Source organism: Collinsella sp. LCP21S3_D3, from assembly GCF_052118305.1.
In the GTDB taxonomy this organism is placed as follows: Bacteria; Actinomycetota; Coriobacteriia; order Coriobacteriales; family Coriobacteriaceae; genus Collinsella.
The window spans coordinates 1-57,671 of sequence record NZ_JBQKHK010000009.1 but is presented as its reverse complement, the minus strand read 5'-3'; the positions used below and the strand labels follow the sequence as shown (position 1 = coordinate 57,671).

Annotated in this window: 40 protein-coding genes and 2 tRNA genes (1 of these 42 running past the window's edge); 40 read left to right on the top strand and 2 right to left on the bottom strand. The window is 58.7% G+C overall.

The genetic code is table 11. From position 1 onward, the window contains the following. Together ftsH and ACTQ1S_RS05790 are read left to right on the top strand one after the other, a co-directional pair. Window positions 1-834 carry the final stretch of an ATP-dependent zinc metalloprotease FtsH gene (gene ftsH, locus ACTQ1S_RS05795; RefSeq protein WP_195838531.1) on the top strand. The gene continues 1,059 nt to the left of window position 1, outside the view, so 834 of the gene's 1,893 nt are visible here — the last part of the coding sequence; the start codon falls outside the window, past its left edge; it ends in the stop codon at window positions 832-834. Window positions 835-909: 75 nt separating this feature from the next. Further along, complete coding sequence (locus ACTQ1S_RS05790) at window positions 910-1,362, top strand: DUF523 domain-containing protein (RefSeq protein ID WP_441547274.1); 453 nt, start codon at window positions 910-912, stop codon at window positions 1,360-1,362. Window positions 1,363-1,492: 130 nt separating this feature from the next. On the opposite strand, the gene ACTQ1S_RS05785 is transcribed toward ACTQ1S_RS05790, so the two are convergent. Then, window positions 1,493-2,581 carry an iron-containing alcohol dehydrogenase family protein gene (locus tag ACTQ1S_RS05785; RefSeq protein ID WP_154515482.1) on the bottom strand — a complete coding sequence of 363 codons (1,089 nt, stop codon included), beginning with the start codon at window positions 2,579-2,581 and terminating at the stop codon, window positions 1,493-1,495. Window positions 2,582-3,091: 510 nt separating this feature from the next. Between ACTQ1S_RS05785 and ileS the strand changes: the two genes are divergently transcribed. The 25 genes from ileS (at window position 3,092) to ACTQ1S_RS05660 (ending at window position 29,049) form a co-directional block, all read left to right on the top strand. After that, window positions 3,092-5,869, top strand: coding sequence for an isoleucine--tRNA ligase (gene ileS / locus ACTQ1S_RS05780; protein ID WP_427794734.1), 2,778 nt, complete (start codon window positions 3,092-3,094; stop codon window positions 5,867-5,869). A gap of 469 nt (window positions 5,870-6,338) precedes the next feature. After that, window positions 6,339-6,866: a signal peptidase II gene (gene lspA, locus ACTQ1S_RS05775; protein WP_441547273.1), complete on the top strand. Its 528-nt coding sequence runs from the start codon at window positions 6,339-6,341 to the stop codon at window positions 6,864-6,866. Further along, window positions 6,866-7,879 (top strand): RluA family pseudouridine synthase, encoded by a 1,014-nt coding sequence (locus ACTQ1S_RS05770; protein WP_441016312.1) that lies wholly within the window; start codon window positions 6,866-6,868, stop codon window positions 7,877-7,879. Before lspA ends, ACTQ1S_RS05770 begins: the two co-directional genes overlap by 1 nt. 82 nt (window positions 7,880-7,961) lie before the next feature. After that, entirely contained in the window at window positions 7,962-9,257 is a 1,296-nt protein-coding gene (locus ACTQ1S_RS05765) for a glycosyltransferase family 2 protein (RefSeq protein ID WP_154515488.1), read from the top strand. A 77-nt stretch (window positions 9,258-9,334) separates the two neighbouring features. Continuing rightward, window positions 9,335-9,757, top strand: coding sequence for a prepilin peptidase (locus ACTQ1S_RS05760; RefSeq protein WP_441547272.1), 423 nt, complete (start codon window positions 9,335-9,337; stop codon window positions 9,755-9,757). 31 nt (window positions 9,758-9,788) lie between these two features. Further along, complete coding sequence (locus ACTQ1S_RS05755; RefSeq protein WP_441547271.1) at window positions 9,789-11,036, top strand: deoxyguanosinetriphosphate triphosphohydrolase family protein; 1,248 nt, start codon at window positions 9,789-9,791, stop codon at window positions 11,034-11,036. 60 nt (window positions 11,037-11,096) lie between these two features. Then, window positions 11,097-12,446 (top strand): replication-associated recombination protein A, encoded by a 1,350-nt coding sequence (locus ACTQ1S_RS05750; RefSeq protein WP_441547270.1) that lies wholly within the window; start codon window positions 11,097-11,099, stop codon window positions 12,444-12,446. Window positions 12,447-12,546: 100 nt separating this feature from the next. Then, window positions 12,547-13,137 carry a hypothetical protein gene (locus tag ACTQ1S_RS05745; RefSeq protein ID WP_441547269.1) on the top strand — a complete coding sequence of 197 codons (591 nt, stop codon included), beginning with the start codon at window positions 12,547-12,549 and terminating at the stop codon, window positions 13,135-13,137. Next, a complete protein-coding gene (locus ACTQ1S_RS05740; protein ID WP_154515503.1) occupies window positions 13,130-13,507 on the top strand; it encodes an ATP-binding protein in 378 nt (125 codons plus the stop codon). The genes ACTQ1S_RS05745 and ACTQ1S_RS05740 overlap by 8 nt, the downstream gene beginning before the upstream one ends. Window position 13,508: 1 nt before the next feature. Continuing rightward, on the top strand, window positions 13,509-14,300 hold the full coding sequence (locus tag ACTQ1S_RS05735) for an RNA polymerase sigma factor SigF (RefSeq protein WP_427717298.1): 792 nt from the start codon (window positions 13,509-13,511) through the stop codon (window positions 14,298-14,300). Next, a complete protein-coding gene (locus tag ACTQ1S_RS05730; RefSeq protein ID WP_441547268.1) occupies window positions 14,297-15,706 on the top strand; it encodes an AI-2E family transporter in 1,410 nt (469 codons plus the stop codon). The genes ACTQ1S_RS05735 and ACTQ1S_RS05730 overlap by 4 nt, the downstream gene beginning before the upstream one ends. Before the next feature lie 148 nt (window positions 15,707-15,854). Beyond that, window positions 15,855-18,512, top strand: a complete 2,658-nt coding sequence (alaS, locus tag ACTQ1S_RS05725; RefSeq protein ID WP_441547267.1) for an alanine--tRNA ligase — start codon at window positions 15,855-15,857, stop codon at window positions 18,510-18,512. Between the two features lie 17 nt (window positions 18,513-18,529). Continuing rightward, window positions 18,530-18,958 carry a Holliday junction resolvase RuvX gene (gene ruvX / locus ACTQ1S_RS05720; protein WP_035138185.1) on the top strand — a complete coding sequence of 143 codons (429 nt, stop codon included), beginning with the start codon at window positions 18,530-18,532 and terminating at the stop codon, window positions 18,956-18,958. Beyond that, on the top strand, window positions 18,951-20,384 hold the full coding sequence (gene mltG / locus ACTQ1S_RS05715) for an endolytic transglycosylase MltG (protein WP_441547266.1): 1,434 nt from the start codon (window positions 18,951-18,953) through the stop codon (window positions 20,382-20,384). The genes ruvX and mltG overlap by 8 nt, the downstream gene beginning before the upstream one ends. A gap of 2 nt (window positions 20,385-20,386) precedes the next feature. Further along, window positions 20,387-20,884, top strand: coding sequence for a YqeG family HAD IIIA-type phosphatase (locus ACTQ1S_RS05710; RefSeq protein ID WP_117646451.1), 498 nt, complete (start codon window positions 20,387-20,389; stop codon window positions 20,882-20,884). 8 nt (window positions 20,885-20,892) lie between these two features. After that, window positions 20,893-21,426, top strand: a complete 534-nt coding sequence (locus ACTQ1S_RS05705) for a shikimate kinase (protein WP_154515515.1) — start codon at window positions 20,893-20,895, stop codon at window positions 21,424-21,426. Then, window positions 21,423-22,532: a hypothetical protein gene (locus ACTQ1S_RS05700; RefSeq protein WP_441547265.1), complete on the top strand. Its 1,110-nt coding sequence runs from the start codon at window positions 21,423-21,425 to the stop codon at window positions 22,530-22,532. The genes ACTQ1S_RS05705 and ACTQ1S_RS05700 overlap by 4 nt, the downstream gene beginning before the upstream one ends. Before the next feature lie 132 nt (window positions 22,533-22,664). After that, on the top strand, window positions 22,665-23,795 hold the full coding sequence (locus ACTQ1S_RS05695) for a M24 family metallopeptidase (RefSeq protein ID WP_427717316.1): 1,131 nt from the start codon (window positions 22,665-22,667) through the stop codon (window positions 23,793-23,795). A 159-nt stretch (window positions 23,796-23,954) separates the two neighbouring features. Beyond that, window positions 23,955-24,518, top strand: coding sequence for an elongation factor P (gene efp, locus ACTQ1S_RS05690; protein WP_154515524.1), 564 nt, complete (start codon window positions 23,955-23,957; stop codon window positions 24,516-24,518). A gap of 24 nt (window positions 24,519-24,542) precedes the next feature. Continuing rightward, window positions 24,543-24,905: an Asp23/Gls24 family envelope stress response protein gene (locus ACTQ1S_RS05685; RefSeq protein WP_154515527.1), complete on the top strand. Its 363-nt coding sequence runs from the start codon at window positions 24,543-24,545 to the stop codon at window positions 24,903-24,905. Between the two features lie 3 nt (window positions 24,906-24,908). Next, on the top strand, window positions 24,909-25,493 hold the full coding sequence (gene nusB, locus ACTQ1S_RS05680; protein WP_427717322.1) for a transcription antitermination factor NusB: 585 nt from the start codon (window positions 24,909-24,911) through the stop codon (window positions 25,491-25,493). Window positions 25,494-25,495: 2 nt separating this feature from the next. Further along, window positions 25,496-25,762, top strand: a complete 267-nt coding sequence (locus tag ACTQ1S_RS05675) for an exodeoxyribonuclease VII small subunit (protein ID WP_154515533.1) — start codon at window positions 25,496-25,498, stop codon at window positions 25,760-25,762. An 8-nt stretch (window positions 25,763-25,770) separates the two neighbouring features. After that, window positions 25,771-26,574, top strand: coding sequence for a TlyA family RNA methyltransferase (locus ACTQ1S_RS05670; RefSeq protein ID WP_441547283.1), 804 nt, complete (start codon window positions 25,771-25,773; stop codon window positions 26,572-26,574). Beyond that, window positions 26,571-27,431 carry an NAD(+)/NADH kinase gene (locus tag ACTQ1S_RS05665; RefSeq protein WP_441547264.1) on the top strand — a complete coding sequence of 287 codons (861 nt, stop codon included), beginning with the start codon at window positions 26,571-26,573 and terminating at the stop codon, window positions 27,429-27,431. Before ACTQ1S_RS05670 ends, ACTQ1S_RS05665 begins: the two co-directional genes overlap by 4 nt. Continuing rightward, the gene (locus ACTQ1S_RS05660) at window positions 27,421-29,049 is read left to right on the top strand and encodes a DNA repair protein RecN (RefSeq protein ID WP_441547263.1); all 1,629 of its coding nucleotides are present in this window, start codon (window positions 27,421-27,423) and stop codon (window positions 29,047-29,049) included. The genes ACTQ1S_RS05665 and ACTQ1S_RS05660 overlap by 11 nt, the downstream gene beginning before the upstream one ends. A 220-nt stretch (window positions 29,050-29,269) precedes the next feature. Here the strand turns inward: ACTQ1S_RS05660 and ACTQ1S_RS05655 are convergent, their stop codons facing one another. After that, on the bottom strand, window positions 29,270-30,127 hold the full coding sequence (locus ACTQ1S_RS05655; RefSeq protein WP_427795869.1) for a MurR/RpiR family transcriptional regulator: 858 nt from the start codon (window positions 30,125-30,127) through the stop codon (window positions 29,270-29,272). 271 nt (window positions 30,128-30,398) lie between these two features. Here ACTQ1S_RS05655 and ACTQ1S_RS05650 point away from each other — a divergent pair, with 271 nt between their 5' ends. The 13 genes from ACTQ1S_RS05650 to ACTQ1S_RS05590 all read left to right on the top strand — a co-directional run bounded on the left by ACTQ1S_RS05650 (window position 30,399) and on the right by ACTQ1S_RS05590 (window position 57,428). Further along, on the top strand, window positions 30,399-32,408 hold the full coding sequence (locus tag ACTQ1S_RS05650) for a fructose-specific PTS transporter subunit EIIC (protein ID WP_427728173.1): 2,010 nt from the start codon (window positions 30,399-30,401) through the stop codon (window positions 32,406-32,408). A 506-nt stretch (window positions 32,409-32,914) separates the two neighbouring features. Beyond that, window positions 32,915-33,178: an HPr family phosphocarrier protein gene (locus ACTQ1S_RS05645; RefSeq protein ID WP_022094575.1), complete on the top strand. Its 264-nt coding sequence runs from the start codon at window positions 32,915-32,917 to the stop codon at window positions 33,176-33,178. Between the two features lie 133 nt (window positions 33,179-33,311). Further along, window positions 33,312-35,015, top strand: coding sequence for a phosphoenolpyruvate--protein phosphotransferase (gene ptsP / locus ACTQ1S_RS05640; protein ID WP_427793764.1), 1,704 nt, complete (start codon window positions 33,312-33,314; stop codon window positions 35,013-35,015). A 74-nt stretch (window positions 35,016-35,089) separates the two neighbouring features. Further along, window positions 35,090-36,022, top strand: a complete 933-nt coding sequence (locus ACTQ1S_RS05635) for a 1-phosphofructokinase family hexose kinase (protein WP_441547262.1) — start codon at window positions 35,090-35,092, stop codon at window positions 36,020-36,022. Window positions 36,023-36,249: 227 nt separating this feature from the next. Beyond that, complete coding sequence (locus ACTQ1S_RS05630) at window positions 36,250-37,182, top strand: 1-phosphofructokinase family hexose kinase (protein WP_427717343.1); 933 nt, start codon at window positions 36,250-36,252, stop codon at window positions 37,180-37,182. Between the two features lie 192 nt (window positions 37,183-37,374). Further along, window positions 37,375-38,769: a CCA tRNA nucleotidyltransferase gene (locus ACTQ1S_RS05625; protein ID WP_441547261.1), complete on the top strand. Its 1,395-nt coding sequence runs from the start codon at window positions 37,375-37,377 to the stop codon at window positions 38,767-38,769. 227 nt (window positions 38,770-38,996) lie between these two features. After that, window positions 38,997-39,073: transfer RNA gene (locus ACTQ1S_RS05620), tRNA-Glu, on the top strand. Window positions 39,074-39,095: 22 nt separating this feature from the next. Next, window positions 39,096-39,172: transfer RNA gene (locus ACTQ1S_RS05615), tRNA-Glu, on the top strand. 151 nt (window positions 39,173-39,323) lie between these two features. Then, window positions 39,324-40,616, top strand: a complete 1,293-nt coding sequence (locus ACTQ1S_RS05610) for a lysylphosphatidylglycerol synthase transmembrane domain-containing protein (RefSeq protein WP_427793548.1) — start codon at window positions 39,324-39,326, stop codon at window positions 40,614-40,616. A gap of 136 nt (window positions 40,617-40,752) precedes the next feature. Continuing rightward, on the top strand, window positions 40,753-41,364 hold the full coding sequence (locus ACTQ1S_RS05605) for a TetR/AcrR family transcriptional regulator (protein WP_441547260.1): 612 nt from the start codon (window positions 40,753-40,755) through the stop codon (window positions 41,362-41,364). Window positions 41,365-41,570: 206 nt separating this feature from the next. Next, window positions 41,571-43,220 (top strand): sensor domain-containing diguanylate cyclase, encoded by a 1,650-nt coding sequence (locus ACTQ1S_RS05600; RefSeq protein WP_441547259.1) that lies wholly within the window; start codon window positions 41,571-41,573, stop codon window positions 43,218-43,220. A 246-nt stretch (window positions 43,221-43,466) separates the two neighbouring features. Then, window positions 43,467-47,594: a Cna B-type domain-containing protein gene (locus tag ACTQ1S_RS05595; RefSeq protein WP_441547258.1), complete on the top strand. Its 4,128-nt coding sequence runs from the start codon at window positions 43,467-43,469 to the stop codon at window positions 47,592-47,594. A gap of 60 nt (window positions 47,595-47,654) precedes the next feature. Continuing rightward, window positions 47,655-57,428 carry a SpaA isopeptide-forming pilin-related protein gene (locus ACTQ1S_RS05590; RefSeq protein WP_441547257.1) on the top strand — a complete coding sequence of 3,258 codons (9,774 nt, stop codon included), beginning with the start codon at window positions 47,655-47,657 and terminating at the stop codon, window positions 57,426-57,428. Window positions 57,429-57,671 lie beyond the last annotated feature (243 nt).

The window sequence follows — 57,671 nt, the reverse complement described above, 5'->3', positions numbered from 1 at the left end:
CTGACCGGCCGTAAGAACATTCTTGAGCTGCACGCCAAGAGCGTGAAGACGCAGCCGCCGATCGACCTGACCGCGATTGCCCGCGCCACGCCCGGTGCCTCGGGCGCCGACCTGGCCAACATTATCAACGAGGGCGCCCTGCGAGCCGTCCGCGAGGGTCGCAAGCGCGCCACGCAGGACGACTTTGAGGAGTCGGTTGAGGTCGTCATCGCCGGTCAGCAGCGCAAGTCCACGGTGCTGTCCGACCACGAGAAGCAGGTCGTTTCTTATCACGAGATCGGCCATGCCATCGTTGCCGCTCGCCAGAAGGGCTCTGCGCCGGTCACAAAGATCACCATCGTGCCGCGCACGAGCGGTGCTCTGGGCTACACCATGCAGGTCGAGGAGGACGAGCGCTTCCTGACCACGCGCCAGGAGATCCTGGACAAGCTCGCCGTCTATTGCGGTGGCCGTGCAGCCGAGGAGCTCATCTTTGGCGAGATGACGACCGGCGCCGCCAACGATATCGAGCAGGCCACCAAGCTCGCCCGTAACATGGTGACGCGTTTTGGTATGTCCGATGAGTTTGGCATGATGGCGCTCGGTACCGTGCAGAACGCGTACCTTAACCAGGATACGTCGCTCACCTGCGCCCCCGGTACGGCCGAGCGCGTGGACGCGATTGTCGCCAAGCTGATCGAGGATGCGCACGACCGCGCCCTGCAGATCCTGAAGGAGAACAAGTTTAAGCTCCACGAGCTGGCTCGTTATCTGTACAAGAAGGAGACGATTACGGGCGAGGAGTTTATGAATCTCCTCACGCGTGAGAATCCGCTGATGCCAAAGCAGCAGTAATACTAGTTGCGCAGTGCTTTCGCCCCATTTGAGTGTCCATCTCAAATGGGGCGTTTTGCTTGGGAAGGGTTGTATATGAAGATCGTGGTAAGTGCCTGCTTGATGGGCGAGAGCTGCAAGTATAACGGGCTCGATAATTACTATCGCGAGCTGGTCGAGGCTTGCGAGCGCACGGGAACCGAGGTGCTCCTCGTGTGCCCTGAGGTTTTTGGCGGCCTGCCTACACCGCGCAAGCCGTCCGAAATTGTGAACGGCGAAGTCCGTACCTGCGAGGGCGCCTCGGTCGATCGTGAGTTTCGCCTGGGTGCCGAGCGCGCACTCGACATGTGTGAGCAGACGGGCGGGCCGTCCGAGATCGTTGCGTGCGTCTTGCAGGACCGCAGCCCTTCGTGTGGTGTAGACCGCGTCTACGATGGCACCTTTAGCGGCACGCTCACACCGGGTAACGGCGTTTTCGTCGACCTGCTCCTGCGCCACGGGTATCGTGTGATTCCCGCAAGTGAATTTGACCCGAGCATGTTGGAATAGCAAATGAAAGGGGGCGGCCATCGAGTAGATGGTCGCCCCCTTTACTGGCAAGCTAAACAATTTCAACAGATGTTCAATGGCGTTTTCCCAGATAAAACCTGCCAAAATAAACCTGTCGCTTTTTGGTAGGTTAGGCGAGGAGCGTGTGGCCGTAGGCGTTGGCTGCCTTGATGGCGGCGGCGAACTTCTCGTCGGTGAAGGGCTCGGGGTTACCCTGCTTCCACTCGTTGGTGGCGTGCGCGTACTCGCACAGGGCAGGGATATCGGCCTCGGAAAGCCCGACCTGCTCAAGCGTCACGGGCAGGCCCATCTGCTTGTTAAAGGCCGCATAGCGCTCAAGGTTCTCGGTGTCGCCCGTGTAGGCGAACAGCACGAGCACGCCCAGGCTTACGACCTCGCCGTGCAGGTAGGTGCCCTCACGCGGAATGCTGCAAGTGGCGTTGTAGAACGCGTGTGCGACGCTCGAGTTGTAGTAGTAATCGTTCTGGTTGGTCAGGTTCGAGACATATCCCGTGTTGACCACGATGTCGAGCGCGATCTGCTTGACGGCCTCGCTCGACAGGTCCTGGCGCACGTCCTCAAGACCCTGGACGCCATAGGTAAACAGCGGCTCGGAGCAGGTGTGGGCGAGTGCCAGGCCAAGACCGGCGGTGTGCTCCAAATTTCCGGCGCTCGTGGCGTACTCGACCTCGGGCTGCTTGGACAGGGCATCGCCCACGCCGGCCCAGAAGTACTCCGCTGGCGCCTCGGCGATGATCTTGGGGTTGATGAAGATGTGCGCGGGGCGGTTGGGGTACGAATAGCCCTCGAGCGAGCCGTCGTCGTTGTAGACAACGGCAATGGCGGTCGCGGCGGAGCAGTTAGAGCAAATCGTCGGCACCGTAAAGACGATCTTCTTGAGCTCGATAGCTGCGGTCTTCACGGTGTCGAGCGCCTTGCCACCGCCGCAGGCGATAAGCACGTCAGCTTCCTGGCAGGCGGGGGAGTTTACGACCTTGGCGATATTGGCGCGTGTGCTGTTGGTGCCGTAGACGCGCGTCTCCAGAACCTCGACGCCGGTGCCTGCCAGCGCGGCTTCGATGCCGGGAAGTGCTGCAGCCAGTGCTCGCTTGCCACCGATGATTGCGACCTTGGTCGCACCGTATTCGGCCAGCGCGCCGGGCAGCTCGTCGAAGCAGTCCTCGCCGACGGTATAGTCGCTCATTCCGATCGTGCGCATAGCAACCTTCTTTCGTTCGATAAAGTACTTTCAGGTATTTTGCTCCTAGAGAAGGTCCACAGCCGTGAGAAATTTCGAACGTATAAAACCAGTGTTGAGGGTTTTTCGTCGGCGCGGAACGTGCTAGCATACTCCGCATAAGCGTTGATGGGGACGAGTAGTCGGCCGTCCGCATGCTACAGAGAGCGGGGAGCGCTGAGAACCCGTGCATGCGACCGATGAAAATCACCCCGGAGCTGCGGTCCCAACGGACGTGCCGCGCAGGCACGTCTTAGTAGATATCGCCGAGATGGTCGTCGATACAGGCCAGCCGAGTAACGGATGCGAGCGCGCGGCGACGCGGGCGAGGGCATCTAAGCTGGGTGGTTAAGCGAAGAGCTTTTACGGGCAGACTGCCTGTCTTGTGGCGCTTCGTCCCAGCTTGCAGGGACGGGCGCTTTTTTGGTGCCCAGAGGGCGTGCGCGCCCATGACAAGAAAGGGGTACCGTGGCAAACGAGTACAAGCAGACGATGAATCTGCCCAAGACCGGTTTTCCCATGCGTGCCGGTCTTTCCAAGTCCGAGCCCAAGCGACTCAAGGACTGGCAGGACAACAAGGTCTACGAGCAAGTTCTAAAGAAGAACAAGGGTCACAAGAAGTTCGTGCTGCACGACGGCCCTCCGTATGCCAACGGCCCGATCCACATCGGCCACGCCATGAACAAGATCTCTAAGGACATGATCAACCGTTACTGGATGATGCAGGGCTACGAGGTTCCCTATGTCCCCGGTTGGGACTGCCACGGTCAGCCGATTGAGCACAAGGTCGAGGAGAAGCTCGGCACCGAGAAGTTCAACCAGACCTCCACGGCTAAGATCCGCGAGCTTTGCAATAAGTTCGCTGTCGAGAACATCGAGCTGCAGAAGGCCGGCTTCCGTCGCCTGGGCGTGCTTGGCGACTGGGACAACCCGTATCTGACGCTCTATCACCAGCATGACGCCGCCGACATCGAGGTCTTCAAGGCCATGTTCGACAAGGGCATGATCTATCGCGGTCATAAGCCCGTCCACTGGTGCAAGCACTGCCACACCGCGCTGGCCGAGGCCGAGATCGAGTACTCCGACGAGACGAGCCCGTCCATCTTCGTGCGCTTTGAGATGACCACTAAGCCTGCCGGTCTCGAGAACTTCGACGGCCCGGTTGACTTCATCATCTGGACGACCACGCCGTGGACCATCCCCTCCGACCAGGCCGTTTCCCTTAAGCCCGGCGCCGCCTATGTTGCCGTTGAGCACGATGGCCGTGCCGAGGTCATGCTCGAGGACCTGGCTCCCAAGTGCTGTGAGGAGTTTGGCTGGGAGTACACCCCGGTCATGGTCGACGGTAAGCCCTATGTGGTTCCCGCTGAGACCTTCCACCACATCCACTACAAGCAGCCGATCTTTGACGGTGTCGAGGGCGTGGCACTGCTGGCCGATTACGTCGGCGTCGATGACGGTACCGGTATCGTCCACAACTCGCCCGGCCACGGCGTCGACGACTACTTCGCCTGCCTCAAGGAGGGCATCACCGATATCTGTATGCCGGTCGATGACGACGGTAAGTTCTACACCGGCGAGGAGTTTGGTACCGGTGGCCCCTTCAGCGGTATGGATACCGACGAGGCCAATCCGCACATCATCGAGTTCCTGCGCGAGCGCGGCACCCTGGTCCTCGAGAAGAAGATCACGCACAGCTATCCGCACTGCTGGCGCTGCAAGCACCCGGTGCTCTTCCGTGCTACCGACCAGTGGTTTGTCTCGATGGACAAGACCGGTTTGCGCGAGCAGGCTGGCAAAGAGATCCGCGAGAACGTCAAGTGGTATCCGGCCCACGCGGCCAACCGCATCGGTGCCATGGTCGAGCAGCGTCCCGACTGGTGCATCAGCCGTCAGCGCAACTGGGGCGTGCCTATCCCCAGCTACACCTGCGCCGACTGCGGCGAGAAGGTCATGAACGACGCCACGCTCGACGCCGTCATCAAGCTCTTCCACGAGAAGGGCTCCGACGCCTGGTTCACCGACGCTCCCGAGAGCTACCTGGGCGAGGCTTGCGTTTGCCCCAAGTGCGGCGGCCATCATCTCAAGGCCGATAAGGATATCCTCGACGTGTGGTGGGATTCCGGCGTGTCCTGGAAGGCCGTCTGCGAGTATCGCCCCGAGCTTGAGTACCCGGCGGATGTGTACCTCGAGGGCTCCGACCAGCACCGCGGTTGGTTCCAGAGCTCGTTGCTCACCTCGGTGGGTGCCAACGGCCACGCTCCGTACAAGGCGGTCGTCTCGCAGGGCTTCACGCTCGATGGCCAGGGCCGCAAGATGTCCAAGTCGCTCGGCAACGTCATCGACCCCAACAAGGTCTGCGACGAGATGGGCGCCGATATCATCCGCCTGTGGGTCGCCTCGGTCGATACCAGCTCCGACGTCTCCATCGACCACGAGATCCTTGCTCGTACGTCCGATGCCTACCGTCGTTTCCGCAACACGCTGCGCTTCCTGCTCTCCGAGCTCGAGGGTCAGTTTGAGCCCGAGACCGACGGCGTCGCCTTTGCCGACCTGCTGCCGCTCGACAAGCTCATGGTTGCCCGTCTGACCCAGGTCCAGGCCGAGGTCGACGACGCCTACGCCAGCTACGAGTTCCCGCGCGCCTACCGTGCGCTCTACGACTTTGTGGTTACCGAGCTTTCCAACGTGTACCTCGACGCCCTGAAGGACCGCCTGTACTGCGACAAGCCCGGCTCGCTCGAGCGCCGCAGCGCCCAGACCGTGCTGGCCGAGCTCTTCTCGATGCTCATGCGCGACCTGCAGCCGATCCTGTCCTACACGGTCGACGAGGCCATGGCCTATGCGCCCGCCGGCTGCGTCGATCACCAGAAGTACGCCGCGCTGCTCGATTGGTACAAGTCGCCCATCACGGTCGACGAGGCCAATGAGTTCGAGGGCGTGCTCGAGGCCTCGCTCGAGCTCCGTAGCGCTGTGACCAAGGCCCTTGAGGATGCCCGCTCCGCCGGTACCTTCACCAAGAGCCAGCAGGTCCGCGTCAAGGCGGTCGTTCCCGCCGAGATGTATGCGCTGCTGACCGGCGACAAGGCCGTCGATCTGGCCGAGTTCTACATCGTCTCCGATGTTGAGCTAACCCAGGGCGAGGAGCTTTCCGTTGCTATTGAGGCCGCCGAGGGCGAGTGCTGCGACCGTTGCTGGAACTATCGCACCACCGTCGGCGAGTACAACGGTCACGCGCATATCTGCAAGCGCTGCGCGAATGCCTTGTAGTTACGCGGTTTTACCAAACCGCGTAACAGGTTGACGCTGCAAACCCGCCAGAGCGGCAATCTGCCTTTCAGCTTCGGCGGCATGACCAGAAGGTCTATGCCGCCTTGCTTCAAGGCACCATGCTCGCTCTGGCGGGTTTTCGGTGTCGGTAGTCTTTTTGGGACGGGGCTTTTTTAGCTGCCCTACCTCAAATAAGGACTTAATCTTCGAAAGCGCTGGACTGGGTAGCTAAAAAAGCCCCGTCCCAAAAAAACTGCCAAAAAGACTACCCGGTGAAGGGACAAGGGGACAGCCCCTTTGTTGCATTGGTGGATATGTCGTGCGTTCTGCGTATGGCAATATAAGATGGTTAATTGCGTTAAATGGAATTCGATTGTTTTGAGGGTAGGGGATTGATTTGGGTCGTACTGGGGATATGACGCCGCCTTTGCGTTGGCGGTTGGGTGTTGCTGGTGGGGTGGCGCTCTTTGTGTTGCTTTTTGACCAGCTGACCAAGCTTGCGGTTCGTGCCGTGGGCGATACCCTGCATATGGCTGTTATCCCCGGCGTGATCGATTTTGTGTTTGTCCGCAATATCGGAGCTGCCTTTAGCATGGGCGAGGGCCATGGCATAGCGTTTGCCGTGCTGGCGCTTGCGGCCATTGCCGCCATTGCCGTGTACTTGCTCCATGCTCCTCAGCTCGCTCGCCTAGAGGTCGTGGGTATGGCCATGGTTGCGGGCGGCGCCATCGGCAACGCGATCGATCGCCTGGCCATGGGCTTTGTGACTGATTTTATTGCCACTACCTTCATTGATTTCCCCGTCTTTAACGTGGCCGATATCGGCATTACCGCCGGTGTCGTGCTGGCGCTCATCGGATACATGTTCTTGAGTCCCGCCGCTCGCGAGGTCGATGCGACCGCCGAGCTCAACGCCCGTGACGAGGCCCGCGCCAAACGTAAAGCTAAGCAGCGTGGGGAGCGTGCCCGCAAGATTCGCGAAAGGAATGAGCGCTAATGGCCGACATCCATATCCTCGTTGCCGACGATTGCGCCGGTCAACGTCTCGACGCCTATCTGGGCGCCAACGATGGCTGTCCCACGCGCTCTGCCTGCGCGCATCTGATCGAGGGAGGCGCCGTTGCCGTCAACGGCGAGACCTGCCTATCTAAAAAGTATGCCGTACGCTCCGGTGACCGCATCTCGGTCGACCTGCCCGAGCCGCATGACCCGACCGACGTGATCCCCGAGGCCATCCCGCTCGACATTCGCTATGAGGACGACTATCTCATGGTGCTCTCCAAGCAGCGTGGCCTGGTGTGCCATCCTGCGCATGGTCATGAGAGCGGCACCCTTGCGAATGCCTTGGTCTATCACTGCGGCATCGACCATCTGGGTACCGTGCAGGGCGAGGACCGCCCCGGCATCGTGCATCGTCTGGATCGCGATACCTCGGGTCTTATGCTCGCGGCTAAAGACGACGACACCCAGCGCGCGCTCCAAAATCTTATTCGTACGCGCACGCTCGACCGTCGCTACATTACGCTCGTTCATGGGCACATCGCCATGGACGAGGGCACTATCAATACTGGTATCGCTCGCTCCACGCGCGACCGCGTGAAGATGGCGGTTTCCGATGACCCCTTTGCGCGCCAGGCCATCACGACCTTTAAGGTCCTTGAGCGCTTTGATTCCACGCGTTTCGACGACGGCTACACGCTTGTCGAGTGTCACCTGTTTACCGGCCGCACGCATCAGATTCGCGTTCACATGCGCCATATCAACCACGCCTGCGTGGGCGATCCGCTCTATGGCAAGTGCGATGCTCGTGCCGATCAGGGTTTGACCAGGCAGTTCCTGCATTCCTGGCGTGTGGCGTTCGATCATCCCGTGACGGGGGAGCACATCGAGTGCCGTGACGAGCTGCCATGGGATCTTGCGGCGGTTCTGGATGATCTGGCCCCGCGTTCGCTCGGTCGCACTGCCGCTGGCAACGAAATCGTCCCTCAGCTCGGTCTGCTCGAGGCCTAGCCAGTATTAGGTGGTTTCTTGAACTCCGTAAGCCTGCGGTAAGATATACGGTTGTTTACGTCACGCGTTCCTGGGAGCCTGCATGCTCGCCTTTTTACAAACCAACACACCCATCGTGATCTTCAACCAGATTGTCGTCACGCTGCTTACGGTCTGCTTTCTGTACCAGGTGGTCTTCTTTGTCATCGGTGCTCTCCGTGGTGAGGTCGCGCCTCCCAAGGCCAAGAAGCTCCATCGTTATGCCTTCTTTATCGCGGCGCATAACGAGGAGGCCGTGATCGCCAACCTCGTGCGCTCCATTAAGGACCAAGATTATCCGTCCGAGCTTATCGAGGTCTTCGTGGTCGCCGATGCCTGCACCGACAACACGGCACAGCTCGCGCGCGAGGCGGGCGCCGTCGTCTATGAGCGCAATGACTTGGCCCGTAAAGGCAAGAGCTGGGTCATGGACTATGGCTTCGACCGCATCCTTAACGAGTATCCCGATACGTTTGAAGGCTACTTTATCTTCGATGCCGATAACGTTATCGCCCGCGATTACGTGTCCAAGATGAACGATGCTTTTGACCAGGGCTTCCATGTTGTTACGAGCTATCGCAATTCCAAGAACTTTGGCAGCTCGTGGATCTCGGCAGCTAATGCCACGTGGTATCTGCGCGAGGCGCGCTTTCTCAACAACGCGCGCAACATCTGTAAGACGTCTTGCGCCGTTTCGGGTTCGGGCTACCTCATCTCCGCCAGCGTTATCGAGGGTATGCACGGCTGGCAGTTCCACACGCTGACCGAGGATATTCAGTTCACCACGTTCTGTGCCATTCACGGCATTCGCATTGGCTATGCGCCGGCGGAGTTCTTTGACGAACAGCCCGTGACGTTTAAGGCATCCTGGAAACAGCGTATGCGTTGGACCAAGGGCTTCTACCAGGTGTTCTTTACGTACGGTAAGCACCTGGTCAAATCGACCTTCCGCTATCATCGCTTTGCCGCCTACGACATGTTTATGACGATCGCACCGGGCATGCTGCTCTCTCTGATCTCGATGCTCGCTAATGCGACGTTCCTCATCGTGGGCGGTCTTTCGCACGGTTTCTTGGCTACCGAAGTCGAGATGCAGGCGTGTGCCGCTTCGCTCATTATGACCTTCGCTATGATGTATCAGACTTTCTTTATCCTGGCGCTGCTCACGACTATCTTTGAATACAAGCATATTCACTGCGCGCAAAAGTGGCGTCTGGTAACCAACCTGTTTACCTTCCCGATCTTTATGTTCAGCTATATCCCCATTACGGTGGCAGCGCTGTTCTTGAAGGTCGACTGGGTGCCGACGCAGCACGCCGTAAGCGTTACCCTCGACGAGGTCATGCAGGGCGCCAAATAACCACCATCAAAACCACCACAAAGGGGATAGAACCTTTGCGGTGGTTTTACGTTTGAGCGCTCAGTTGAGGGGTTTCGATGTTCTATATCCCGTTTTGGATTTGCATCTTTGCCGGCGCGGCGATTGATGCCCGCGAGCGGCGGTTTCCCAATGAGCTTGCCGGCGCGTGTGCGATGGCGGCGTTTGCAGGCGTCTGGCTCGACAAGGGCGTTAACATGGCGCTTGACCACGCCGGTCTTGCGGTCATCGTCTACCTTGCCCTTGTGCTTACTGAGTCACTCTGGCGTCGCCTTCGCCATGCCCCTGGCATTGGCATGGGGGATGCCAAGGCGCTCTTTGCCCTTTGCACCTTCGATCCCCTGGGCGGCGTCGTCGCGTTTGCGGTTGCGCTCCTGACCCTTGCCGCTGCCTGTCTCATCGTAAAATCGCGCTCGCTGCCTTTGCTGCCGTTTTTGGTGCCAATATTTGCCATAATCGAGTTCGTGGGTAGTACGCTGTAACCGTTTGCGCGCCCTTTTTAAGGAGCATGCCATGGCAATCAATCAACAGACAGCCGCCATCAAGGCGCGCCTGGATCGCATTCCCGCGGCGTTGTCGCCCGAGCTGGTCGAGCGCATTGCCGCCGACCGCGCCTCGGGTGTCGTTAATCCCTATCGATGCGGTGACGACCAGGCCATCCGCCGTGTCGATCGGTCCGCAGACGAGGGCACGCTTATGCGTCCGGCCTTTATGCGCGATATCGAAAAGATTCTGCATCTGCCAGCATACACACGTTATGCAGGCAAAACGCAGGTCTTCAGTTTTCGCAGCAACGATGATCTGTCGCGCCGCGGCCTGCACGTGCAGCTTGTCTCGCGCATCGCTCGCGATATCGGGCGTGCTCTGGGGCTCAACTGCGATCTGATCGAGGCGATTGGCTTAGGCCACGACTTGGGCCACACGCCCTTTGGCCATGCCGGTGAGCGTTTCCTCAACGATATCTATCACGAGCGCACGGGTCGCTATTTTTTCCATAATGTGCAGTCGGTCCGCGTGCTCGACGCGCTGTACGGCCGCAACGTGTCGCTCCAGACGCTCGATGGCGTACTGTGCCACAACGGCGAGTACGAACAGCGTGTTTTTGAGCTTTCGGACATGGGTTCCTTTAACCAGTTCGACCGAACCGTCGAGGAATGCATTGCCACGGGTTATAGCGCAATTGAGCACCTGCGCCCCATGACGCTCGAGGGCTGCGTGGTTCGCATCTCGGATATCCTTGCCTACGTTGGGCGCGATCGCCAAGACGCCATTGCGGCGGGCCTGCTGTCACCCGACGCCTTTGACGATGAGCTGGGCGGTGCATACAACAGCTGGATCCTTACGCATGCCTCTATCGATATCGTCGAGCACAGCTATGGCAAGCCGCGCATCGAGATGAGCGAGGACCTGTTTGAGGAGATCCGCCGGGCCAAGCGCGAGAACTACGAGAAGATCTATAGCAAGGGCGGCATAGAAGGCGACTCCGAAGCGGAGCTGCGCGAGGCCTTCGAAAAGCTCTATGACCGTTGCCTGCGGGACATAAACGAAGGCGACGAGTCCTCGTATATCTTTAAGCACCACATTTCTCGCATTGAGCAGCAGCTTTCCTACTACGATCGCACCTATGCATGGCAGGACGATAAGGACCAGACGGTCGTGGATTACATTGCGAGCATGACGGACGGTTATTTCTGCGAGCTCACGAGCAAGCTGTTCCCGGGATTGATGTTTCCGCACCGTACCTATATTAACGAACGGTAGTTCGTATATATTCGGTATACTGTTCGTGGAAAACGTTTTTGATTGATGCACGGGATGGCTATGGACGACCTTTTTTCTGCTTCGACGCGTGAGCGTTCCTTTCAGAATGCGCCGCTTGCGGTGCGCATGCGGCCCAATTCGCTCGACGAGTACGTGGGTCAGCAAAAGGCCGTCGGTAAGGGCTCGTGGTTGCGTGCCGCGATTGAGCATGACGTGCTGTCGAGTGTGATTCTGTATGGGCCGGCCGGTACGGGCAAGACGACGCTGGCCCACATTATCGCCAACCATACCAAGAGCGAGTTTGTCGAGGTCAGCGCCGTGACGGGCACTGTGAAGGACCTGCGCCGCGTGATTGACGAGGCCAAGACGCGCCTGAATACGTACGACCGTCGCACCATTCTTTTCATCGACGAGATTCACCGCTTCTCCAAGTCGCAGCAGGATGCCCTGCTGCATGCGGTTGAGAACCGTACCGTCATTATGATTGGCGCCACGACGGAGAATCCGTACTTCGAGGTCAACTCGGCGTTGCTCTCGCGCGGTCGCGTGGTGGAACTTGAACATTTAAAGGACGAGGATATCGCCACGCTTATCGAGCGTGCGCTCGAGGCGCCGCAGGGTTTGAACGGCAAGTTCTCGGCCGATGAGGATACGGTTAAGACCATCTGCACGCTGGCTGCGGGTGACGCTCGCTCGGCACTCACGACGCTCGAGCTTGCGAGCGAGATTGCCGTCACGCGTCCCGATACCGAGGGAATGCCAGCGCCGGCGGCGGGGGAGCGTTATCCCATTACCGTGGATGACGTAAAGATTGCCAATCCGCGCCGTGGTTTTTCGTATGACAAAAACGGCGACATGCACTACGACATCATCAGCGCGTTTATTAAGTCTATGCGCGGCAGCGACCCCGATGCCACGATCTATTGGCTCGCGCGCATGATCGATGCGGGGGAGGACCCTAAGTTTATCGCTCGCCGTATTATGATTCAGGCTTCTGAGGATGTTGGCAACGCCGATCCGCAGGCGCTATTGGTGGCGCATGCCGCGTTTAAGTCTGCCGAGGTCATCGGTTATCCCGAGTGCCGCATTAATCTGGCTCAGGCTGCACTCTATGTGTGCTTAGCGCCAAAATCCAACGCGTGTGAGGCCTCGATTGATGCGGCGTTGGCCGATATTCATTCAAGTGGGCTGCGCGAGGTGCCGAGCTATCTACGTGATCGTCATCGCCCGGGCAGTGACGAATACGGTGTGTATAAGTATCCGCATGATTATCCCGAAGGCTGGGTCGATCAACGCTATTTGCCCGAGGGGCTGGAGCGCGGTGCGTTTTGGCAGCCTGCCGGCCGCGGCTGGGAAGAGTGGCGTGTAGAGCAAAGCGAGCGCGACCGTAGCGGGAATGCACCGAAGTAGCTGCTGGTAATTTTGTCTCACGTTGCTGCTTTTGGCATGTTCGGTCACCTTTGGGGTACCATGAACAGCGTCTGTATTTCGATTCCTTCGGGAGGCTTGTATGAGTCCCATCCAAATCGCCCTGCTGCTGCTCGCCGTTGCCGGCGTGTGGGCTGTCATCGAGCTCGCGCTCACGCTGCGAAAGACCCGCACTGTCGTTGATTCGCTCGACAAGACGGTGAGCGACCTTAACAACACCATCGCCGAGGCTCAGCCCGTGGTAGCAAAGCTCGATGGCGCCGTCGATGAGCTCACCCCCGCGCTGGCGCAGGTTGAGCCGCTCCTCAAGTCGAGCAAGACCGCCGTCGACGCCCTTACCTCCAATCTCGTAGAGGTCGAAGCCGTGGTTCGCGACATTTCCGAGGTTACGGGCAGCATGGCCGAGGCCAGCAATGCCGTGTCGAGTGTGACCGACTCTGCGGCCGGTGCCGTTCAGAAACTCTTTAACAAGGTGAAGGCTCCCGCGGTCGAGGCCGAGCATAATCTTTCCGCTGCCGCCGAAGCCGAGCAGCCGACCGAGCGTGTCCTGATTGGCGAAGCCGGGGACGATGCCGCTGCTGGTGACGATGATGCACAGAAGCCTGCTGCTAAAGCAGCCCGGTATTACACCTACACGCCCGCCGAGACCTCCGAGGAGTCCTGCGATGAGTAGTGAAGCAACTTGCTCTATCACGCTGACTGTTGCCGGGGATCCGCGTCTGGCACGCCTGGTGCGCATGACGGCGGCTAATGTCGGCGCGCTGTGTTCCATGTCCGTTGATCGCATCGAGGACATTCGTATGGCTGCCGAGGAGGCCTTCATCTTTGGCTGCACGGCCGTTGATTCTGACGTTATCTCGATCAAATTCGATGTCGATGAGTCTCACGTGGGCATGACCTTCACCTTTGGCGACCAGGCGACTGTCGATGAGGATGACCAGGCCGCCGTATATGCCGAGCTCATTCTGGCAAGCGTGTGCGATTCCTACGAAAAGACTGCGGCGCCTCTGACGCTTTCCCTCGATCTCAAGGCGGATATCTAATATGACCGAACGTTCCCGGAGCGGTAAGACCGCTTGGGACAAGGAGAAAACCCGCGAGCTGTTTCGTCGCTACAAAGAGACCGGTGATCCGGACGCCCGCGAGCAGCTCGTCATGTCCCATATGAACCTGGTAAGGTTTCTTGCCAACAAATTTAAGAATCGCGGCGAGCCGCTCGACGACCTCATGCAGGTCGGCTATCTGGGTTTGCTCAAGGCTATCGACCGCTTTGACCCCGAGCGCGGACTTGAGTTCACCACGTTTGCCACGCCCACCATCCTGGGTGAGATCAAGCGTCACTTCCGCGACAAGGGTTGGAGTGTGCGCGTTCCGCGTCGCCTACAGGAGCTCTCTGCCAAGGTTAACCAGGCCACCGACAAGCTCACTAACGAGCTGCAGCGCTCGCCTAAGGTTGAGGAAATCGCTGAGTACCTAGACGTGACCGTTGACGAGGTGCTGGAGGCCATGGAATCGTCCTCGGCCTATACCTCGGTGCCCATCGAGGCCCCCGGTGCGTCCGATTCTGACGACGCGCCTTCAATTCTCGACCGTTACGCCGACGACGACAACGAGCTCGACTTCACCGATGACCGCCTGGTGATTGAGGAGGCCATCCGCGATTTCTCGCCGCGCGAGCGCGAGGTTATCGAGCTGCGTTTCGTAAAGGGCATGACCCAGATCGAGATCGCCAAGAAGCTGGGCATCTCGCAGGTGCAGGTCTCGCGCCTGCTGCGCCGTACCCTTAAGAAGGTTCAGGACAAGATCGACCCCGACGGAGTGATGGTTCGTTCATGAGTGAACACCCCCAACAAACCGATCGCGCGCTGCGCGATACCCGTATTCTGACGCTTCGCATTTGGGCCGTCGTCGGCTGCATTGTCATCGCCGCCGTCATCTTTAACCTTATGGGTATCTTGGCGCCGGTTATCGAGTTTCTCGCTGTCGGTTCCATCATCGCTTTTGTGATGTCGCCGATTACTAACTGGCTCGAGCATCACGGCGTCAACCGTGGCATTGGTTCGCTTATCGCGCTTATTGTGGTCGTTGCTGTGCTCGTCGGTGTCGTTTGCATCTTGTCGCCGATTCTCTTTGGCCAGATCATGGAAGTCTTGAGCCGCCTGCCTGAGCAGCTTCGTGTTGCGGGCGGTGATCTCAACGAGATGGTCTCGCATGCCAAGACGCTCAACAACACGCCGCTCAAAGAGTATCTGGACGATAATCTTTCTTCGCTGGTTACCGTGGCGTCCAAGTATGTATCTCAGATTGCCGCTGAGCTTGGTCGCGGTGTATTCCCGTTCATTACCAATACGGCCTCGCAGCTGTTCGTCATCTTCCTCGGTCTGGTGCTTGCCTATTGGCTGGCCTGCGACTATCCCCGTATGCACCACGAGGTCTGCACCATCATCGGGCAGGAAAAGGAGACCTCGTACCGCTTTATGGTTGCGATTCTTTCGCGCTCGGTCGGCGGCTATATGCGTGGCATGGTCGTGACGTCCATCTGCGGTGGCATCCTCGCCTTTATCGGCTTTACGCTCATTGGCCATCCCTACGCGGTACTCATGGCCATCTTTACGGGCATTATGCACTTGGTTCCGGTTGTCGGTCCCTGGGTGAGCGCGGCGATCGCCACGGTGCTCGGCTTTATGTTCAGCCCGATGCTGGCTTTGTGGACCTTGGTCGTGACCATGGTGGCGCAAAATGTCACTGACAACGTCATTTCGCCTAAAGTCATGCAAAGCTCGGTCCAGGTGCATCCCATCATGAGCCTGACGGCACTCGTTATCGGTTCGGCGCTTATGGGCGCCATCGGCATGGTTATCGCCATTCCGCTGTGCGCGGCCCTCAAGGGCATTTTCGTCTACTACTTTGAGAACGAGACCGGCCGCCAGCTCGTGGCATACGACGGGGCCGTGTTTAAGGGCACGCCCTATCGCGATACTGAGGGTAACCCGGTTGCCGCTTATGACGCGCTTGGAGACGATACGTTCATCTATGAGTCCGAGCTCATCGGTAACGAGACTGCGCCCGAGGCCCAGGCCATGCCCAGGCCCGAGCTCGATAACCCCTGGATCAAGCTCTCGGGCCTTCAGCCCGATGCTACGGGCTTTTTCAAGAATCCCTTCGCCAAAGACGACGATTCCAATATGGACGACGATACCAATACCGGCATCGACGGCTCCATGGACGATGATGAGCAGTAAGTCACTTCAAGTTCAAGTTCATAGGCAATAACGTGCAAATTCGCTGGAGGGCCGCTGTTTGGCGGCCCTCTTTTTTGCACAGACGCGGTGGGATGGTAATATCGTTACGTTTGAACTGTTTCGATGTGAAACCGAGGAGATTCCCTCTATGAGTGCTGATTACCCGTCAATGACTACGGCTGAGATTCGCTCCAAGTTCCTCAACTTCTTTGAGGAGCGCGGTCTTAAGCTCTATCCTTCTTCGTCCCTCGTTCCCGACGATCCTTCGCTGCTGCTTGCCAACGCCGGCATGAACCAGTTTAAGGAGTATTACCAGGGCAAGAAGACCATGAAGGAGATCGGCGCTATCTCCTGCCAGAAGTGCGTCCGCACCAACGACATCGACTGCATCGGCGAGGATGGCCGTCACCTGTCCTTCTTTGAGATGCTCGGCGACTTCTCCTTTGGCGGCGTCTCCAAGCAGCAGGCCTGCGCTTGGGCCTTTGAGCTCATCACCAAGGAGTTCAAGCTGCCGCTCGACCGCCTGTACTTCACCGTCTTTACCGAGGACGACGAGACCCATGACGTGTGGCGCTCTCTGGGCGTTGCCGAGGATCACATCTCGCGTCTGGGCGAGGACGACAACTTCTGGGCCGCCGGCCCCACCGGCCCCTGCGGTCCGTGCTCCGAGATCTACTTTGACATGGGCGAGGAGGTCGGCTGCGGCAGCCCCGACTGCAAGCCCGGCTGCGACTGCGACCGCTTCCTGGAGTTCTGGAACCTCGTCTTTACCCAGTACGACCGCCAGGAGGACGGCTCCATGCCGGAGCTGCCGCACCGCAACCTCGATACGGGCATGGGCCTGGAGCGCATGGCCGCTATCATGCAGCACAAGACCGCCAACTACGACGGCGATCTGATGCAGCACCTCATCAAGCTTGGCGAGGAGATCAGCGGCAAGACCTATGACGCCGACGATTACTCCGGTGCCAGCCGCTCGCTGCGTATCATCGCCGATCACTCCCGTGCCGTCGACTTCATGATCTCGGACGGCATCCTGCCCGGTAACGAGGGCCGCGAGTACGTCCTTCGCCGCCTGCTCCGCCGCGCTGTGTTCCACGGTCGCCTGCTGGGTATCGAGGGCGCCTTCCTGACCAAGTTCATCGACGAGGTCAACGCTCAGATGGGCGAGGCTTATCCCGAGCTGCTCAAGAACGTCGCACTCGTTAAGGGCATCGTCGCCTCCGAGGAGGAGCGCTTCTCCACGACGCTCGACAACGGCCGCGTTTACCTGGACGAGGCCCTGGCCGCGCTTTCCGAGGGCGCTGTCCTTCCGGGCGATGTTGCCTTTAAGCTGCATGACACCTTTGGTTTCCCCATCGACCTGACCGTCGAGATCGCCGGCACCGCTGGCCACGACGTCGACATGGACGGCTTTACCGCCTGCATGGAGGACCAGAAGGCCCGCGCCCGCGCCAATGCCAAGGGCGACGCCTGGGGCAGCTTCAACGACGTGTGGGTCGAGCTTTCCGACAAAGTCGCCGCGACCGAGTTCGACGGCTATGACAACGATGTGATCGAGGGCGCCAAGGTTGTCGCCATTGTTCGCAACGGCGAGTCCGTCGAGTCCGCTACCGCCGGCGAGGACGTCGAGGTTGTGCTCGACCGCACCCCGTTCTATGCCGAGATGGGCGGCCAGCAGGGCGACGCTGGTAAGCTATCCGCCGAGGGCGTTACGCTGACGGTTGCCGACACCAAGAACCACAACGGCCTGTATGCCCACGACGCCCACGTTGCCGAGGGCACGCTGACCGTCGGCGCTACCGTGACCGCCGCGCTCGACGCCGAGCGCCGTGGCTTCCTGCGCCGCAACCACACCGCCACGCACCTGCTCGATGCCGCCCTTAAGCAGGTCCTGGGCGAGCATGTTTCCCAGGCCGGCTCGCTGGTGACGCCCGAGCACCTGCGCTTTGACTTCACGCACTTTGAGGCCCTGTCCTCCGAGCAGCTCAAGGCTGTCGAGGACCTGGTCAACCAGCAGATCTTCGCTTCCAAGCCGGTCGTGACCCGCGTCATGGGCATCGATGAGGCCAAGGCCGCCGGCGCTGTCGCCCTCTTTGGCGAGAAGTACGGCGACGTTGTCTGCGTTGTCTCCGTGGGCGCCGAGGACCAGCCGTTCTCTCGCGAGCTCTGCGGTGGCACGCATGCCGCCAACACTGCCGAGATCGGCCTGTTCAAGATCATTTCCGAGTCCTCCACGGGCTCCAACGTCCGCCGTATCGAGGCCGTGACCTCCAAGGGCGCTCTCGATTACATGGCCGACCGCCTGGCACTCGTTGACGCCGCTGCCGCTGCGCTCAAGTGCCGCGTCGACGAGGTTCCCGCCCGCGTTGAGAACCTGCAGGCCGAGCTGCGCGAGACGTCCAATAAGCTCAAGAAGGCCCTGACCGGTGGCTCCTCCGACGCTATCTCCAGCGCCATCGAGGGCGCCGTCGAGCTCGATGGCTACAAGCTCGTCGTCGCTGAGCTTCAGGGTCTCGAGGCCGCCGACCTGCGCAACGTTTGGGATACCGTGCACCAGAAGGTCGCCGGCCCTGTCGCCTGCGTTGTTGGCAGCGTGACCGAGAAGGGCACCCCGGCCCTGCTCGCCGCCGGCTCCGATGACGCCGTCAAGGCCGGTTTCCACGCCGGCAACGTGATCAAGCAGATCGCGGGCCTGGTCGACGGTCGCGGTGGCGGCCGTCCCAACATGGCCCAGGCCGGTGGCAAGAACGCCGCCGGTATCGCCGATGCCCTCGCGGCCGCTAAGACCGCGCTGGGCGCCTAAGAACCGAAGTAGTCGCTGTGGTCGCGCTCGCGCTGGACATAGGGGAGACCAGGATTGGCATTGCCGTCTCGAGCCGTGATGGCAAGATGGCGATGCCTGTCAAGGTGCTTCCGGCCGCCGAGGTCACCGGTATGGCCAAGACGTTCCGTTACCTGGTTGAGGACTATGAGCCCGACATCCTGGTAAGCGGACGTCCCTTGACCATGGCCGGTGAGCCTGGCCCTCAAGCTGAGCGCGTTGCCGCCGTGGCACAAAAGATCGCCGACGAGCTCGATCTTCCGTTGGAGTTTGAGGACGAGCGTCTGTCCTCGCAAGAGGCAAAGCGTATCTTGCGCGAGCAGGGCCTCAACGAAAAGCAGATGAGGGGCAAGATTGACATGATTGCCGCCAGCCTGTTTTTGCAGACGTGGCTCGATCGTAAAAACGAGGAGGTTTCGCATGCCTAGCGCTTCCGATCCGCGCCAGCCGAATCGTACACGTCAGCCCGAGTCGCGCCCTGCCCAGCCTGGCCAGCGTCCGGCACGGCCGACGCAGCGCGCAGCTCAGCCTGGCGCGCGCCCGGTGCAGTCCTTCGCTCGTTCGGCCCAACCTGCTCAACGGACGGGTCAGCAGCCTTCTGCTCGTTCGGTTCAGCATCCGGCTTCTCGCGCGGCTCAGCAGCCCACTGCTCGTACGGCCCAGCCTGCAGGCGGTACCCGCTTTAAGCAGCAGGCACCTGTCCGGCGAACGCAGGCTACCCAATCGCATTCGCATCATGCTCGCGGTTTGCATGGCGTTGCTCCGGCGACCCGCTCGAGCTACGACACGCGTGCTCGTCGCGGTGCTCAAAAGAAGAGTTCTCCGGTTCCCATGATTATCGGCGTTGTGGTGGCGGTGCTCGCGCTTGCTGCGATCGCTTTCTTTGTCGTGCCGGCCGTCAAGGGCTTCTTTGCCGGTGAGGATACGAAGGTTACGGCTGGTCAGCAGGTTACGGTGACCATTCCCGACGGTGCTTCGGGCGACACCATCGCCTCAATCCTCTCCGAGAACCATATCGTCGAAAATCCCAAGGATTACTATGCGGCGGTCAAAAAGCTCAATGCCGATATGTCGCTCAAGCCTGGTACCTATTCGTTCACCACATTCATGGATGCGACCAAGGTTGTTCAGCAGCTCATGGAAGGCCCCAATGCGGGCTCCAATGCGCTTACTATTCCCGAGGGTCTAACGGTCGATCAAGTCGCCGACCGTGTGGCCCAGGCCTACGACAGCATCTCTAAGGAAGACTTCCTCAACCAGGCCAAGGCCTCCAACTACGTGGACGACTATAGCTTCCTTAAGGGCGCCGCCAACGATTCGCTCGAGGGTTTTCTGTTCCCCAAGACCTATTCGCTGGGCAAGGACCCGAGCGCCGATGACGTTATCCGCGCCATGCTCGATCAGTTCAATACCGAGTACAAGTCTCTCGATTTTGCCGGGTGCGAGGCCAAGATCAAAGAGCGTTACGGCGTGGAGATGTCCGATTACGACATCATCAATCTCGCTTCCATCGTTGAGCGCGAGGGTCTCAACGCCGAGCAGCGCGCACATGTCGCCTCGGTCTTCTACAACCGCCTTGCCGGCAAGCTCGACGGTCTGCGTTATCTCAACAGCGATGCGACCATGATGTATGTCACCGGTGGCGAGGTTTCCGCCGACGACCTGCAGAGCGATAGTCTGTATAACACCTATAAGCACGAGGGTCTGCCACCCACGCCCATCTGCTCCCCGTCGCTCGAGGCACTCAAGGCCACGCTTGAGCCGACCGACTCCGATGACCTGTATTTCTACATAACGCAGGACGAGGAGTACTTCTCGCAAACCTACGAAGAGCACCAACAGTCTTGGAATTAAACATGAGGATTTTCAGCCCCAAACGATATGTTGCATCCGTCGACCGCATCGACCTTGATACCCTGTGGGCCGACGGCAAACGCGCCATTCTGCTCGATCGCGATAACACCTTGGTGCCGCGCGACACCGAGCAGGTTCCCGCCGCGGTTTCCGCTTGGCTCGACGCGGCCCGCGCCAAAGGCTTTAAGCTGTGCATGGTGTCTAACAACTGGCATCGCGACCAGGTCATGAGCTCGGCACGCGAGCTGGGACTCGAGGCCATTAGCCACGCCATGAAGCCGGCTCCGTTTGCCCTCAAGGCGGGTCTTAAGCGCCTCGGCGCCACGGCCGACGAGGCGGTGCTGATCGGTGATCAGCTCTACACGGACGTGTGGAGCGGCAATTTCGCCGGCGTCGATACCATCCTGGTAAAGCCGCAGGCCACTCAGGACCTGTGGTATACGCAGATCTTCCGTATCTTTGAGCGCCGGGCCCTGCGCGACCTTCCCTGCGAGGAATAGGTCTCGCTATGTCCCAGCACACCAAACACGGCTGCGACCATATCTTCTTTATCGGCTTTTTGGGCGCGGGCAAATCGACGCTTGCGCGCAACGTGGGCACTATGTTCAAACGTCGCTTTATCGATACCGACCGCCTTGTCGTGCGTCGTTGCGGTAAATCGGTGACCGAGATTTTTGAGACCGAGGGCGAGGAGCGTTTTCGCGAGCTCGAGACCTCGGCGCTCCGTTCGCTCCAAAGCGAGCGCAGCCTGCTGGTTTCCTGCGGCGGAGGTATCGTCGAGACTCCGGTGAATATTGAGCTTATGCACCAGATGGGTATCTGTGTGTATCTCGAAGGTGACTTTGAGGATTCGATTCGCCAGATTCGTCGGTCCGACACGCGTCCCGATTTCCGTTCGCCCGAGCATGCCGCGCGCCTGTTTGAGCATCGCCGTCCGCTATATCGCCAGGCCGCCGATATTACTCTTGATATTCGCAACAAGTCCTTCGAGGACGTTTCCTACCTTTGTGCCGAGATGCTTTTGGAGCGTGGGCTGCTATGATTCGCCGTCAACTGATCAATTTCCAAAACCGCAGTGTCGATGTCCGCGTCGGATTGGGCGCGTTCGAGGAGCTGTCGCGCATGTTTGCCTCGGCTGTGGGCAAGCCTAAGCGCGCATTGGTGGTTTGGAACGACGCCACGTCAGAGCATTTTGGCGAGGTCGTCGAGCATGCGCTGGTTGATGCCGGTTTTGTCGTGTCGCAGCTCCCACTTGAGGTTTTGCCTGCTGGTGCCACGCTGGCCGATGCCGATGCCATCTTTGGCGCCCTATCTGCCAACGGCATTACCTGCGACGATCTGGTTGTCGCCGTTGGTGATGCCGCAACCTGCTCGGTTGTTAGCTGGTGCGCCAACCAGTGGTGCGGTCGTACCGAGTGCGCCTTGCTGCCGACAACGTTCGACGCCATGCTCACGGTCGCGACGACCATGAAGCCGCTCGTCGCCTCGTCGTCGAATGCACTTCCCGCTATCGCGTTCCGTCCCGAATCGGGCTTGGTCGTGTGTGACCTCGACCTTGTTCGCGAGGCGGACCCCGAGGATCTCAAGCTCGGCTATGTGGTGCTTGTTGGCACCATGCTTTCGAGCAGCAAGTCCCGCTGGAATCAGTTTACCGAGACTGTTCCCGAGATTCTTTCCGGCGAGGAGGTCGCGCTCGTCAATGCTGTGCAGTGGTCCCAGACCGCGCGCAAAGACGTGCTCATGGCCACGAATCCCAGTGCTCGCCATGCACTCGATTTTGGTAAGACAGGGGAGCGCACCCTTCGCGCCTGCCTAGGCGAGGCCGCGGCTAACGTTCCCGCATACCAGCTCCTTTCCGAGGGTATGCGCTTTGAGGCGCGCCTAGCACATGATGCCTGCGACTTCGATATCGACAATGTGTTTGAGGTCGACGATTGCCTGGAGGACTTTGGCATCGAAGAGCTTGCCTTCGACTTGGAGCCCACCGCGTTTATCGAGGAGTTCCGCAAGCAGCAGTTTGCCCGCTCAAACCGCAGCATGCTGCCGCTGCCCGCGGCGCTCGGCGCCATTCGCCTGACAAATGTCGAGGACGAGATTCTCGAACGCCATGCGCAGGCGTATCTGGCTTCTCGCAAGGAACTTTTTTAACTTTATTGACATCCATCGTCTTTCGTATCATTTTGAGGGACGGGTTTTCAATCGGTTGCGAATCGCTTGTGGTTCGGCTATTCGTTTGAAGCCCGTCCTGCTCTTTTTGAGGACAATAAGAAAGGAATCTGAATGTCTGAGTTTGCTGCCGGTCCTGCCGGTCGTATCGAGCGTGTCCGTGCCCTGATGGTCGAGCGCGGCTACGATGCTATCGTCGTGCGCGATGAGGCCAACCTCCGTTGGCTCACGGGTGTAAAGGGCGTCTTCGATTACACCTTCGAGTTTCCGCACGCCGCATTTATTACGGCCGATCAGTGCCTGTTCCATACCGACTCGCGCTATCTCAACAGCTTTGAGGAGAACACGCCCGCCGGCAGCCCCTGGGTCTACGACATGGACGAGGGCACCATCCCCGGTTGGGTTGCCGACAAGATCGCGGCCAACAAGTGTCGTGTCTGCGCCGTCGAGGATGACATGCAGATTAACTTTTACCAGGGTATTCAGCGTGGTCTTGAGGATCGCTCCGTCGCCTGCATGCTGCCGCTGATGCATGACGACATTCGTAAGATGCGCGCCATCAAGGATGCCGAGGAGATCGAGCTCATGCGACACGCGCAGTCGATCACCGATGCCGCCTTCCAGCACATGCTCGGCTTTATTAAGCCCGGTATGACCGAGAAGCAGGTCCGCAACGAGCTCGAGAACTTTATGTTCGCCAACGGTGCCGACAGCTTGGCCTTTGGCTCCATCGTCGCGAGCGGTCCCAACACCGCCAACCCGCATGCCGTCCCGAGCGACCGTGTCATCGAGAAGGGCGATTTCGTCCTCATGGATTATGGCGCGGGCTACTGCGACTATCGCTCCGATATGACGCGTACCGTCGTGATGGGCGAGCCCACGCAGGAACAGCTCGACCTGTACGAGCTCGTGCGCCGCACCCACGAGGAGTGCGTCGCCGCTATCCATCCGGGCGTCGAGGGTAACGATATCTTCAAGCTTTCCAAGAAGATCATCGGCGATGCCGGTTATGGCGATTACTACAACCATGGCCTGGGCCATGGTGTCGGTATCGACATCCACGAGCTGCCCAACTTCAACCGCAGCAAGAACATCATCGAGGTCGGCTCGGTTGTCACCATGGAGCCCGGCGTCTACCTGCCCGGCGTGGGCGGCGTGCGCTTGGAGGATTACGGTGTTGTCACCGAGAACGGCTATGAGCCCTTCACCAAGACCCCGCACGACTTGCACGTCATCGACTGCTAAGCCATTCAGTTTGATTTTGGAAGCGGGGCGTCCGAAATGATTCGGGCGCCCCGCGTTCTCTTTTTATGCGCTCGCCGCAGGCGCCGCCTGCAAGTGTATAATTTCGCTCGTATGTAATTTGGACGCTTGTGCGTTCTACCCATAACAAGAAAGGTCGCTATGCCTACCATTTCTACCGCCGACTTCAAGAACGGCCTCGGTCTCCGCATTAAGGACAAGGTCTACACCATCGTCGAGTTCCAGCACGTCAAGCCGGGCAAGGGCGGTGCTTTTGTGCGCTACAAGACCCGCGATATCAAGAGCGGTCGTGTCGTCGAGAACACCTGCAACGCCGGTACCAAGTTCGAGAGCGTCATGCTCACCACCCGTGAGTTCCAGTACCTCTACAACGACGGCGCCGACTACATCTTCATGGACAACGAGTCCTACGAGCAGGTTCCCGTTCCCGAGGACATGGTGGGCGAGAACTCCAAGTGGCTGCGCGAGAACGACACCTGCCAGCTGCTCTTCGCCGACGACGAGCTCATGGGCGTGACCCCGCCGATGTTCATCGAGACCACCATCGTCCAGACCGACCCGGGCTTTAAGGGCGACACCGTTCAGGGTTCCACCAAGCCGGCCACCATCGACACCGGTGCTGTCATCCAGGTCCCGATGTACCTCAACGAGGGCGAGGTCATCAAGGTTGACACCCGCGACGGCAAGTTCGTCTCCCGCGTCTAGCAACCAACTCTTCTAGGAGGACTCATGCCTCAGGAAATCAAGATTGACGGCATCGGTATTTCGCCCGATGTTCTGACCGCCATCGTCTCGCGCGCCGTCACGGATGTCGAGGGCATCGCCTCCGTGGGCGTCAAGGACCTTGCCACCAACCTTGTCTCCATGATGCTTTCGTCCAAGGCCCCGGCTTCCGAGCCGCCGGTAGAGGCCGAGGTCATCGGCGACAAGCTCGCACTCACCGTGCGCGTCGTGGTGTTCTTTGGCTATCCGTTCAAGAAACTCGCCGAGGCCGTTCGCTCCGCCGTGGTCGCAGCTATCGATGCCCAGGTAGGCGTCGAGGTCGAGCGCGTTGACGTTTGCATCGACGGCCTCGTTTTCCCCAAGGAGTAACCTTTGAGCCTTAAGGTTTATCGCGGGCGTACGCTTGCCCGCAGTCAGGCGCTGCAGCTGCTGTTCCAGGCCGAGGCCACGGACAGCCCGCTCGAGCGCGTCCTCGAGGGCGATTTCCTGATCTCGAAGGGTCCCCTCGACCCCTACGCTCTGGAGCTGTGCCGCGGTGCCTACGAGTATATCGACCGCATCGACTGCGCCCTGCGCTCCATCGCCAAGAACTGGGATCTTATGCGCATGCCCGGCGCCGATCGCAATCTGCTGCGTATCGCCGTCTATGAGATGCGCTTCCTCACCGACGAGGAGGTCTCGGACGCCATCGTGATCAACGAGGCTGTAGAGCTTGCCAAGGCCTATGGCACCGACCAGTCCGCGTCGTTTGTCAATGGCGTGCTGGGCAAGATCGCGCGTAGCGAGGAGCTGCCGGGCGAGGACCTGTATCAGGAGCTGCTGGCCGAGGACCGCGCCCGCGAGGAGGCCCAGGCCGCCGAGGCTGCCGCCAAGGTTGCAGCCGCTCAGGCTGCGGCCGGCGTTCTCGACGAGGGTGCCGAGGTCGCCGAGGTCGAGACCGGTACCGTCGAGGAGTAGCCATGCCAGAGGGTTCCGTCCGCAACTTCGATGAGATCTCGGACCGCTTGGACCAGATCATCGCTACCGTTCGCTCCAAGGATACGTCCTTGGAGCGTTCGCTCGATTTGTTTGACGAGGCGATCGAACTTGGCTCCCGTGCGGTCGATATGGTCGACAAGTTTGAGTTGACGCCTCGTGAGGCCGATAAGCTCGAGCAGGAATACGATGAGGATGCGGCAAACGAATCCCAGGATAGCCAGGCCGCGTCTCCGGATACGAATGGTTGATGGCATTCATGAAACGCGTGCGTCTCGATGACGAACTGATTTCACAGGGCATCTGCGCCGACCGCGCGGATGCCCTTCGCACTCTTATGGCCGGCTTGGTCTCGAGTGGCGGCGAGCGTTTGACCTCGCCGGGCCTTAAGGTGGCGCCCGGTCTGCCCCTGCACGTGAAGGGCCGTATTCCCTACGTGGGGCGCGGCGGGCTCAAGCTCGAGGGCGCGCTCGATGCGTTTGGGATCGATCCCATGGGCCTTGCTTGCCTCGATGTGGGCTGCTCCACGGGCGGCTTTACCGATTGCCTGCTCAAGCGTGGCGCCGCAACGGTTGTTTCGGTCGATGTGGGTCGCGCTCAGTTTGATTGGTCGCTGCGCCAAGACGAGCGCGTGAGGCTCCATGAGCGCACCAACGTGACACAACTGCCCGAGCTTGGCTACGGCGGCGCTATCGACTTGGCTGTCTGCGATGTGTCGTTTACGAGTATCGCGCATATCATCGACGCCGTGTTGGCGTGCCTGAAGCCTTTGGGTTCGTTCTGCACGCTCGTAAAGCCGCAGTTTGAGGCGCCGGCTGCGCTGGTGGGCGAGGGCGGTATCGTGACCGACCCCTCCGTCCGTCGCGATACGCTTGTGGCGGCGATTGAGCTCTTTGCCGCCAAGGGCCTGTTCCCGCTCGACGTGTGCGTGTCGCCCATCCATGGCGCCAAGGGCAACGTCGAATTTTTCCTGTACGGCACGAGGTTTGCCTCTGGCGAGCGTGCCGACGATGAACTGCAATCACAGGTAACGGCTTTGAGTGAGAAAGCTGCAACGCTATGAAGGTCTTTCTGGTTCCCAATTACTACAAGCAAGAGGCGGTCGAGAGCGGCTTGATGCTCGAGCTTTGGCTTTCGCGCCAGGGCTACGAGGTCGCATGGGCTGCCGATCAGCGTTCCAAGATCCAGAGTGCGCCCGATGTTGACGATGCCGACCTGGTCATTACGCTCGGCGGCGACGGCACGCTGTTGCGTGCCGCCCGCATTCTCAACTACCGAGAGATCCCCATTCTGGGCCTTTCCTATGGTCATTTGGGTTTTTTGACGGCTGCGAGCCCCGAGGATCGCGATATTTTGCAGGTCGTGAGCGATGCCCTTTCCGGTGAGCTCCATGTGAGTCGCCGCGCCACCCTCGCCGCGGATATCGTTTCGGTGCGCGAAGATGGCACGAAGGATGTCGTGCGCACGTTTGCCCTTAACGATATGGCGCTTACGCGCGGGCCCCTGTCCGATATGGTTGAGTTCGACATCACGGTGTCCGGCCATCATATCGACCGCCTACGCGGTGACGGCGTCGTCGTTTCGACAGCGACCGGTTCCACCGGCTACGCGCTTTCCGCCGGCGGCCCCATCGTCAGTCCCGATTACACGGGCATGGTTTGCGTGCCCATCGCTCCGCATACCATTCAGGCTCGCGCCTTTTTGACCTCACCAAGCGATGTCGTCGAGATCTTTATGTCCGATGACCGCCCGAGCGTGCCTGCGATCGCCATCGATGGACAGTTTATTACCTGCGATGGCACGGTCGAGAGCGTGGCCGTGCGTCGCGGTCCCGGCGATGTTCTGCTGCTGGATTACGGCCCCGAGAGCTTCTATAACTCGGTGAGCCGCGTGTTCTACGGAGTTCGTCATGATCGATGAGCTGCAGGTTTCCAACATTGCCCTCATTCGCGAGGCGACGTTGGTTCCGAGCGCGGGCTTAACGGTTCTGACCGGCGAGACCGGCGCCGGTAAGACTGCGTTGCTCTCGGCGCTTAAGCTCATTCTGGGCGAGCGCGCGGATTCGTCGACGGTGCGCGAGGGCGAGACGCTTGCCAACGTCGAGGCGCGCCTGTTTGACGGCCCGCACGACACGGAGGGCTTCACCGTGCAGCGCAGCCTTTCTGCCGAGGGCCGTAGCCGCGTAAAAATTGACGGCCGCATCGCCAGCGTGCGTGAGCTTTCGGAGCGCGTCGGCGTGATGATGGATCTTTGCGGCCAGCACGAGCACCAGCGCCTGCTCGACCCTGCGCATCATGTTGCCATGGTCGATGCATGGGCGGGGCGCCCGGCGCTCGAGGCGCTCGATCGCTATCGTGCTTGCCTTAAGGCATCGCGCGCGGCTGCCAAAGAGGTCCGTCGCGTCGAAGAGGCCTCACGCGCGCAGGGGAGTCGTGTCGAGGAAGCGCGTTTCGCTCTGGAGCGTATCGCCGAGGTCGACCCCAAGCCGGGTGAGTATGAGGAGCTCGAGGAGCTGCTGCCACGCTCCGAGCATGCCGAGGTGCTGGTGGCAACGGCCAACGATGCCCATGCGTCGCTTGCTGCCGAAGGGGGAGCACTCGATGCCGTGAACAGTGCCGTCGCGGAGCTTTCGCGTATGGCTACTGTCGATCGCAAGCTGGGTGTTATCGCCGATGCGCTTTCGGATGCCTGCATCTCGCTCGAGGATTGTGCCAACGAGCTGCGCGCCTATCGAGATGGGGTCGCCTTCGACCCGCGCGAGCTGGCTTGTATGCGCGAGCGGTATTCCGACCTTAAGGGACTTTTGCGTCAGTGGGGTCCCACCATGGACGACGTGTTTGCCATGCGCGATAGCTCGCGAGAGCTGTTGTCGCTGGTAGACGATGGTGATGAGCGGATTAAGAAGGCGCGCGAAGCGCTTGGCGCGGCGGAGCGCGAACTGTTCGCCGCCGCCAAGGCACTTAAGCGTGCACGCAATACGGCAGCCCCGCGCTTTTGCCACGAGGTTGGCCGTCAGATGGCGCGCCTGGAGATGGGCGGCGCCGAGCTCGTTTGGGACTCGCGCGATCTTCCGCGCGCCGAGTGGACGCCGGCGGGTCCTTCGAGCTACGAGCTTTTGTATCGTAGCGGTGCCGGATTGACGCCGCGCCCCCTGCGCCGCATTGCTTCTGGTGGCGAGCTGAGCCGTGTCATGTTGGCGAGCAAGGTTGTTTTGGGTAACGCGGACGGCGTGGATACGTTGGTGTTTGACGAGGTCGATGCCGGTGTTGGTGGCTCTACTGCACGCGCCCTTGCGAGCGTTCTGGCAGATCTTGCCGCAACGCATCAGGTGATTGTCGTAACGCACCTGGCGCAGGTCGCCGTCATGGCCGACAAACATTACGTGGTGAGCAAAGAGCCCGGCGACGTTCCCCAAACCCATCTGGATGAGGTGGCCGGGGACGCCCGTACCGCAGAGATCGCCCGTATGCTGAGCGGCGATCAATCGGAGGCGAGCTTGGCCCACGCTAAGCAGATGCTCGAGGAAGCGCGTGCTTAGGCCGAGCCGTTACATGTATGTTCGACCCGGCCGCCACGAAACCGGCCCATCTACTACGTTTAATAGGCTATCGGCAACCACGCCTTGAATTGCAAAAAGAAAACCGCAGGTAGAACGCCTGCGGTTTTTCTATTTTCGGTATGTGGTTGGGCCATACTGATAAAACGTAGTAGATGGGCCGGTTTCGTGGCGAGTGGCGTTTGTCGGCTCGCCAAAATTTCTATTCCACGACCTTATCCGGCTGGATAAGCTCCTCGTAGTAGCTGATGTGCTCTCGGGCGTCCTCGATTTCGGGCAGCAGGAAGTTGTAGATAACCTCGATGATCATCGTGGCGCTGATCTTGGAGAACGCAAAGTCGCCCGTGGTGAGCAGCGCCTCGTGGTTCACGGTATTAAAGGTGTAGTCGGCTAGGCGAGCAAGCGGAGACTTGCTGTCGCTGCTGATGACGACTACGGTGGCACCACAGCCTCGAGCCGCTTTTGCCATGCGATTCAGTCGACGCGACTTGCCAGAGTTCGAGATCAGCACGATAACGTCGCCGGGGCGCAACGTGAGCGCAAAACCAATCGAGGTTTCACTGATGGTGCTTGACATACAGCGAAGGCCCAGTTGCGAAAACTTAAACGTCGCGTCAAGCGCAACGGCGTTGGTATTACCTACGGCCGCAAACTCGATAGCCCCTGCGTTCTTAAACGCGTGCACGACGGCTGCCAGTGTATCGTGATCAATGCCATCGATGGTCGCATTGAGTTCACTGACCTTTGCGGCGAGGATGTTTTTGAGGCTCTGCTCCATATTATCGAGCGAGACCTCGTCTGTGAGGCCTTCACTGCGCTGACTCTCCAGATCGCGCGCCAGCGAAAACTGAAAGCTGCGAAAGCTTCCAAAGCCCAGCTTGCGGCAGAAGCGCGAGACGGTGGCCTCGGAGGTTGCGGCGGCGCGCGAGAGTTGCGCGGCTGTTAGGAGCGGTGCCTCGGACTGGTGCTCTAGGATATAGTCGACAATGCGCTGCTCGGACTCGCTGTATCCCTTGTGCGTGCTTATAAGGGAGAGTGCGCTCTTGCTGCTATCGGACATGGATGACTCCTGGTTGGCATTAAAAGCTGTCTTGTTGTGTGCCGCTCTAGTATACGGGGATTTTAATTACAGGATACACCTTGCTGTTTCAATAGTTGATGGTAAACTTTCATCGACCGTTTACGGTTGTGAAAGAACCTTTCACCGGAGAAATAGGCTTGATTGCTTCTCATATAAGCGGTGGCTTGGTATCTTTCAGGAGTGGAAAAGCGCGCACCGTAGCGCGTGTAGGGGAGCGCCCGCGGGCGCAGTACTCAAGAAGGAGGGACACATGGCTAAGTTTGACATCATCGCCGCCACCGGTTGCCCGACCGGCATCGCGCACACCTTCATGGCGAAGGAGGCGCTGGAGAAGGCAGCTGCCGAGCGCGGTCTGACCATTAAGGTCGAGACTCATGGCCAGGTCGGTGTCGAGAACGAACTCACGAAGGGTGAGATCGCCGGTGCTAAGGCCGTCGTCGTCGCAGCCGATAAGGATGTCCAGGCGGAGCGTTTCGCCGGTAAGCCCATGGTTTCCGTCGGTGTTTCCAAGGCCCTGTCCGTCGAGGCTGCCGGCAAGCTGATTGACCGTGCTCTCGCCGCCAAGGGCGATGATACGGTTGCGGCTGCTGCCGATGTCGAGGATGAGGTCGAGGAGAAGGAGTCCATCGGTCACATCATCTATAAGCACCTCATGAACGGCGTCAGCCACATGCTGGTCTTCGTCGTTGCCGGTGGTGTTCTGACCGCCGTTTCGTTCCTGTGGGGCATCACGTCCTTCGACTCGACGGCTGCCGACTACAACAGCTTTGCCGCTATGCTCAAGATCATCGGCGGCATCGCCATGAACCTCATGGTTCCCGTGCTTTCCGCCTATATCGCCGAGTCCATCGGCAAGCGCCCGGCGCTCGTTCCCGGCTTTGTCGCCGGTATGATCGCCATCCAGGGCCTGCCCGTTAATGCCGAGACCGGCATGATCGATGCCGGCGGTGCCGGCGTGGGCTTCGGCTTCCTGGGCGGCATCGTCGGCGGCTTCCTCTCTGGCTATGTCATCCTGCTGCTCGAGAAGGTTTTTGCCAAGCTGCCCAAGAACCTGGACGGCCTCAAGGCTATCTTCCTGTACCCGCTGTTCTCGACCGCCATCGTCGGCCTGGTCATGCTCGGCATCTCCGGCCCCATGGCTGCCATTAACACCGCCATGATGGACTTCCTCAAGGGTCTGTCTGCCTCTGGCGCTGTTGTCCTGGGTCTTGCCATTGGCTGCATGTGCGCCTTTGATATGGGCGGCCCGGTCAACAAGGCTGCTTACGTCACCGGTACCGCTATGCTCACCGAGGCCCTGGCTGCCGGTGTCGGCACCGACACCTATAACTTCGGCACCAACTTCATGGCTGCCGTCTCCGCCGCCTGCATCGTTCCGCCGCTGATCACCACCTTTGCCGTTATCGTCGGCAAGAAGTACTTCAGCCAGGAGGATCATGACGCCGGTATCGTCAACCTCATCCTTGGTTGCACCCACATCACCGAGGGCGCCATTCCGTTCATGACCAAGAACATCTGGCCCGTCATGCCCATCATGATGCTCGGTTCCTCCATCGCCTCGATTCTGACCATTATGTTCAACGTCCACGATCCGGCGCCTCACGGTGGTTTCCTGGTCCTGCCCGTTGTCGAGAACGGTCCGCTGTGGGTCCTCGCGATCCTCATCGGCGCCGTGGTCGGTGGCATCCTGTTCGTTGCTTTCAAGAAGTATGACTTCGAGAAGAAACAGAAGGCCGCTCCCGCCGCTGCCGCTAAGCCGGTCGAGGCTCCCAAGGCCGCTGCCGTCGAGGCCCCCAAGGCTGAGGCTTCCGACTTCGTGAAGGTCGAGAACGTTTTTGTCGCCGAGGATTTTGCTTCTCGTGACGAGGCCCTGAGCTTTGTCTCCAACCAGGCTGTCAAGGCCGGTATCGCTGACGACGCCGACGCCGTAATGAACGCCTTCCTGGCCCGCGAGGCCGAGGGCACCACGGGCATGATGGAGGGCTTCGCTATTCCGCATGCCAAGTCTGATGCCATTACCGAGGCCGCCGTCATCGTCGTCAAGGACGACTCTGGCGTGACCGGTTGGGACACCATGGACGGCGCTCCCGTCAACGTGGCTATTGCCCTGCTCATCCCCGGTGCCCAGGCCGGCACCACGCACCTCAAGATCCTGTCCAAGGTCGCCGAGGCGCTCATGGACGAGGGCTTCCGTGCCACCGTTAAGGGTTCCACCGACGCTGCCGAGATCGCTAAGACGATCAACGCCCGTCTGGTCTAATCCCGCAGCTTGCGAATAACATCGCCCCCTGTATATAAGGCGGAGACTCCATCAGGGGTCCCCGCCTTTTTTCAAGTAACCCGGTACTGAGGGACGTTTCCTTCCTGCCGACAGTTCGGCATATTCCTCAGTTCACAAGAGGGCATAGATAGCCCCATCAACCAGATCAACCAGGCGAACAAATTATCAGCCAGAATTTCGTTCGCACGATATTGCTCTGGACCGACCGAGTTTCCGCAGCTCGGCTGCCGGGCGGGGCGGTTAAGTTTGTCGCGAGTTCCGCACGCAAAGGAAAGCACTTAATGTGCTTTCCGTCTTGCGCAGGACTGTAGAGCAGCAAACTTAACCGCCCCGTCCGGCAGGCGAGCGTGCAGGAACGACATCTGTCCAACAATTCGTGCGAAACATAATGAAAAACCGTTTGATGTGAGTTAATATAATCAACGTCGTGAATATGGCTCCTGTCGCATTGCTGATAGGGGTTAAACACAAAAAAGGAGTCAATTATGGTTTCTGAGAAGGCTACCCTCGTTAATCCCCAGGGTCTTCACATGCGTCCGGCTGGCCTCTTCGCCTCCACCATGGGCAAGTACGCCTGCGACGTGACGGTCGTCACCCCCGAGAAGGAGGTCAACGGCAAGTCCCCGATGGCCCTCATGGCTGCCGGCATCCCCTGCGGTACCGAGGTCGAGGTCAAGTGCGACGGCGCTGACGAGGCCGAGGCTCTGGCTGCTGCCATCGAGCTCATCAAGAGCGGTCTTGGCGAGTAGAACTCAAACGGGTCGCATGTTGAACAACTAAGTTCATATTTGGGGGCGCAGTGACCTGTTTAAAGGGAACTGCGCTCTTTTGTCATGGATATGGCAAAACGCTTTATCACATGACACGGAGAGAGGAATAGGAATGTATCAGGGAGTCAACGCTTCCGAGGGCATCGGTATCGGCACCGTCATGGTTGCCGTCGAACCCGACTTGACGTTTGAGCCGCACGAGGTTGCTGATTCGGCAGCAGAGAAGGAGCGCTATCAGACCGCCCTTTCGGTCTTCTGCGAGAAGACCCAGGCTCAGGCCGACCACATGAAGGAGACGGTGGGCGAGGCCGAGGCCGAGATCATGAGCGGACACATCGTCCTGGCTCAGGACCCGGGCATGACCGACGCCATCAACGCCGCCATTGACGGCGGCACCTGCGCCGAGCAGGCGCTCATGGACACCTCGACCATGTTTGAGAACATGTTCCTGTCCATGGACGATGAGATGTTCCGCCTGCGTGCGGCAGACATCGCCGACATCCGCACCGGTATTCTGGCCGAGCTTTTGGGCAAGGAGGTCGTCGATCTCTCCGTCCTGCCCGAAAACACTGTCGTTGTCGTGCACGACCTTACGCCGTCCATGACCGCCACGATCGATAAGGCCCACGTTGCCGGTATCGTCACCGAGACCGGTGGCCGCACGTCGCACTCCGCGATCATCGCCCGCGCCCTCGAGATTCCGGCTGTCCTTTCGGTTGCCAACAGCTGCACCGCGCTGCGCAACGGCATGACCGTTGTCGTCGACGGTGGCAAGGGTATCGTCGAGGCCGATCCCGACGAGGAGACGCTTGCCGCCTACACCGCCAAGGCCGAGGCTTTCGCTGCCGAGAAGGCAGCCCTCGAGGCTTTCCGTGGCAAGCCGTCCGTGACTGCCGATGGCATCAAGAAGATCATTGCCTGCAACATCGGTAACCCCGATGACGTGCCCAACGCGCTCGATCACGACGCCGAGGCCATTGGCCTGTTCCGCTCCGAGTTCCTGTTCATGGACTCCGCCGAGCTTCCTTCCGAGGAGGAGCAGTTCAACGCCTATCGTAAGGTTGCCAGCGCGCTCAATGGCGCTCCGGTCATCATCCGCACGCTCGACGTGGGTGGCGACAAAGAGATCCCGTACCTGCACATGGTCAAGGAAGAGAACCCCTTCATGGGCTTCCGTGCCGTGCGTTACTGCCTGGCCAACCCCGACCAGTACAAGGTACAGCTCCGCGCTCTGCTGCGCGCCAGCGCTTTCGGTGATGTCAAGATCATGATCCCGCTCGTCACTTGCGTCGAGGAGGTCTTGGCCGTTAAGGAGCTCGTCGAGGAGTGCAAGTCCGAGCTGACCGAAGAGGGCCGCAAGTTCAACGAGAACATCGAGGTCGGCATTATGGTCGAGACGCCTGCCGCATCGCTCATCGCTGACCGCCTGGCCGAGGTCGCCGACTTCTTCTCGATCGGCACCAACGACCTGATCGGCTACACCATGTGTGCTGACCGTGGTAACGACACCATTTCTAACCTGTACCAGGTGTACTATCCCGCCGTGCTTCGCTCGCTCAAGAACATCATCGAGAGCGGCGTCAAGGCTGGCATCATGGTCGGTATGTGCGGCGAGGCCGCTGCCGATCCGCTGCTTGAGCCGCTGCTGATCAGCTGGGGCCTCGAGGAGTTCTCGATGAGCGCTCCGTCTATCCTTCGCGCCCGCAAGACCATCAGCCAGTGGACCAAGGCCGAGTGCGACGATCTCGCCGAGAAGGCGCTCGCCTGCACCACTGCCGAAGAGGTCAAGGCGCTGCTTGAGGCTGCCGCTCGCTAATTTGGTATCAGAGGTAACCGCGTGGTTGGAATGGGCTGGCCGCGCGGCCCTCAAATATACAGGGGGTACTGTAAATGTTCTACACGCTAACCGCTAACCCGGCTGTCGACATGACGGTTTCGAGCTCTCCGCTCGAGCCCGACGAGAACGTCCGCACCGGCTCGGCCAGCTACACGGCTAACGGCAAGGGCCTCGACGTGTCCTTCGCCTTTAAGAAGATGGGCGTCGACACCGTCGCGCTCGGCTTCTTCGCCGGCTTCACGGGCAAGTTCATCGTCGAGGAGGTCATGAACCTGGGTTGCCTGTGCCGCCCGGTTTGGACCGACGGCATCACGCGTATCAACACCTATGTCAACGATGGCCAGCACGAGTACGGCATCCTTAACCCCGGCGCCCCGATTACGCCGGAGCACCAGAAGGAGCTCTACAACATCCTGGACACCGCGGGCGATCTTGAGTGCCTGATCGTCTCCGGCTCCGTGCCTCCCAAAGCTACGCCCGACTTCCTGGCTCAGGTCATGGATCACGCTCAGGCTCGTGGCGCCGACGTCGTCCTGGACCTGTCTTCCGACAAGCTCAAGGAGCTCGCTCACAAGAAGCCGCTGCTCATCAAGCCGAACCATCATGAGATGAAGGCCATCTTTGGCGTGCCGGTCGACACCGACGACGAGGTCCGCGTTGCTATGAAGATGGCTCACGATGCCGGCGTCCAGAACGTGCTGCTCACCCGTGGTAGCCGCGGCGACGCTTACTTCTCCAACGGCGAGGACATCTGGTACGCTAAGCGTGAGTTCAACATCAAGCTGGTCTCTTCCGTCTGCGCCGGCGACTGCACGCTCGCTGCGTTCCTGCACAAGTGGTACAGGGATCGCGACAACGTCGAGGAGGCCATGAAGCTCGCTATGGCCACCGGCGCCAACGTTGCCGAGTCCGTGGGCATCGGCGACTTCGGTCACGTCGATGAGTATAGCAAGCGCGTTGCTGTCCACAAGCTCGATCGCAAGTAAGCGAAACGCTACATATTCTTGACCATATGGCGCCCCGGTTTAGGCTGGGGCGCTTATTTGTAAATTGCAAATGAGCTTCAGGGCAACCATTCCTGATATTTTTGCCCCGCCTTGCTGCTTTTCTGGCGACCTGCACGCGTTCTACACCGTTCGCCGAGTTGCTATGGTCTTTTCACAAGGTGTGGAATATACTTTCATTATCACGTTGCTTTGTGAAAGGAACATTCATGATTTACACGCTCACTGCAAATCCCGCCATTGATTACAACATTTCCTGCGACGGACTTTCCGCCAACACCGTCACCCGCACGCGCAACGCGGTCTATACGCCCAATGGCAAAGGTCTCAACGTCTCGTTCACCCTCGATCACTATGGTGTCGACACCACGATCCTGGGCTTTTTTGCCGGCTTCTCAGGCGAGTATATCGTCAAGGGCGCCGAGGCCCTGGGTGTGCCCGTCAAGCCCGTGTGGACTGACGGCATCACGCGCGTCAACGTTTTCCTCAACGCCGGTCCCGATACCGAGTACAACATGGTCAATGCAGGCGCTGCCATCAATGCTGCCAACGAGCAGGAGATGTTTGAGCTCATCGACTCGCTCGACGACATGACCTGCCTGGTCATTAGCGGCTCGCTGCCCCCCAACACCTCCGAGGGTTTCCTGGCCGAGGTTCTTCGCCGTGTTAAGGCAAAGGGTGCCGAGTTCGTGCTCGATATTTCGAGCCATCAGCTGGCCGATCTCATTGCCATGGAGCCGTTGCTCATTAAGCCCAACGACGACGAGCTGCTCGACATCTTTGGCATTAAGGTGAGCGGTGGCGACGACGAGTCCGTTAAGTGCGCTATGGCTGAGCTGCACGCCAAGGGCGCTAAGAATGTGCTGCTGACCCTTGGTGGCGACGGCGCGTACTTCTCCAACGGCGAGCACATTTGGTTTGCCAAACGTACCTTTGAGGTCAAGCTGCTCTCGACGGTCTGCGCCGGCGATTCCTCGCTTGCCGCCTTCCTGTCCGTGTGGCACGATGCCCCCGAGTGCGTCGAGGACGCCCTGCGCCTCTCGATGGCAACCGGTGCCAACGTGGTCGAGTGCCCTGGTTTGGGCGATTTTGCCAAGGTGGACGAATATAAGAAGCACATCGACGTTCGCCAGGTCTGCTAACCGTTTAGACATATCGTTGCCGAACACCCGCTTTGGATCTCCGAGGCGGGTGTTTTTATCTGTTGGCCGCATGGGCTCTACTGTCTCGTTCGCGCGAATCGACGATGTGATTTCATGTGCGCTCACGCTTGTTTCTTGCTAGACTGCTTGAGAACCATCGTTTAACGCTCGCAAGCGTAGGAGGCCATAGGTATGTGTAATGTTTCGCTCAACGGTACGCAGCCCACAGATGCCTCCCTGCGTGTGCTACGTGCGCTTGAGGACGCCGGTCTCGAGGCCTGGTTCGTAGGCGGTTGGGTGCGTGACGCCCTGATGGGACGTCCCAGCCACGATGTTGACATGTGCTGTAGCGGCCTGTGGCAAGAGTCCAAGGCGGCGCTCGAGGCAGCCGGCATTGCGGTAGTTGAGTCGGGCATAAAATTTGGCGGCATTACCGCCCTTTGTGACGATGAGCGTATTGAGGTCACGACGTATCGCCTGGACGGATTTTACACCGATGGTCGCCATCCCCAGAGTGTGGAGCGCGCGGCGTCGCTTGAGGACGATCTGGCACGTCGTGACTTTACCGTTAACGCCATGGCTTGGCATCCCCAGCGCGGTCTTGTCGACCGTTATGATGGCCAGGGTGACCTGCAGCGTAAGCTGATTCGTGCCGTCGGAGATCCCAAGCGTCGCTTTAACGAGGATGCGCTTCGCATGCTTCGCGCCGTGCGTTTTGCCTGCCGTCTGGATTTTATGATCGAGCCTAAGACCAAACAGGCGCTTGCCGAGTGCTCGCCGCTGCTCGATGCCGTGGCACGCGAACGCGTGGGCATTGAGCTCGAGGGGATTCTATCGACCGGTCACGGGGGAGACGCGATGCTGCGCTACCCCGAGCTTGTTTGCGCCGCCGTGCCCGAGCTTGCGCCGGCTCGTGGGTTTGACCAGCGCAGCGTCTACCACGCCTTTAATGTCTACGAGCATATCGCTCGCGTTTTGACGGTAGCGGGGGAGCTGGCGCTGTGTGACGGTGTGGCGCCTTCATCGAGCTTATTGTGGGCAGCGTTTTTGCACGATGTCTCCAAGCCCGATTGCTTTACGGTCGATCATGCGGGCAGCGGCCACTTTTACGGTCATCCTGAGCTTGGTGCCAAGAAAGCGCGCGCTATTATGGATCGCTTGGCGCTTTCGCACGATTTGGTTCGCGACGTGTGTCTGCTTGTCAGGTATCACGATAAGCCGTTGCGCCCCGAGCGCTCCTGTTTGCTCAATATGATGCGCTCGCTTTCGGGTGAGGGCGTCGACACGCCGCGTTTGATTGACGAGCTTATGGACCTTAAGCGTGCCGATACGCTGGGTAAGGCACCGTCGTGCTTCTATTACGTCGAGACGATCGAGGAGATGCGTTCGCTCGCACACGAACTGTTGGAAGCGGGGGAGCCCTATACGCTTAAGATGCTTGGCATCAACGGAGGGGACCTGATTCGCGCCGGCGTCAAACCGGGGCCTGAGCTGGGACAGCTTCTCAACGTTGCCCTCGACGCCGTGATCGAGAATAACGTTCCCAATACCCGCGAGGCCCTTCTGGCCCACCTCAACCTGGGGTAGCTAATTTGGGACGGGGCTTTTTTAGCTACCCCCGCTGTCAATAGGACGAACAATAGTGATTCTGACAGGGGTAGCTAAAAAAGCCCCGTCCCAAATTAGCTACCAGGTTGACCTGCTTGTTCCATAACCTCACGACAAAATTTGGGCCAATTTGGAATTTCTTCTTGCGCTCGCGTTTTTTGTCCCGTAATATATGTCCTCGCAGCACGGCAGTGCAGATGTCATGTGGCCCGTTCGTCTAGCGGTTTAGGACGCCGCCCTCTCAAGGCGGAGATCACCAGTTCGAATCTGGTACGGGCTACCACTTCTTTTCTGCTGAGGCTTATGGCCCGTTCGTCTAGCGGTTTAGGACGCCGCCCTCTCAAGGCGGAGATCACCAGTTCGAATCTGGTACGGGCTACCAAGTTTTGGATACCCGACCTTCTTTTCGAAGGGCGGGTTTTTTATTACCTGCGGGCTTGTCTGTTAATCCCATTTGCCCCATAGCTTTACGTTTTGCTTGTCTCCCATACGGGTACAATAGGCCAGATACATTGACGGTCAGAAGGAGCCTCATGACGGAGTCCTCTCAGCATACCCCAAAGCCTCAAGTCGATGTTTCGGGCGGCGATGACAACAAGAGCGCACGTCGTGGTGCCATCTTTATTGGCATTGTGCTGGTGGGCTATATTGTCTATTTGGTCGTGACCGGTCAGATGGGTCAGTTCTGGGCCGCCATGGCTAGCGTTCAGGCGCCGTGGCTCGCTGCCGCGTGCTTCTGCATGTTCTTATACTTGTTTTTTGGCATCGTGGCGTACGCGATTGCCGTATGGCTCGATCCCAATTCGCCTGTCGGCATCCGCGACCTCATTTCGGTCGAGGCGAGCGGCATCTTCTTTGGCAACCTGACGCCCATGATGATGGGCTCCACGCCTGCCCAGATTTATCGCCTGACCAAAGCCGGCCAAAATGTGGGCGAAGCGGGTGCCACGCAGTTCACCCGCTTTATCGTGTACCAGTTTGGTTTGGTGGCATGGGGTGCCATTCTGCTGCTCGCCCGCATGCCGTTTTTCGCCGAGCGCTATGGCGACATGACGCTGCTTTGCGTCTTTAGTTTTGGCGGCCACTGCTGCATTCTTCTCGGCATCTTTGCCGTGGCGTTGATGCCCAAGACCGTCACGCGCGTCGCACATTGTATTATCAATTGGCTCGAGCGCATGGGCGTTTCCGCTACTAAGATCGAGGGCTGGCGCACCTTTGTCGATGGCGAGATCTACTCGTTCTCCGAGAAATTCAAACTCTCTGCCGGCCATTTTTCGTCCATGCTGCTCACGGTCGTCATCACCATGTTGCAGCTGGCGTTTTTCTACCTGGTTCCGTATTTTTTGATGCTTGCCTTTGGTCAGTACGACGTTGACTTTTTCTCGGTCATGGCGGCGAGTGCTTTTGTACAGCTGTTGAGTTCCGCCGTCCCGCTGCCTGGTGGCACCGGTGGTGCCGAGGGCGGCTTCGCGCTGTTCCTGGGTCACTTTTTTGGCACGGCAGCGACTGCCGGCTATCTGCTTTGGCGTCTGATCACCTTTATCGCGCCGACCATTTTGGCCGCCCCTCTTTTGGGCCTTAAGAGCGCTCATAACGAGAGTATCCATGCGCGCTGGGACCGTATGATGTGCAAGCTCGGGCGCACTCCTCAGAAGCCTTCTGCGTCCGTTAAGGCACATCCAGCCTCTCAGGTTACCGTGGACCCCAATCAGCATGCTCAAAAGACTGCTGTGGCCTCTAAACCGGCACGGAAGACCTATGTTCGTCAGACTGGCGACGGTATCCGCGTTTCCCCTGCGGCGCTCAATAAAAAGAAGCGGCCCTAGAGCCCAGTTGGTGAGTCGTGCGTTCTTAATGATGGTCGTCATTGCGATGCTAGATGTAGGATAATCCTCTTACGTTGATTATCTCCCACTTGTACAGGAGCTATAGGTGGGCAGTTGACATGAAGGGGACACGTCTATGGCCACCACTAAACCGCGCCTTGACCGCCGCATCGTTCGCAGTCGCAATGCGATTCTTTCGGCATTCGAGCGACTGCTGATGGAAAAGCCCCTCGCCGATATTACGGTGAGCGCCATCGCGCGCGAGGCAAATGTCGACCGTAAGACCTTCTACGTGCACTTTGGCACGGTGGACGGCTTGCTCGATGCCATTGCCGTGGATGTGGTCGAGATGATTGTCGACTCAGTCGAGAAGACGCTTTCCTCTATGGGCGGTAACACCAACGAGCGAGCACTCGGAGCGGCGGCGACCTTCTTCAAAACCGTTAACGAGGCGCTGTGCAACAATTTGGTGCTCAATCGCCAGCTGATTGAAAACATTCCGCTCGACGACTTTATGGCTCGTCTTCGTGCGCCGCTCGAACATGAGATTGCCGAGCGCGGTCTGCTGCCCCAAGGTCTTAAGGACGAGATGTTCGATTACTACCTGGCGTTTCTGCTGTCCGGTATTATCGGTATCTATCGCACGTGGGCATTGTCCGACGGATCGGTTCCCATCGAGCGCGTCTCGGCGGTCGCCAACGACCTGACCCTGAACGGCCTGTCGAGCCTAGAGACCCGTTTGTCTTAGTGCGGTATCCCCTGGGGCTCCCTTGCCGTTTAGGTCGTCTATCCGTAGTGTGATGCTCGATTGGTTGGGATGAATCTGAGTAAATACGCCCGGCGATACCCGAAAGATCGGTATCGGTTTTCTTGAATTATTGCGGGAGAGTGATAAAACCTAATTTAGGTTGTTTTGAACCCGGTGACTATGGCCTGATTCTGATGGATATTCAGATGTTTGTTATGGACAGGCAAAGTAGCAATAAAACAGAGATTGAAAAAATACGTATGAATAATATCGTTTCCTTGTTTATGTTTAGTCGTTGTGATTATGAGAAAGTAAAACAGAATGCATGGGAAGAAAACTGGAAAGCCATGCGGCTGTATTCTGTTGTGGCGCTTGTTGCCTTTGGAGTCATAACGCTGCTGAGTGCGGTTTCTCTGAGTATCGGAAAATATAAATGGGTGTATCTGGCCTATACGTTCCTTTCTTTGCTCTATTTTTGCATTTCTCGTTGTCAACTTAGAAGCTTCTTGGGGAAAGAGTTGGTTGTATACAGCTTTTTTGCCGCGCTGCTGCTGTTTGGCATTATTACGGGAACGCTGATTACGCCGGAGGAGCTCACGGTCAACTACATTGTGTTCATGATGGTAGCGCCGCTGCTGTTTACCGCTAGAGCGGCGGTCATGAACGGGCTGATCCTGAGCAGCATGCTGCTCTATATCGGACTTGCTTTCTTTGCGCAGCATAACCCAATCCTATCCAAAAACCTCGTGAATGTTATTTTGTACGGGGTGCTGAGTATGTTTCTGACTGCCACGATGATGCGAAGCAAGCTCCAGAGAATCCTGTACCATAAGGAAATGGAAGCGTTGGAAGTCGGCAAGCGCGAATCGCAGGAACGACTCCTGAATTACGAGAGATTCCTCACGGACATGGTTCGGTATGCCGCTTCAGAAGCAACTCCGGACAAAGTGCTGAATCAACTGGTGGAGTATATCGGACAGCGTGTGACCGCCGATCGAGCGTACATCTTTGAACAGAATGACCGCGGAACGTTTGACAACACCTACGAGTGGTGCAAAGCGGGCGTACCCAAAGAAAAAGATAACCTGCAGGATGTGCCGTATGAAGGCATCATTGAAACATGGTTTGCACAATATCAAGAATCCAACAATGCCATCATCCATGACATTGAAGAATGCAAAAAAACAAGCGAAGCCATCTATGAACGGCTGAAACCTCAGGGTGTCAATACCTTTGTGACAGGGCCAATCAAAATCAACGGCAAGATGGTCGGATTCTACGGTGTGGACAATCCTCCCAAAGAAAAACTGCATGAGATCTCGAATGAGATGGATATGATCGAGTTTATGGTCTCTTTTATGATAAGACTGCGCGATAATGCGAATGCACTGGAGCACAGTGCGTTATATGACCAGCTCACAGATTGTAAAAACAGAAAAGCACTGGATTGGGCGTACACAGAAAAGCTGGAGAAGTACTTTCCCCTGGCGGTTGTCATGTGCGACCTAAATGGCCTAAAGGAAATAAATGACCAAAAGGGACATGACGCCGGTGATAAAGCCATTGTGCAGACCGCACAGACGCTGAAATCTGTGTTCGGAAAGCGTCATGTGTATCGGCTTGGCGGAGATGAGTTCATTGCGGTTCTGCCAAACATCACACATCCGGCGTTTCAGAAACTACTGGAAACGGCAAAAAGCCAACTGGGGGCTACCGCGTCCCTCGGTACGACGATAAGCGGCACAAAGGACACGAATTTTGAGTCGCTTCTGAAAGCCGCAGATGCGCAAATGTATGAAAACAAGAAGCAATACTACATCTCGGCAGGGAATGATCGGAGAAAACACAGCTTGTGAGAGGGAAAAGCTGCGTATATAAACGTAAAACTGCATGGTATTTCACGACTTTGACCGCACAGGGCAGCACGGTTCGTGATGTCGCTTTCAAGCAGATGGATGTTGCATTTAATCAGTCTGAAAATGCCCAGACAAGCATTTCGCCTGGGCAAATAGTGCTCCGCCTTTCTTTAATCCTATTTTTCTCCGGTTGTTGTTTCGCTAAGATATAAGGCTTAGGGACACTAATACCGAAAGTAGGTTGGGATGAGGCAGATTAAGCGTGCTGTGGCTTTTGCCCTCAGCTTTATCATGTGCGTCGAGGCCCTTTTGGGTAACGGCGTTGCCAGCGCGGTTGCCCTTACGCTTGAGGACGCCCAGTCGTGGCAGGACATTGTCCAACCGTTTACCGAGACCGATGCGGCGGGGGAGTCGGATGACAAGACCGGCTCGGACGCCGCATCGGGCGTCTCGTCGAGCGATAGTTCGGATGAGGCTAGCGCGAGTGCTTCGAACGACGACAAGTCTGACTCAAACACTTCCAACAACACCACCGCCTCCAACGAGGACACTTCTGGCAACCAGGATGCCGTTGACGTGGTCCCGCGCGACTGGTCGCACGATGCCAGCGCGCTCACGGTATCCTCCGAGGGCCTTGCCTTTGACAAGCGCCTGGGAGAGCTTGCTGGAGCAGGCCCCATCGAGGAAATTCCTGTGCAGCTGCCTGCCTCGCTCAACATCAAGTGTGTTCTCAACACGGCGCTGCTTGAAGGCGACACCTTTACCGTCGATCTTCCCGCCGGGCTCACTTTCGACCTCGATTCGGCCAAGCTCCAGGACCATGATGGCATCAAGCGCATTGCCCTCTATCGCTTGGACGCTGAGGGCAATACCACGCGCATCCGCCTTGGGTATGCACAGCTCACTGCCTCTAAGCTTACTGTGGCTTTCGCTACTCCGCATGACGAGCAGACCGATGCCGACCTTTCCTTTGAGGCTCAAGAGTCCTTTGCCGTCGATGCCGATGTACTGCTCGATTCCGCGCTCCTTAAAGACGAGGAGTCAACGCTTGACTGGGCGATACAACAGACGCAGACCGAGGGCGTGCGCACTTGCGAGCTCACTATTCCCGCGCGCTCCCATGTTGAGGGGCTTCTTGGGATTGATAGGGCCGATGCTTCCTCAACGGTTGCCGTCACTGTGGCGGGCACCTCCCAGGATCCGGTTTCTGCGGTGACTCCTGTGGATTCTTACGGCAGCAAGATCACGTTCACCACGTTTTGGGCCGATAACAACAACGTCAACCGCCCGTCCGCGGAGGCTCTCCAGAATCGAAACGAATACCGTGTGTTCTATTCTCTTGATGGCGGTAAGACCTATGTGGCGCTCACCAAGGACGGAGATAACCTGTCCGATGAAGCGGCCGCGCAGCTCGGATTTACCCAGGAGACCCTCGATGCCGCCAAGACCGATGGCCACTTGGTAAGCGTTGCAGCGTCCACGGTCTCCGAATACGAGGCGTCTGTGGTACTCGCAGGCAAGCTTCCCGCCAAGGTCGTGACGCGAACGGACGACGGCACGGCGCAAGAACAGCCCATCACGTATGCAATTTCCCACGTGACGGCGGGCGGTGGGGCCGTGGAAGTCAAAACTGGCTCGACGCTCTATCCTAACTCCAACGCCGACCCTTCGCAGAGCTCTGAGTCTGGCGACTACATCGTGCCCGACTCCTCCATGCTGAGTGACCGTACGGACTATGTGGAGCCCTATGCCAAAGAATGTCTGATGATGCTCAAAAGCGTTAGCTTCAACGTCGATGTCCACATCGGCAACGATATGGTGGATTACAACCTTTCGGGCGATAATGGCTGGTATTCGAGATGGGGTAAGTACCTGACCCTTACGGCTGCGCGGCATATGGGTGCGTCTGACGACAAGGATGTAAGCAATATCAACGGGGACGGTCTTCTGCAGCTCATCGAACGCGAGCTCTTTAGTGTTACCTGGAATGACAATGCTTCCAACAACTATGTTATAAGCGGTCGCATGCCGGCCTACCATCCATCCGGCGTGTCGATGAAGTACCGCCTGATCCAGCAGACAATAGATAACTCCGGCACCTCCGGCTATCGCGATGCCTACGAGGTCTCCTACGACAACAAGGCCGTTCCCGACTATGCGAGCGATATCTCCGCGTGCTACAGCGGCGGTACTATGACGGTGCGCCATACGGGCACCACGCGGTTTGAGGCTACCAAGGTCTGGCTCGACGACTACGCGCCCGGTTCGACCGATTCCAATGGCAACGAGATTTCGCGCCCTGCGGCCACCTATACCCTGTGGCGCTATTCCGCAAGGCCCGGCAACGATGCGCGGAGCGCGGCGCAGGTGGTCGTGATGACGGGTGATCGCAAAGGCGAGTTCGTAAAGCTCGAGGTCACGGCCGAGCAGAATAATAAGCTGGGCGCGAGCTACAACAGTGAAGACGGTTCCATCAACAACGCTAAGATGGACCTTGGGAAGATGCTGCTCGATAAGTACGGCACCGATGGCTTCACGCAGCTTGCCAAGTACGATCCCGAGGGCTACCCCTATATCTACCAGCTCCGCGAGTCGAACCTCGCGGGTTATGAGCATGTGTTCGGCACGGTCGACAACGAGGGCAACACGTCGGGCGATCTCGGTCCCAACTATTTCAGTGCAAGCGATGCAAACACCGAGTATTTGCTTGATGGATGGATGCGCTCCGATTCCGACAACTTTGGCGTCTACAACGGCGGTACGCTCACCAATCGTCGTGCTGAGACCGAAACCGTTAGCGCCAAGAAGCGCTGGGATATCGGCGCCTATCAAGATCAGCTCGGTACCGTCGAGGTAAGCTTTCAGCTCCAGCGCATCCTTAAAGAGCATGCTACATACAACAACGGACGGTGGTTCTCTAAGGAAGATCCCATGTATGGAGCTGATGGCTCGCTTATCGGCACCTATACCTGGAACGACGTCGCTGACGGTCGCGTCACGCTTAACGGCTGGAGCGCCGAGAATTCTGAGCAGTCCTTCTTGAAGAGCGGTCTGCCTCGATATGACGAGCAGGGCAACGAGTACGTTTACCGCTGGCAAGAGGTTGAGGTGCTGGACACGCAGGATCCTGACCGGTTCTCTGCCTTGCCTACCACACCGGACGGCCCGTTTGAGTTTTTTGGCACGTTTACTGATGCTAACGGCAACCAGAATCTCCTTTCCTTTAATGGCAAATATGATGCTAAGGAGAAATGCCTTGTCAACAGCTACGTGGATACAGTTGATGCGACCGTTGATAAGTATTGGCAGGCCCTTGATGCCGATGACAATCCTATTTGGACACAGGATGCCAAACAATGTGGTAATGGCGTTGCTCCAAAGGTAACGGTCAAGGTAATCCGCAACGATTCGCTGCTTACAACGATTGAGCTGGACGGTCGCGTTGATCCCACGCCCAATCTTCAGACGATTCCTGGCTCTTCCTGGGAGCTTGGCTGGTGGGAGACGAGTCCTTGGCATGTTGAGTTTATCCGTCTACCCAAATATGACGACAACGGGTCTAAGTACGACTACCTCTTTCTTGAGGAATCGGTGGATGGCTTTAACCTAGACCATACGGTTCGCGGTATCGACCCCGAGTCTCGCAATATCTATACCAAGTTTTATAACCGGCGCGTGATTGAAGGCAATGCCTCCAGTTCGAAATTTGCGGTCTCCAAGAAATGGCTTGATAGCGGCAACGCTGCCTCCTGCGTGCCTGTTGAGATTGGCCTGTATGCGAAGCACGATATCGTTTCTCAAAGGGATGAAAAGTTGGCCTATAGAGAGGGTGAACTGATTAATAAGGTCACTCTTAACGAAGAGAACTCTTGGTACGACGAATTAAATGTCCCAGTTGGCGGGCTTTCCAAGGATGACGTCTCTATCAGAGAGCTGTCTACGCTTAATAGCAGCGATACACCAGACGACCTAAGATATGAGGTCATCGATCGCGATACTGCTGTTCACAGGTCTACATACGGCTCTTCCGAGGAGATTGCGGCCTATCGTTCGCTGCTTAGAAATTGGCCTGAGACGGATACCTCTACTCGCATGATCTCCAAGAACCTTTCACAGGGCTTTTCGTATGAGGTTTCGTATGGGGAAAATCGCGATAAAAATTCTCTCGAGGTCACGAATCGCCGCGTTGGTTCGGTGGATATCTCTATCGATAAGACCTGGGCTGACGCTGGATCTGCTGCGAGCAAGCGCCCCAAAGCTCAGATAACAATCTCTGCGCCCGCATCGAGCTCCGAGTTTAGGTTTGTCTATGACAGTAGCCGGGAGCTGTCCGTTAGGGTTGCCGGTAAAATCGACCAGCCTCTAAAGAAATAAGATTCGGAGGGCATCTTTAGCCCGCTAACTGGGTCTGTTGAGGCCTCCGAAAACACCGATGTGATTGTTTCAGAGGATTCAAAGTCCATTACCTTTACGGTCGATGTGAACAAGGCCTCATCCTTCTTCTCCGTCGTGGGGCTTCCTAAGTACGATCTTTCCGGCGCCATCGTTGATTGGAAGGTCGAGGAGAATATCGTCAATGCCGGTGACTATCGATCCGTCGGCGGACTTTCGAGCACAGACTTCGGTTCGCCCTGGCACCAGGAAGACCAGCTCAACTATTCGTTTACTAACAAGCGTACGGGCACCAAGGACGTGACGTTCCATACCAAGTGGTTCGACCACTACGTCAAGGACGTCCTCAACCAGCGCCCTGACGTTAAGCTGGTGCTGTATCGTGCTGCTTATACGTATGACGATAACGGCAAAATCATTATAGATGACGAAGGAAATCCCGTAATCACGCTCTCGTCGGTTTCTCCTTCCGAGTACGACGGCCACTTTGAGTGGGTGTCGTCTGACCCAGACGATCGCCTGCGCAACGACACCAAGGGTGACTTTACCCAATACGCCACGTTCAAGAACCTTCCCAAGTACGACGGCAACGGTGGACAGTACGTCTATTACGCGCGTGTGGATATGAATGTCCTGGATGACACCAAGGTCGCGCTCGACTACTATGATGACGATACGGTTTCGCAGGATCCCTATACAAAGGACCCCGGCTCGTGGGATAAGGCAGATGACGAGGTTGGATCGTTTGCCGATTGCCTCCTTGCAGACAACGACCAGCAGCTCGTTTACCGTGAGGACTCGACGTTCAATTTCCATATCCACGGCTCGGTAACGGTCTCGGGTGAGAAGCTGTGGGAGAACGTCCCTGTCGGTTACTCCAAAGACGACCTGCCGGCGATTTCTATCTACGTGCAGCGCCGCCTGCTTAAGGGTTCGTACGGGGCTAACGGCAACTGGACCGATGGCGCTGCTTTGCCTTGGTCTGGCCTTGCACTGAATGTGGATGATACGCAGGCAAAGGGCTATACCGTGGCCAGCTCTAATACGGGTAAGACCGACTCTGGTCAGGAGATCCTTGACGGCAAGACTGCTGTGGCCTGGACGGACAGCCTTGAGAAAGACGGCAACAACTGGACGTTCAGCATCGGCCAGTACGGGGACAATTCCAATAGCAACGCTCTGCCGAGCGATAATAAGCTCGCGGCCTATGATGCCGAGGGACGTCGCATTGAGTACCGTGTGCGCGAGGTCATCGATGGCATTGTTGGTAAGGACGGTTGGCACCTCACGTCCGAAAGCGAACTCGAGAAGGCCTTTGACAAGGTCTACGATATTAGATATACGGACTTCTCGATCAGGAATACCTATAAGTCTAAACAGAGCAAGCTCATGCTGCACAAGGTCTTTACGGGGCGTGCCGACGTTGACACCAAGTACCCCGACTCGACGTTTAGGCTGTACCGCTACTACGTCAAGGATGATGACTCCAAGAGCGCTCTGACCTTTGTGGCTGAGCAGACGCTCAAGGGCGAGGACGTCAATCATGACACCGAGTCCGGTGCTGTCACGTTTGACAACCTCGACATCTACGCGCCCTCAGGTGCCAAGTGGAAATACGTTGCCGTTGAGGTTGTGCCCAACGGCTACACCGCCACGAGCGGCAAGGGCGAGCTTGCCGCCGATGCTTCCGGTTTTAAGTCTTCGGATGAGTGGACGACCGCCAACGGCGTGTCGCTTCCAACGGACGTGACCGGTGCCCTCTCCATGGGGCCCACCGTTGAGCTTAAAGAAGCTGGCACTGAACCCGACGTGACGTTTAAGAACGCCTATGAGCCTGCTACTGCGACGCTTAAGGGTAAAAAGATCTGGCAAGACCGTAATAACGTGTTTAGCACGCGGCCTGATTCGATCACGATCGAGTTGACGCGTAAATACCAGAACGGCACCTTGGATGAGGACCTTGATGCTGGCCTGGTCAATCTCCAGTGCGATAATCCTGATCTGGAGAACTATATCTCCTGGGACAGATCTTCTGATACAGGTTCTTGGACCTATACCATCAAGAACCTCGAAAAATGGGCCCCCGATGGTACCCTGTGGCGATATGTCGTTCGTGAGACGGCGACGCCGGATCAATATCGCATAAACGGTAACGGCGGCTCGTGCCTCTCCGATCCAGGCGTGCTCCCCAATATCACCAACGTCCTGAATGGCGAGGTTGGTTTTTCCAAGCAGTGGGATGCTCTTGATGATTGGAAGCAACGGCCGATCCAGTACTTTACGCTCCAGGCGCGAGAGGCTGGCACCGACTCTGATTGGATGGAAGCGGGCACGTTCTTTACCGCTCATGGTGTTAACGTGGGTACCGCGTCGAGCTATATAGACACGGTCAACAACATAGATACCGGCCTGACGTGCTATACGCTTTCTAATGGTTCTGGCGTTCCTAAAACGGTCGATCAGCTGACGCCAAAGGAAAATGACGGCAAGGGTCCCTACAACTTCAAAAGCCATTGGACCATGCTCCCGCTCTCTCTCGGTACCGGTTCTTCTGCGGTTAACGTTGAATATCGCGTTGTCGAAAGCCTTCTGGTCTATGAGCAGCAGCGGGAGTCTAAGGTCAAGGTCTATCTTGACTGCGATAAGAACGGAATCTACTCAGTAAGGGATAGCGGGGCGAGCATCTACCTGCCTTCTCAGACTGAAGAGCATGCATCTGGAAGCTCAACCTGGAAATCGAACATTACCAACGAGTTGAAGGGTACAACGACTTCGATAATGGTTCGCAAGACTTGGGATGATGGCGACAACGCTTGGGTAACACGTCCGGGCACGTCTTCTCCAAATGACTCCTGGGCTACGACGTTTGTCCTGCAGCGTTCCTCTGATGGCGGGGATACGTGGAAGTGGTTTACCAAGTACGGGTCCGTTGTAAGTAGCCCGTTCAACGACGACTCGGTCCTTAACGGCAACCTGCTTACGAAGGTTGTTAGAACTGCCGATACCGACGTTCCGTTTGACAATTTACCTGCTAAGGGCGTGGTGAACGGTCAGGCCGTTGAGTACCAATACCGCGCAGTGGAGCTGGTTAAGGGCAGCTATGAGGCCACGACTGTTTCGGCGGATGTTCTCGCTATAAGCGACGACCGCTCGATGCGTCTTGAGCTGGTGCCGATCTCAGAAGAAGGGGTTCAGCGCTATGTGAACACGCTGGTGACGACCACAGTTACCGGTACTAAGACTTGGAATGACTGGGGCACGGGGCTTGCTTCGACGCTTGATCCTTCTACCTGCGGTATTAAGCTCAATTTGTATCGAAAGGTTGCGGGTGGCAGCGAGGAGCTTGTCAAGGTTGCCGATGCCACTGGCGCCCTGCGTGATGCTGCGCCCACGTGGAGCAAGAATGAAGATGGCACCTGGACCTACGAGTTTACGGGATTGCCTAAGACCGACCAGAACGGCAAGGTGTATTCCTACAGTGTGAAAGAGGTCGACGGGTCCGTTGCCGGCTGGTATAACGCTCAGAATGATAATGGCTCGCTTACCAACGCTGCGACGCGCTTGACGTTTGACAAGGTCGAGGGCGGAAGCGGTACGGGCGTTGTCGCCGATACGAAGCTCAACGGCGTGACGTTTGAGATCTTCGATAACACTGGTCAGAAGGTTGCCACGTGGTCGCGCGATACGAGTGGTGCTGTCTCCGTTGGTGTCGAGAACGGTTATGGCAAGGCTGGCGCAGGTAAAAGCGCTGGCTGGATCGTGGGTTTGCCGGCAGGGGAGTACAAGGTTCACGAGGCTGCTGTTCCTGTGGGCCATGTCGCCGTCGCGGACTTTTACGTTAAGATCGCCGACAACGGCGAGGTATCGTTTGTAGGCCCGCAGGGTGACCTTAAGGTTACTGTCGATCACTTTACGGTGATCGTTCCCGATCCGGTCTATCGCTCGGCCTTTAAACTCAAGAAAACGTATGAGCATGGCGGGTCCCCCCTGCCGGTATCCGGTATGACGTTCGATCTCTACCGAGGTTCGTATAGCGCGGACGCGCAGAACGGCGGCGGTGTGAAGATCGCCGAGATCGTGACGGATGCCGATGGCAAGTGGGGCGCTGACAGCTCCGCTGAATGGCTCAACCACGATGACGCCTTTGGCGTGCTCGCCCGCTACTTTGTCAGGCAGTCCGACGGCCTGCCCGCGGGCGAGTACTACCTGGTGGAGACGGGCGAGTCCGCGCTCACCAAGAAGCCCGGCGCGGCCGGCGCGGTGACCGAGTTCACGCTTAACGCGGGCGACAGCGGTAAGACTATTTCGGTCGATGTCAAGAACGACGAGTTCAACGCGGGGTTCGCCATTGCCAAGCGCGATTGCAAGACCAATGCGGCCATTAGCGGGGCAACGTTTAAGCTGGTCTATACGCCGATGAATACGACCTCTCCCGTTGAGATCACGGGACTCAAGAGCGGCCAATCTTATGCTCTTGATGGCACGGGTACGGCGCTCGATTCGAGCAAGACGTCCTATGCCTCCGATGGTGACCTTAAAGTCTCCGGACTCAAGAAGGGCAGCTACCAGCTTGTCGAGGTCGCGCCGGCTACAGGCTATAAGGCGCCTGGCGACGGTAAGGCCGACGTGGCTACGTTTAACGTTGCGGACGACCAAAACGGCTCGTCCAACGTCCTGGCACCCAACGGCGGAGAGGCCCCGGTTGTTATCAACGAACCGTATCTGGGTAGCGTGTCGATGAACAAGGTCGACGACAACGGCACCGCCGTTCCGGGTGCAAAGTTCAAGCTGCAGCGCCGTGACGGTGATAATTGGATCGATGTTGACGGTGATGTTCTTGTGACCGTTAGCAATGGTGCCATTACGGTATCCGATCTCGCTTGGGGTACCTACCGCTTTGTGGAGGTTGCCCCCGCGGACGGTTACTACGTGGGTTCTGGCACTGTTGCAACCAATGAGATCACCATTTCTGCAAGCAATGTTGAGGACTCCGTTACTACGCCTTTGAGCTGCGGAACCGTTATCAATCATGCGCTCGGGCTTAAGATTCGCAAGGTTAACTATTCCGATGACGATTTGCCGTGCGCGCGCTTTGTCGTTAGGGGCGAGTTTGCCGATCGCACGACTTCCAAGGAGCTCGTGACCGATGTGAACGGCCTGGCCTCGCTGGGGTCTGCGCAACTGATCGTGGGTAATACCTATACCGTGACCGAGACCGAGGCCCCTGCGGGCTACAAGATCGGCGACGGCTCTGCGGCAAGCGCGTCCTACCGCTTTACCGTCAAGGCTGACGGCACCTTTGCGGCTGACGGCACCTATTCCAACACCGTGTGGTCTGCGGCGGGCACGGGCACGCTTGAGCTCACCATGAAGGACACGGCCAATGCCGTTTCGCTCTCCAAGGCCGACGCGAGCTCGCGCGTGTTTGTTTCGGGTGCGACGTTTACCGTGTATGGTAAGTTTTCCGATACGGGTGAGGATGCCAAGACGGTGCAGCCCACCAGCGGTGCGGTTACGCTGAGTGGCCTCATTGGCGGCGAGATCTACCGTATCGAAGAGTCTGTCGCACCGGCTGGCTACGGGCGCCTGAGCTCCAGCCTGTACGTCAAGTTTGATGCTGCCGGTAGCAAGCTTTCCGTGGTGGACGCCCAAGGCAACGCGCTCGAGAGTGTTCCGAGCGGCTGGGAAATCGCCGAAAACGAGGCGATTGCCGCGCTCGACAGCAAGACGCGTTTGAGCTTTAACAAGGTTGACGCCGCGGGTAACGGTACCGGTGTCTCGAATTCGCTTAACGGCGTTACGCTTGAGCTGTTGAAGGGCTCTAGCGTTGTTGCAAGCTGGTCTCGTGATGAGAACGGAAACGTGAGCGTTTCCGTTAAGAGCGGTTATTGCGAGGCCGGCAGCGATGCCGATGCTGGTGTAATCTTTGGCTTGCCCGCCGGTGTCTATACGGTGCGCGAGTCCCGTGTGCCTGCTGGGCACCTTGCCGTTAGCGACTTTAAGGTCAACATCGATGACGAGGGCAAGGTCTCTTTGGTGGACGCTCCCGAGGGCGTCTCGCTTGACGATCACGGTGTGACCGTCACGGTGGCCGACCCGCTCTACCGCTCCGCCTTCTCGCTGGAGAAGGTCTACAGGCACGGTTCCTCCGAGCTGCCGGTTGCGGGCATGAGCTTTGAGCTTTATCGCGGTGCGTACTATTCCTCCGCTGCCAACGGCGGCGGCATCAAGATCGCCGACATTAGGACGGACGCCAACGGCAAGTGGTCTGCCGATGGCTCCGTTCCGTGGATGAACCGCGAGAACGCCTTTGGCGTGCTCGCCGGCTACTTTGTCAGGCAGTCCGACGGCCTGCCCGCGGGCGAGTACTACCTGGTCGAGACGGGCGAGTCCGCGCTCACCAAGAAGCCCGATGGGGCCGGGGCGGTGACCGAGTTCACGCTCGGCGACAACGACAGGGGCGCGGTGAAGGCCGTCAAGGTTACGAACGGCGAGTTCAACGCTCAACTCGAGATCCATAAGCAGGACGCTCTCACGCGGGCTCCCGTTAACGGCGCCGTGTTCGAGCTGCGCTACACGCCCCTGGGCTCCACTGATGCTGTGGCTATCGGCGGGCTCAAGTCCGGCTATTCGTACGCGCTTAACGCCGCGGGCACGGGCTGCCTGGCCCCCGTTCCCGCCACGCCGGGCGCGCTCAGGGTGACGGGCCTCAAGAAGGGCCATTATCAGCTTGTCGAGACCGCGCCTGCGATTGGCTATGGCTCCCTTGGGGCCGATGGCACGGTGGTGCGCGAGTTTGAGGTCCTTGGTGGCTCTGACGCTCTCGCCAACGTTATCTCCGACCCGGTTGTCGACAACGCGCCGTTGCTCGGCAGCGTCTCGATGCGCAAGGTCGATGTCGACGGCAGCGGTATCGAGTCCGCGCAGTTCAAGTTGCAGCGACTTGTCGGCGGCGACTGGACGGATGTTGCGGGCGGCCTCTATACGACCGACGCTGACGGGCGCATCACCGTGACGGGTCTCGCTTGGGGTACCTATCGCTTTGCCGAGGTCGCGCCTGCCGCAGGCTTCTACATGAGCGGCAGCGTTACCAACAAGAGCGTTACCGTTGGGGCCGATAACGTGGCGGGCTCCATCGTTTCGCCCCTCGATTGCGGCACGGTGACCAACAAGAGGCTCGGCTTCGGGCTCGTCAAGTTAAACGACGACGGCGAGCGCCTCTTGGGCGCGCACTTTACGGTGGCTGGCGCATTCTCCGACGGCTCGGCCGCGCACGATCTCGTGACCGCCGCCGACGGCACGGCTTCGCTGCCCGATGGCCTGCTCGTGGCCGGGGAGACCTATACCGTGACGGAGACCGCGGCGCCCGAGGGCTACAAGATCGGCGACGGATCCGCTGCGAGCGCCTCCGTCTCCTTCAGGGTGGGCTCCGACGGTTCCTTTACCGCCGTTGGCGATTACAAGCACGGCATCTGGTCGCTCTCCGGCACGGGCAGGCTATCGCTCGCCATGAAGGATCGGGCCAACAGCATCTCGCTCTCCAAGGCGGATGCCGCCACGCGCGATTTTGTGACGGGTGCCACCTTTACCGTCGCTGGGCGCTTCTCCGATAGCGCCGACGGCTCAAAGACCGTCAGCCCCGTGGACGGCGCCGTCGAGCTGCGCGGCCTCATCAACGGCGAGGTCTACCGTGTCGAGGAGACTGCCGCACCGGCTGGCTACGGGCGCCTGAACGCTCCGCTCTACGTGCGCTTCGACGAGCGCGGCGAGCGCCTTGTTGTGGTCGATGAGCGCGGCGCGGCGCTCTCGCGGGCCCCCGAGGGCTGGGACGTGGCTGACGGTCGTGCGATCGTCGCCAACAACGTGCGCAACCGCCTGACGTTCGATAAGGTGGAGGGCGGCTCGGGCACGGGCGCCGTTGCGGGCTCCGCCCTCAACGGTGTTGCCTTCGAGCTCTCGAGCGGCTCCGATGTGGTGGCCACGTGGACGCGGTCCGATGAAGGCGTGGTCTCCACGACCGTTGCGTCTGGCTATGGCGAGTCCGGCTCCGGCGCTGACGCGGGCTGGCTCGTGGGCCTTCCCGCCGGCACGTACCGGGTCCACGAGTCCGTGGTGCCCGCGGGCCATGTCGCCGTGGCGGACTTCACGGTCAAGATCGATGCCGAGGGCGTCGTGACGCTCGGGGGCGCGCGCGAGGGCGTCGAGCTCGACGCCTCCGCCGCCAAGATCACGGTGGCCGATCCGCTCTACCGCTCCGCCTTCTCGCTGGAGAAGGTCTACAGGCACGGTTCCTCCGAGCTGCCGGTTGCGGGCATGAGCTTTGAGCTTTATCGCGGTGCGTACTATTCCTCCGCTGCCAACGGCGGCGGCATCAAGATCGCCGACATTAGGACTGACGCCAACGGCAAGTGGTCTGCCGATGGCTCCGTTCCGTGGATGAACCGCGAGAACGCCTTTGGCATGCTCGCCGGCTACTTTGTCAGGCAGTCTGACGGCCTGCCCGCGGGCAAATACTACCTGGTGGAGACGGGCGAGTCTGCGCTCACCAAGAAGCCGGGCGCGGCCGGCGCGGTGACCGAGTTCACGCTGGATGGCAGCGTTAGGGGAACGACGAAGGCCGTCAAGGTCGAGAACGACGAGTTCAACGCGGGGCTCGCCATTGAGAAACGCGATGCCGCGACCGGATCGCCGGTCAACGGTGCGGGCTTCGAGCTCGTCTACACGCCGCTTGGCAAGACTGACTCCGTGACGATCTCCGGGCTTAAGACCGGCTGTTCATATGTGCTCGACGCGACGGGCACGCAAGTGGCGGCGCATTCCTCAAATGCGGACGGCTGCCTTAAGGTGACGGGCCTCAAGAAGGGCGGCTATCGGCTTATCGAGACGGTTTCTGCAACCGGCTATGCGCCGGTTGCGCCGGGCAGCTCGCTCGTGAGCTCGTTCGATGTGCTCGATGCTGCCAATGGGGTCGGCAACGTGCTCGTCACGGCAGACGGCTCGGCTCCCGTCGTTACCAACGAGCCGCTGCTGGGTAGCGTGTCGATGCGCAAAGTCGACGAGGGCGGACAGCCCATTGCCGGCGCAACGTTTAAGCTGCAGCTCAAGAGCGGTTCGGACTGGGTCGATGTGGGCGATGGCCGCGCAACCGATACGGATGGCTCCATCGTGGTGACGGGTCTCGCGTGGGGCACCTATCGCTTTGTCGAAGTCGCTCCCGCGGCTGGCTATTACCTCGATCGCGAGGAAGTCGCTACAAACGAACTGACCGTTACGGCAGATAATGTGGCCGGTTCCATCGAGTTACCGCTCGACTGCGGCACGGTGTCCAACAAGGCTTTTGGCCTTAAGCTGCTCAAGCGCAATGAATCCGGCGATGCGCTGCCCGGTGCGGTCTTTACTGTTGAAGGCCGGTTCGCCGACGGCTCCACTGTTGCCACGCTTGCTTGCGGCGACGATGGCATCGCCTCGCTTGGCTCGGCCCAGCTCGTGGCCGGGGAGACCTATATCGTGACGGAGACTTCGGCGCCTGCCGGTTACATGATCGGCGACGGTACCGCCGCGAGCGCATCGTTCTCCTTCTCGGTTGCCGCAGACGGATCTTGGTCCGCTGTGAACGACTACAACCGCGACATATGGTCCATGAGTGGCACGGGCACGCTTGAGCTTGCTGTGACCGATAAGGCCCATACGGTCTCGCGTTCCAAGGACGGCATGCCCGGCACGGGCGACAGTCTGTTTGCTGTCTCTGACGCACTCGCAACGCTTGGTCTCATGGCGCTTGCCATTGGCTTGCGTCGCACGCGTCGACGCAGCTAGGCGGTAATTAATTACGCCAAGGTGGGGCATACGGTTCATTACCGTATGCCCCGCCTTTCTTGTCTGATGCGTCATCCCGCGTTAGTAGCTGCTCTTCGCCGCTCGTATCCCTTTCGCCCATGATCGTGCCGCCGATCGCGTCGAAAATGTTGGTGTAAGGGTGACACCCTAGCGCTCGTTTAACGAAGAACGGCCTTCGTCCTAGAATCTGAAATCACCACAACAACAGGTTCTAGGAAAGGA

Excerpts from the sequence above, each read along its gene's own strand:
- ACTQ1S_RS05595 (WP_441547258.1), top strand. The coding sequence starts at position 43,467 with ATGAGGCAGATTAAGCGTGCTGTGGCTTTTGCCCTCAGCTTTATCATG.
- ACTQ1S_RS05735 (WP_427717298.1), top strand. The coding sequence starts at position 13,509 with ATGACCGAACGTTCCCGGAGCGGTAAGACCGCTTGGGACAAGGAGAAA.
- ACTQ1S_RS05635 (WP_441547262.1), top strand. The coding sequence starts at position 35,090 with ATGTTCTACACGCTAACCGCTAACCCGGCTGTCGACATGACGGTTTCG.
- ACTQ1S_RS05765 (WP_154515488.1), top strand. The coding sequence starts at position 7,962 with ATGCTCGCCTTTTTACAAACCAACACACCCATCGTGATCTTCAACCAG.
- ACTQ1S_RS05670 (WP_441547283.1), top strand. The coding sequence starts at position 25,771 with ATGAAACGCGTGCGTCTCGATGACGAACTGATTTCACAGGGCATCTGC.
- ACTQ1S_RS05710 (WP_117646451.1), top strand. The coding sequence starts at position 20,387 with ATGAGGATTTTCAGCCCCAAACGATATGTTGCATCCGTCGACCGCATC.
- ACTQ1S_RS05660 (WP_441547263.1), top strand. The coding sequence starts at position 27,421 with ATGATCGATGAGCTGCAGGTTTCCAACATTGCCCTCATTCGCGAGGCG.
- ACTQ1S_RS05625 (WP_441547261.1), top strand. The coding sequence starts at position 37,375 with ATGTGTAATGTTTCGCTCAACGGTACGCAGCCCACAGATGCCTCCCTG.
- mltG (WP_441547266.1), top strand. The coding sequence starts at position 18,951 with ATGCCTAGCGCTTCCGATCCGCGCCAGCCGAATCGTACACGTCAGCCC.
- ACTQ1S_RS05755 (WP_441547271.1), top strand. The coding sequence starts at position 9,789 with ATGGCAATCAATCAACAGACAGCCGCCATCAAGGCGCGCCTGGATCGC.
- ACTQ1S_RS05700 (WP_441547265.1), top strand. The coding sequence starts at position 21,423 with ATGATTCGCCGTCAACTGATCAATTTCCAAAACCGCAGTGTCGATGTC.
- ACTQ1S_RS05740 (WP_154515503.1), top strand. The coding sequence starts at position 13,130 with ATGAGTAGTGAAGCAACTTGCTCTATCACGCTGACTGTTGCCGGGGAT.
- ACTQ1S_RS05770 (WP_441016312.1), top strand. The coding sequence starts at position 6,866 with ATGGCCGACATCCATATCCTCGTTGCCGACGATTGCGCCGGTCAACGT.
- ptsP (WP_427793764.1), top strand. The coding sequence starts at position 33,312 with ATGTATCAGGGAGTCAACGCTTCCGAGGGCATCGGTATCGGCACCGTC.
- ACTQ1S_RS05665 (WP_441547264.1), top strand. The coding sequence starts at position 26,571 with ATGAAGGTCTTTCTGGTTCCCAATTACTACAAGCAAGAGGCGGTCGAG.
- ACTQ1S_RS05790 (WP_441547274.1), top strand. The coding sequence starts at position 910 with ATGAAGATCGTGGTAAGTGCCTGCTTGATGGGCGAGAGCTGCAAGTAT.
- ACTQ1S_RS05760 (WP_441547272.1), top strand. The coding sequence starts at position 9,335 with ATGTTCTATATCCCGTTTTGGATTTGCATCTTTGCCGGCGCGGCGATT.
- efp (WP_154515524.1), top strand. The coding sequence starts at position 23,955 with ATGCCTACCATTTCTACCGCCGACTTCAAGAACGGCCTCGGTCTCCGC.
- ACTQ1S_RS05750 (WP_441547270.1), top strand. The coding sequence starts at position 11,097 with ATGGACGACCTTTTTTCTGCTTCGACGCGTGAGCGTTCCTTTCAGAAT.
- ACTQ1S_RS05610 (WP_427793548.1), top strand. The coding sequence starts at position 39,324 with ATGACGGAGTCCTCTCAGCATACCCCAAAGCCTCAAGTCGATGTTTCG.
- ACTQ1S_RS05705 (WP_154515515.1), top strand. The coding sequence starts at position 20,893 with ATGTCCCAGCACACCAAACACGGCTGCGACCATATCTTCTTTATCGGC.
- ACTQ1S_RS05600 (WP_441547259.1), top strand. The coding sequence starts at position 41,571 with ATGTTTGTTATGGACAGGCAAAGTAGCAATAAAACAGAGATTGAAAAA.
- ACTQ1S_RS05745 (WP_441547269.1), top strand. The coding sequence starts at position 12,547 with ATGAGTCCCATCCAAATCGCCCTGCTGCTGCTCGCCGTTGCCGGCGTG.
- alaS (WP_441547267.1), top strand. The coding sequence starts at position 15,855 with ATGAGTGCTGATTACCCGTCAATGACTACGGCTGAGATTCGCTCCAAG.
- ACTQ1S_RS05655 (WP_427795869.1), bottom strand. The coding sequence starts at position 30,127 with ATGTCCGATAGCAGCAAGAGCGCACTCTCCCTTATAAGCACGCACAAG.
- ileS (WP_427794734.1), top strand. The coding sequence starts at position 3,092 with ATGAATCTGCCCAAGACCGGTTTTCCCATGCGTGCCGGTCTTTCCAAG.
- ACTQ1S_RS05695 (WP_427717316.1), top strand. The coding sequence starts at position 22,665 with ATGTCTGAGTTTGCTGCCGGTCCTGCCGGTCGTATCGAGCGTGTCCGT.
- ACTQ1S_RS05685 (WP_154515527.1), top strand. The coding sequence starts at position 24,543 with ATGCCTCAGGAAATCAAGATTGACGGCATCGGTATTTCGCCCGATGTT.
- ACTQ1S_RS05785 (WP_154515482.1), bottom strand. The coding sequence starts at position 2,581 with ATGCGCACGATCGGAATGAGCGACTATACCGTCGGCGAGGACTGCTTC.
- ACTQ1S_RS05675 (WP_154515533.1), top strand. The coding sequence starts at position 25,496 with ATGCCAGAGGGTTCCGTCCGCAACTTCGATGAGATCTCGGACCGCTTG.
- ACTQ1S_RS05730 (WP_441547268.1), top strand. The coding sequence starts at position 14,297 with ATGAGTGAACACCCCCAACAAACCGATCGCGCGCTGCGCGATACCCGT.
- ACTQ1S_RS05650 (WP_427728173.1), top strand. The coding sequence starts at position 30,399 with ATGGCTAAGTTTGACATCATCGCCGCCACCGGTTGCCCGACCGGCATC.
- ACTQ1S_RS05605 (WP_441547260.1), top strand. The coding sequence starts at position 40,753 with ATGGCCACCACTAAACCGCGCCTTGACCGCCGCATCGTTCGCAGTCGC.
- ACTQ1S_RS05645 (WP_022094575.1), top strand. The coding sequence starts at position 32,915 with ATGGTTTCTGAGAAGGCTACCCTCGTTAATCCCCAGGGTCTTCACATG.
- ACTQ1S_RS05630 (WP_427717343.1), top strand. The coding sequence starts at position 36,250 with ATGATTTACACGCTCACTGCAAATCCCGCCATTGATTACAACATTTCC.